We start from the raw sequence: 57,671 nt of genomic DNA, 5'->3' as shown, positions 1-57,671 counted from the left end.
AATGCCTTCTTAACAATAAATACATTCCAATAAATGCAAAAATCCGAATTAATGCTTGGCTGATTCCATATGCCACCATTGGCGGAAACATTTCATAAAGCCATTGTATTCCACTAAATTCTGTACCGAAGGCATTTCTTGGCAAACCATTGATAATCTGTGGAATGGTCGCATTAATTGGTCCAAAAAGTTCTCCGCTTTCTTTCATCACTTTATACCAGGCAATATTGGAGTCCATGTTATCATGTACCCGAATATGACTGTTTTCACCTAAAATAAACATAGGAGCGAGAAACACAATCAGAATTATTGCTGCAATTAGTAATAGCTTTTTTTCCTTCATCCAATACTTAGCAGTTTCTACATTCATTTCTTTTCTCCACACACCAATCATTTTGAAGCTTAAGTAAATATGAAATAACTATACTTATCTCTTCAAGCTTATTTTTATCGCAATTCAATCAAGTTTCATTATAGAGGTTCCGCCACTGTTTCTATGATCTCACGCATTTTTTTCAATAGCGGTTCTTTAAGATCCGTTTCTTTTAAAGCGAATTCAATATTGGTTAAGATAAATCCTAACTTTTCACCTACATCATATCGCATTCCATCAAATGCATATGCCAACACTTTATGCCGATTATTCAATTCCATAATCGCATCCGTTAGTTGAATTTCCCCTTGTACACCGCTTTTTTGTTGTTCTATAATGGGAAAAATTTCAGGTGTTAATATATAGCGGCCCATAATGGCTAAATTAGAAGGTGCCTCCTGCACGGATGGTTTTTCTATAAAATAATCGACATCATACACCTTTCCGTGCTGGCTTATGGGAGCAATGATGCCATACCTGTTTGTTTCGTTTTTGGGAACCTGCTTTACACCAACAACAGTGGCGCCTGTTTGTTCGTAAATTTCCATCAATTGTTTTGTGCAAGGAACATCCGATTGGATCACATCATCCCCTAGCAAAACAGCAAACGGTTCATCTCCGATAAATTTTCTGGCGCACCAGATGGCATGCCCTAAGCCTTTTGGCTCCATTTGTCTTATATAATGGATATTAGCCAATTTCGATGGTTTTTGTACACTTTCCAAAAGATCCAGCTTTCCCCTTTTCAATAGGGTAAGTTCTAATTCTGCGGCATGATCGAAATGATCTTCGATAGCACGCTTCCCTTTTCCGGTAACGATAATGATATCTTCAATACCGGATTGGAAAGCTTCCTCCACAATATATTGAATCGTCGGCTTATCCACTATTGGAAGCATTTCCTTTGGCATTGCCTTTGTGGCTGGCAAAAAACGCGTTCCAAGACCTGCTGCAGGAATAATTGCTTTCTTTATTTGTTGTGTCACGTTACTTCTCCTCCAAAAATCGAACTTATTAAAGGCTTTTCGTAAAAGATGATGTTGTTAAAACTAACAATAAATGTATAGAAAAATGGATCTTGAAAATCTAAGAACAGATGTCCCGTCAACCATATTTGTTAAGTTCTAACCACTTTTCAGAAATGCATCAATCTGTTCGAAATAAGCCTTATTATATTTAATGATGGCTGCTCGTCATTTAGTCCGTTTTTTCCGCAATTCCTCCTATTTGCCATTATGACCATCTTTTTATTTTTTTTTCTCTATTTCTTATCTTTTTGGAAAAGTTTGGTGAATCCTATTCATGTTACACGCATTACAAGTACCGGAAATGGATGAAAAATTGCCCAATCATTTTGGTAAAATCAATTTGAATTTCCGCTCGTATAGCTTGATGCTGAAGCACTTCTTCCCCAAATGGCAGGATAAAGCTTTTCCATAAAAGTGCCGCGGTCCACCACATATGATTTTCGCTCCAATAAAGACTTCATAACGTTGAGAATACTTTGTGAATCATTTAATTCCATCTCTTGAAGATACACATCTATTTGTTCAAATAAATAAGATAAAGTCTTTCTATTAGTTAAAACATCGAGTAACTGCTTTTCGAATGATTCTTTAGAATTAAGCTCAAACACGAGACCTTTTTGTTTCAAAAACGTTAAATTAATTTCCTCTTGTCCGGGAAGAGCAGAGTTGATAAAAATTGGGAGTCGCTTTTGTAATGCCTCGCTCACGGTAACTCCCCCAGGCTTTGTAATAATCGCATCTGCTTGATCATAAAGAGCATTCATATCTAATCTTGAGGTTAAGTACGACACTGGGTGAATATGAGATGCATTCCACGAAGAAATTTCTTGAAAAAGCCGCTGATTTTTACCGCATAACACAATGTAATCAAAATGATTAGACTCTTTCACTTCCTTTAACATGGTCAAAATATTACCTAGGCCGCTGCTGCCACCGGATACGAGAATCTTTTTCCGGCGGTGATGCCATTCTAAATGGTACTCCGCCTCTTTGAAATCACCGTGCACTGGAATTCCTGTAACAAAAACGTTCGATTCCGGAATTTGATATTCCTCCATTAATCGTTCCTTAATCTGTGAATTAGGGACAAAGTGAGCATCAATTCCCTTTTTCCCCCAAACATTATTGATAAAAAAATCAGTGTATACATTTACAATAGGTGTTTGAAGCTTGCCTTTTTGTTTTAAATGACTTAGTAAAAGAGAAGGAAATCCATGTGTGCAAATAATTAAATCAGGTTGTTCTTCTTCTAATAATTGCTTCATTTTAGTCAAAAACAGTTGATGGTACCATCTGACTCTTACAGAAGAACCTGAGTAAAATAAGTGCTTATACACCCATTCATACGTTCCTGGGGCATAGCGAATCCATTTTAAATATGAATTTGAAATAATTCTTTCTAATTTATTGCTTGTATACGTTAAAAAATCCATTTTATTGATAACAACATCTTCTATATTTTCATTTAATAAATGAATAACTGCCTCTGCAACTTGATGATGTCCAGATGGCATTCTCATAAAGGGAAATACTAGTACTTTTTTCATTTTTGATTACTCCTTTTTAAAAGGGCTATAAATAAACCTACAATGAAAAGACTAGTTTTATAGAAAGAAAGTTCATACGAATTGTATTTCAAAATTCAAGAACAAAAAAAAGACTATTACTAGTCTCCCTTTTGAAAATATCTTCGTTACATAGAAAATATTAAAAACCACTATTTCCAAATACCTTTTATAGCAGAAGTGGATGCTGTCTTACCCACTGGGGCAATCCCGTACATATCTTCAATCGTGCGCAACACCGAATAATGGTCCATATAGGAAGGATATTTTCCTGGTTTCAACATTGGGCCTACAAAGATTGTTGGAATTTGATTCGGCTTTTTGAAATTATCCTCATCCCATGTCAAAATGAATAAACTATCATTTGAAAATGCCCATTGAATATACGAGTCAAGATTTTTCTTCAGCCAAGTATCAGCTTGCTTTACCGTACCATCGTGCATATCATGCATAAGATTGGGGATAACAAAGGAAACTGTTGGCAATTGGCTGTAGTTTTTCGGAAAACTGGAGAATGGCAAATTGGAGCTAGACGGTACATTTGAAAAATTCACCCACGGGCTATGCTTCCGATGATAGGAATGCGACTGGCAGCCCGCAAAACCAACGGAGGGCAAGTCTTCCGAATATCCCGCAAAGCTATTGCCTTTCTTCTGTAGTGCAACTGCCAAATTATTAGATGAAAAAGTATGAGGGCAGCTATCATCTGTTATTCCTTGTGTATCTCCTGAAAATAAGGCAAGATAGTTAGGTTGACTTGGGTGGGCAATCCCGTGAGAATTTGTAAATAATACTCCCTTTTTGGCAAGTTCATTGATATAAGGGGCATCACTTGCACCAATTATTTGATTGTAAGGATGATTCTCCCCAACCACAATGACAATATGTTTTGGTTTTGGGATGTTTTGTGCACTTTTTACCGTCTCTTTCTGTTTTCTATCGGTTTGATCATGATGTTGAACTTTTAATATGAGTACAACAATACAAACGATAACAACAATTCCTATTAAACCAAGAACCCATGTGGTTTTCCTCATTTTTTCCTCCAACGTATAATCATTTTCTTTTTTTATTATATACGTTTGACGTTCCGATTAACTATTTTTGAAATAAAATCTTATCTATTATTAGAAAGAGGAAAGTCATTTTAATAAAAAAACAGACCAAATAAATTGATCTGTTTTGTACTTCTTAATTTTCTGTTGCTTGTTTTACAAATGTTTGATTTGGTTTCGTTTCTTGTGTTGCTTCTTGAGCAGGCTTTACACGTTTCATAAAGAAGGCAAGTATCAATGCAATAAGAGCAATACAAACAGAAACTTTAAACGAATCATTTATACCATCAACCATCGCTTGCATTCCTATATGTTGTTTCATTTCTGCAAGTTGTGCAGGATTGGGTTGACCAGTCAATTTTTTCATTGCAGAAGCAGTTAAATCTGTAATATGTGTTTTTGTACGGTTTGACATAACCGTAATTAAAAGCGCAGACCCAATCGCACCAGAAACTTGCTGTAAAGTATTGTTCATGGCCGTGCCATGCGGATTGAGGTGCTGCGGTAATTGGTTTAAGCCATTTGTCATTACAGGCATCATTACCATCGACATACCAAACATACGTGCAGTATACAATAAAATTAATTCCGTGTACGTAGTGGATAATGTCAGCGTACTGAACATATAAGTGGTAGCAATTGTAATCGTAAGTCCAATAATCGCTAGCACCCTTCCGCCAAATTTATCAAACAGCTTTCCAGTTATCGGGGACATAAATCCCATTAAAAGCGCACCTGGCAGCAGCATTAAGCCTGATTTTAGCGGAGATATCCCTCTAATCGACTGTATATACATCGGCAATAACAGCATTGCTGAAAACATTGCCATCATTAGCACTACCGAAATGGCAGATGCTAAAGTGAACATTGGATACTTATAAACTCTAAATTCCAGCATTGGTGTCGGGATTACAAATTGACGCCAAATAAAGAGAATCAAAGATAGTCCGCCAACTATTAAAGTGATATATACCGCTGGGGCACTCCAGCCTTTGTCCCCTGCGGAACTAAATCCGTATAAAATTCCACCAAATCCTATCGTAGACAATATAAAAGAAAGTGTGTCCAGTTTGATGTTTATCTTTTCTTTTTTATCTTTAAGCAAGAAAAAGGCAATAACTACTACGGCAATTGCAATTGGCATTACAATATGGAAAAGCATTCTCCATTCGTAGTGCTCCACAATCCAACCGGATAAAGTTGGTCCAATTGCAGGTGCGAAAACCATTACTAATCCGAATAAGCCCATTGCTGCTCCCCTTTTTTCAATAGGGAAGGAAGTCAACATCACGTTCATTAATAAAGGCATCATAATTGCGGAGCCTGAAGCCTGAACAATTCTTCCGACAAGTAATACCCAAAATTCCGGAGAAAATCCGGCTAATATGGTCCCTATGGTAAACAAACTCATTGCAACTAGAAATAAATGGCGAACGGTATATCTTTGAATAAGAAATGCCGTTGCAGGGATCATGACCCCGTTAACAAGCATATAACCAGTTGCAAGCCATTGTACGGTTGACATCGATACGTGAAAATCTTGCTTTATGGAAGGTAATGCAATATTGAGTAATGTTTCATTTAATATGGAAATAAACGCTCCGATTGTTAGGATTGTAATAATCCCGTACGGAGGTTTCTTTGTTTCTAACATGGACGATTCCATCTATTTTCCCCTCTCAGTAAACTTATAGTCTATTTTTTTATACAGCCGTTATAACGTAATGATTATAATAAACCGATTGTTCCATTTTTGCAACAAAAAAATCATGGTTACTTAAAGATTTGTATAAACAATTAAAGTGCGTTAGTATTGTCATTAGAATGACAGTCTATTTTTATTTTTAGGTGATACATATGAATGACCGGAAACAGCATGTTATGAAAGTAGCTCATCAAATATTTATGGAAAAAGGATTCCAAGCTACATCCATTCAAGACATTTTAGACTACAGCGGTATTTCAAAAGGTACCTTTTACAATTATTTTTCTTCCAAAAATGAATTACTGCTGGCTATTTTTCATTCTCTTCATGAAAAATTCGAGGTGGAACGAAATAAACTATTGATTGGTCAGGACCCTTCTAATATTGAAATTTTCATTAAGCAAATAGAGCTTCAAATGAAAATGAATAAACAAAATAAGCTATTTGCTTTATTCGAAGAAGTATTTGTGTCAAAGGATAAAGATTTCAAGGATTATTTAAAGCAAACCCAATTGAACACGCTCAGTTGGACTTTTCATCGTTTCGTTGATATTTATGGTGAAAGTAAGAAACCATATTTATTGGATTGCACGATACTATTTACAGGAATGCTTCATCATCAGTTTCATTTTTTCTTCCAGCAAAAAGAAACGGAACTCACCGTTCATCAAGTTATTCGCTATTGTATAAACCGTCTTTCCACCATTGTAGAAGATGTATCCTGCAATCACGATCAATTATATAACCCCAATCTTATTAAAGATTGGTTTCCAACGTATGAAAATGAAGAACAACAACTACTTAAAAAAAGATTGGTTCAGTCTATTTGTTTTTTAAAAAATATGATTCGGAAAGAGCACCAAAATGAAAAACATCAATTGAAATGGATGGAACTATTGGATTTTCTTCAAGACGAACTGCTCCAATCCAAACAGCCGCGCATATACCTTGTGGAAAGTGCACTGGATTCGTTAGCGAAGAACAATAATAAACAGATTCAAGAGGAACTGAAAGCCTTAACTGAATTAATACATGATTGGAACGAAAACAAAGTCAAATAATCCTTAGATAGAATCATCATTATGATAAAAAGCAGCCCAAGTTGTAATCATACCGGCTGCTTTTCTCCATTTTTTATCTTGCGAAAACGGGTTTCCGATTATTTTTATCTTGGTACATTTTTTGATCTGCATGAGTAAATAGTTCCTCCATTTTGCCAATGGAGGAAGCTTCAAAAGCATAGCCAATCGACATTTTCATCATAAAATGGGGATGCTTTTCATTATATTCCATAACTTCCTTCTTTATTTGCTCGGATAAATGTTGTAACGATAATTCATTTGTTTTTATTACCAGGAAAGCAAATTCATCCCCGCCTATTCTTATAACCATACTATTTTCATTTGAAAACTTATTAAGCAGTTTGGATGTTTGAATAATCAATTTATCCCCCATCTGATGACCAAAATTATCATTCATCCATTTCAATTCATCTAAATCACATAGTACAATCCCAACAGATTCATCGAGATCCTCATTATATAATTTTTTTTGTTTTTCAAAAAAAGCTCGGTTATATATTCCTGTTAACGGATCATGTTCTACCTTATATTCTAGCTCCTTTTGTGCCATCATTTTTTCATCGATATTCCGGATGATTCCATGTAACGCAACGATTTCGCCATTTTCATATATAGGTGTGGCAAATTCTTCGAACCATTTGTAATCACCGTGCACGTCTCTCCATCGCACAATGATTGGTTTATTATAATCCATTTTCCCTGCTATTTTTTTCTCTACAAGATGATAATCATCGGGATGGACAATTTCAAAGGTGATATATGGATTTTTCAAACTATCTTTAGAAAGATTAGGGCGCAGAATTTCATCTATTGCAGGACTTAGATACCGATATTTAAACTGTGGTTTGATTTCACAATAATAAATAATGTCCTTCGAACTCTCCACAAGCTGATAAATTCTTTTTTCATTTTTCGTTCTTTCATTATATCCCTTCCATACTATTCTCTTAATAGGTTCAGAATATATTACTCCTAATATAAGTCCAAGAATTCCTAAACAGAAGCCAAGCATGGTTTCTCCCCCCAAATGTTTAAGAATAAAAACAATTTCTCTAGCCGCTATGTGTAGTAGCTAGACGTAGATAATAGTTTTAAAAAGTTATCCATATATCAACACTTATAGTTAAAAAACAGAAAAAGAGGCAGTCCGAAAACGAAACTACCCCTTAAAGTATTTTCTAATTTTTCGGTAACCCGGCTACCATAGATCATCCTTAGGTCCGTGGCTTTGCGTCCTTACTTTTCAATAAGTTTGCCTTTGTCAAAATATCGTTATGATTTTATTAATTTATTTTCATTATAAGCTTTATGGGTACAATTATCATTTTTTTTACCAATAAAATACACTTAACAGAAACTTTCGAACCATTCGTCATGTTCTTTACAAAAAATGTATTATTTTTTAAAAATTGCAGAGTATATAAATAGTCTTTTAGGAAAGGAGATGAAAGCAATGTTAAAAAAAATGAAGGCAATCCTAATTGTTCCTCTATTCGTGCTGCTTGTAGGGCTACCTGTACATGCCGAACCAACGCCTAACACGGATCAACATAAACAGGTTGTAAAGCTAACAAAACAACAAAAAGCAGAGTTAACGAAATTACATCTTGATATATTAACGAAGAAAAAACAGCTTATCATGAAATATGTTGAATATGGTGTACTTCCAAAGGAAAAAGGCGATAAAATCCTTGAAAGATTAAATGAGCATTATCAGGAAATAAAAGAACACGGATCTGATATGCATTGGGGTAAAATGCATCATCACCACCAATCTCATCATCAACACAATGAATAATTGACAGTGCCTTACATAAAAAACCAATGAAACGCAAAAGTTTCATTGGTTTTTTGTTTTCCAGACATAAATGACGCAATGTCGAAAATTTGTCGAATGATATTTAATTTTATCCTTTATTGCCGATATAAAAAGAGAAAGGAACTGAACTTAAATATTAACTATTTTCAAATGACTAGGAAGGGACCGCGCAGATGAAATCTATTAAATCAAAAATTATTAGCACCACTTTGCTTATGTTGGCTATTCCTGCATTAATTATTGGTCTTGTGGGCTATAATCAAGCAAAGCAACATCTAACTGAATTGGGCCAAACCAATATGAAAAATGGTGTAAAAATGGCCATTCAAATGATAAATGGATTAAATGATGAAGTTTTAAAAGGCCATTTATCGATCGATGAGGCACAAGAAAAAGTAAAAACCGCTCTTATCGGTCCTAAAAATACAGATGGAACCAGAACGAATACAAACAAAATAGATCTTGGAAAAAACGGTTATTTTTTTGTTTTAGATGAAAAAGGTACGGAGCTGGCACATCCTTCGCTAGAAGGAAAAAATGTTTGGAATTTAAAAGATCAAAACGGTTATTACTATATTCATGACATAGTAAAGAAGGCAAAAGCTGGCGGAGGCTTTACTACCTATGACTGGCCGCTGCCAAATAATGAAAAGCAAATTGCTCAAAAAACCACTTATAGTGAAGTGGATCCAAATTGGGGATGGGTCATTTCCGCAGGCACTTATTCCACTGACTTCAACAAACCTGCGAATTCTATTCTTTATGTATTAATTATTACATTAGCTATCACTTTAATTGTTGGCAGTATTATTACTTATTTATTTTCAAAGCATTTGGCTTCTCCAATTAAGAAGCTTACCCTGCAAATGGGAGAGCTGGCTAGCGGAAATCTTGCAATCGATGACACGAATTCAAAAAGAAAAGATGAAATTGGTCAATTAATGAACTCTATGAACTATATGAAAGAAAAACTTCGTAACATGATTCTCAGTATTACAAAGGTCTCTGATCATGTTACAAGCCAAAGTGAAGAACTGACTCAATATGCAGATGAAGTAGGAATCGGTACAACACAAATTGCCACAACGATGCAAGAACTCTCTAATGGTGCGGAAGAACAAGCTAATTCGGCAACTACACTATTAGAAAAAATGAGTGACTTCTCCGAAACGATCATGCAAGTTGCTATACAAGGTGAAAGTGTCAAGGAAAGCTCCGGTCAAATGCTGAGAATGACCGAACAAGGCGGACAGGATATGCAGCAATCTGTTCAGCAAATGCATGTGATCGATGAGCGGATCAAGCAATCGTTAGAAATGGTAAAAGGATTAGATCATAAGACAAGTCAAATTACGGATTTAGTAAAAGTCATTAAAGATATTTCTGAACAAACGAATCTATTATCTTTAAATGCAGCAATAGAAGCGGCTCGAGCTGGCGAGCATGGAAAAGGCTTTGCAGTCGTTGCGGATGAGGTAAGAAAATTGGCTGATCAAGTTACACAATCGATCACGAATATTACCGCCATTGTTACCGATATTCAAAATGAATCCAAACAAGTAGTGGACACTCTTGAAGATGGTTATCAGTTAGTAGCAGACGGAACAAAACAAATTAACGTTACCGGAACAACCTTTAAAAACCTTAAAGACACAATTGAAAATGCCGGAAACCTAGTAGAGAATATGGCCGCCGCAATGTTCAATGTGTTGGATAACACAAAAGAAATCAATGAATCAATCGATACCATTGCCTCTGTTTCTGAGGAGACTGCAGCTGGTGTCGAGGAAGTTACAGCTACCACTGAGCAGTCAAGCAGTTCTATGGAAGAGGTCGCGAAAAGTGCAAAAATGTTGGAAGAGCAAGCGACTAATTTAAATAGTTTAATTCAGCAGTTTAAATTTTAATTATAAAAAAAAGCCTCCATGTTGAATGGGGGCTTCACGCTTTGAGTAAAATATTGAAACAGTATAGTTATGAGTAATTTTTCCTAAACTTCTTTTCCAAGCTAAACGGAATAAATTATTATGTTATTGATAAAAAAGCAATTAGTTTAAGAATTATGGTTTTCTTATAGATATCTAACATAAATGTATAACATAGAAATGGCTACACTTATTAACATGATTGGTAATCCTATAAGAGAAAATTTTATAAAGGAAATTTTATAACCTTCTTTGCCTGCCATTCCGGCAACAATTAAGTTGGCACTAGCACCAATTAATGTTCCATTTCCTCCTAGACATGCTCCTAAAGACAAACTCCACCATAATGGATTTAAATCATGGATTCCAAGCGATCCCATCTGTTCTATTAACGGAATCATGGTTGCAACAAATGGAATATTATCTACAAAGGCAGACGCAATTGCACTCAGCCATAGAATAAGAAAAGAGGTTAATGTTTCATTCCCTCCCGTTAAATCGATAGCGTATGTTGCGACCTTTGCTATGACCCCCGTTTCCACCAATCCTGAAACTAAAACAAAGAGACCGACAAAAAAGAAAATAGTAGTCCATTCTACTTTTGTTAAAGCATTCTCCAGATAGCTTTCTCCTACTAAAATCAATAAAAGAAAAGCTCCCATTAATGCAATAGTTGCTGATTCTACCCCGATGATTTGATGGATAAAGAAACCGACAATCGTTAATCCCATTACTGTTAAGGACTTAATCATTAACGTTTTATCTGTAATTTCGTCTTTTTCGTTAAGCTGCATGATTCGTTCTCTTATCTGATCAGAAACATGTAATGCTTTACGGTAGAAAAAGGCAAGTAAAATCATCGTAACAATCATGATCACCATGACGATAGGTGCTAAGTTCGTGATAAAATCCATAAATGTGATAGATTCAACAGCACTTCCAATCATGATATTTGGCGGGTCTCCAATCATTGTGGCTGTTCCGCCAATATTAGACATCAATATCTCGGAAATAAGAAACGGCATTGGATTCATACCAAGCTGTCTCGTGATGCTAAATGTAATTGGAACCATCAGAAGTACCGTTGTTACATTATCTAGAAAGGCAGAACCCACTGCTGTAATAATCGAGAGAACGATTAAAATAGAAAGCGGTCTTCCTTTTACCTTCTTAGCAGACCATATGGCAACATATTTAAATACACCAGTCTCCGCAGTTATCGAAACAATAATCATCATTCCAATTAGTAGACCTATAGTATTGAAATCAATATGGTGGATAGCAGTTTCCTGATCTACTATCCCTAATAGAACCATAAGTCCTCCACCAATCATGGCAATGATGGTTCGATGAATTTTCTCTGAAATAATTAATGCATAAGTAAGGAAAAAAATAACAATAGCATAAAGTGCTTCGTTAGACATAAACATCCCCTTTTCTCTAGATTCTTTTATTTTTCTTTCTAATCAATAAAAACATTCTCTTGAAGGAATAAAATATCCCTAAAAAAACGCAAAAAGGAGCCCTAAATGACAGGCTCCTCCAAATTTTCACGTTCTATTTAATTTAAACCCATATTATCAAAAAGTTTTATTTTCTGCAACAACATTTCATCCATTTATGATATTGTTTAGTTTATATACTATAGCAAATAATTCCAACATCATATATATTTGCTGTTAGGGAAAATTATAAGAAAAGCTCAAGCTCTAAAGCTAGACAGATTAAACATGTTAACTATTTAATGGAGAGGATATTTATGAAAAAGCAATTTGCTGTTTTTGGACTTGGCCGCTTTGGTGGAAGCCTTGTGAAGGAGTTTCACGAATTGGCAACCGAAGTATTAGCCGTCGATAAGGATATCGATAAAGTAAATGATATGGCCCAATATGCCACTGCTGCTGTCCAAGCCAATACGATTGATGAAATGACGCTAAAAAACTTAGGAATTCGTAATTTTGATCTTGTTTTTGTCTCTTTTGGGGATGATATTGAAGCCAGTATCCTTACCTCGCTTTTACTAAAAGATATGGGTGTCAAACAAGTATGGGCAAAAGCCCAAAACAGCTATCACGAAAAGGTATTGGATAAAATTGGAGTCGATCGAATTATTAATCCGGAAAGAGATATGGCAAAGAGAATTGCCCACCATATTGTTTCCGAAAAAATATTAGATTATATTGAGCTATCTAAGGAATATGGAATTGTAGAAATTATGGCAACAGAAAAAATACATCTAAAGACATTAGTGGAGCTGGACGTCCGCGCGAAATATGGGTGTAATATTGTCGCCATTAAACGAGGAACAGATATAGTCGTCTCTCCTATGGCGGAGGATAAGATTTTTAAAGGGGATATATTGATTGTAATCGGAAAGAACGAAGATATAACGAGATTTGAGGAAGAAGGTGTCTAAAATAAAGACAAGAGCTATTCACCTAAGCCCTTCCCAACTGCTCATTTTAGTGTTTTTTACAGCCATTCTTTTAGGGACTTGTCTATTAAAATTGCCCATTGCATCTTACCATTATGTCCGCTGGATAGACGCTTTATTTACAGCAACTTCTGCCATGACGGTGACAGGTCTATCGACGATTGATTCCGCAAAGGAGTATACCTTGTTCGGTCAATTTGTCATTATTACCTTGATCCAATTGGGCGGTTTAGGCATCGTTTCCTTCGCCCTCTTAATTTTTATCATGTTAGGGAAAAAAATCGGACTAAAGGAACGGATTCTTATTCAGCAAAGCTTAAATCAAACATCCTTAGGGGGTGTCATCAAGCTTGTTCGCAACCTCTTTCTTTTTTCCTTCATGTTTGAATTTATCGCAATGTTGTTTTTATCTATTAGATGGATCCCGGAATACGGGTTTTGGAAAGGTGTCTTCTATAGTTTCTTCCACTCCATTTCCGCGTTTAATAACGCAGGATTTGCATTGTGGTCAGACAATTTAATAAGATATGTTGGCGATCCCATTGTCAATATCGGAATTACCGGTCTTATTATTCTGGGTGGAATTGGTTTCACGGTCATGTCCGATATTTGGTATAAAAAAAGCTTTCGGAAACTGAGTCTTCACTCTAAAATCATGATTATCGGCACAATCGTGACAAATTTACTCGCAATGGCATTCATATTTTTTCTAGAATATCATAATCCTCATACGTTAGGTCACTTATCAACGCCGAATAAACTATGGGCTTCTTATTTTCAAGCAGTTACAACAAGAACAGCAGGATTTGAAACAATGGACCTTAACGATTTAAAGGAACCTACTGCCTTATTATTTTTATTATTAATGTTTGTAGGGGCAGGAAGTGCATCAACTGGCGGAGGAATAAAATTAACGACTTTTATTGTCATCGTCATTTCCGTTATTACTTTTATAAAAGGAAAACAAGAAATTGTGCTGGCAAAACGAACCATTGCCACTTCGATATTATTAAAATCATTAGCGATATTTAGTATCGCCTTACTTGCTATTTTCTTGGCAGTATTTGTTCTATGTATTACCGAAAAAGCGCCATTTCTTAAGGTATTATTTGAAGTTATTTCCGCTTTCGGCACCGTTGGGCTAACGATGGGATTGACAACAAAATTAACAATGATTGGCAAACTGATTATTGTGATGATGATGTTTATCGGCAAGCTAGGCCCATTAACCCTTGCTGTTTCTATTGCAAAATCGGAACAAGCAAGCATCCGTTATCCGCATGAGGATATTTTAACGGGGTGAAAAGAAAAGCGCACAGCGCTGGGGCTAGTCTTCTAAACTAGATATTTGTAAAAAAGGTGCACAAAAGTCGCTAACTAACCAACGACATTTACGTGCACCTTTTTTATTATGATAATTTAAATCTTGAAACGACAACTTGCAATTCATCTGCTAAATTTGATAATGATTCGGCAGAGCTTGTGATTTCCTCCATTGTCGCCAATTGTTCTTCAGAAGCTGCAGCATTTTCTTGACTTCCGGCAGCAACTTGCTCGGAAACCTCTCTTGCTTTCACCACTGCAGATACCATTTGGGTAGTGATAGCTTGAATCTCTTCCACAGAAGCAGATACATCTGCTGCTTTACCGGTTACATTACCAATGGATTCTGAAATTTTTGTAAAGGACTCATTTGCTTCCGCTGTATAGGTTAGTCCGGTATTCACTTTCTCATTTCCTAATTCCATCGACAATACTGCCTTTTTCGTTTCTTCTTGAATAACAGCAATCATTTTAGATATTTGATCAGAGGATTTACTCGATTCCTCTGCCAATTTTCGAACTTCATCCGCAACAACAGCAAATCCCTTTCCTTGTTCACCAGCACGTGCTGCTTCGATGGCGGCATTTAATGCTAATAAATTGGTTTGTTCCGCGATTCCTGTAATAATATCCGTAATTCGTCTTATTTCATCTGAGCGCTTTCCTAATGTATGAATCAATTTTGCAGCTTCTTCAACCGAGACATGGATCTCATTCATTTGTGAAACCACATTTGCGATGGAATCCGCTCCCTTGCTTGCAAGTGTACGGGTTTCTTCGGAAGACTGAAGCATTACTTCACTTGCTTCAGCAATCTGATCCATACCTATTGCCATTTCCTTGACGGAAGCAGACATTTCATTAAATGTCCGAAGTTGCTGCTCCGTGCCTTCCGCACTTTCTGTTATCACTCGTGTTACCTGCTCTGCAGCGCTAGTACTTTGCTGAGCGCTCGCAGTAAGCTGCTCGGAGCTTGCCGCAACCTGCATACTGGAATCAGAAACTTGACGAACTACAGATGAAAGGTCATGAACCATTTTATTAAAAGAATTCGATAATTCTCCAAGCTCATCCTTACTTTTAACCTTTATCGGTTCCACACTTAAGTCACCCATTGCAACTAATTTCATCACCTCTGAAATCTTTTTAATCGGTTTTGAAATCATTTGACCCATTACAATGGCAATCAGAATTCCTAGGATAAATGTTATCACAGACAAGATGATTAATATCATTTGGATTTTTTTATCATTATCAGTAGTTTGAGTGTTTGCCTTCAATAATTCATCATTCTGATGCTTGGCTAATGCTTCAATACTTTGTTGGAGCGTTAATGTAATGTCTTTTACAGTACTGGTAGTATATAATGTTAGCTCTTCTTGTTTATTTTCCTGTTTAAGCTGAACCTGATGTTCTACAGCTGAAAAATATTTTTGGTCGATATCCTCGATGCTTGCATACAGTCGTTTCCCCATCGGGCTTTTTACTAGTTTTCCTAATTCATCCAAGGTGTCTTGATACCTTCCATTTGCAACTTGATATTGATTATAGTAAGTAGGGCTGCCGGTTAAAAGAAAGCCTCTCACACTGGCACTTTGGGCATAATATAAACTTTCAAGCCGATTTGCCAAATCAACCTTTTTGGAGGTAACCGTAATCAACTTGCTGTACGTTTTATTTAGCATGGAAAGTTCATAATAAGCTCCCCCTGCTAAAACTAATAATAAAATTAGTACCCCGCTAAAACCAGATAAAATCTTTTTCTTGATAGACCATTTCATGTTGTGTAATTCTCCTTGTATGAATATATAAGTTTTCACTATCCTTTATTTCGACAGATTTCGGTAAAAGTTTAGTGCTTTCCTAACGGTTAAAATGAATGGGATATTCGTGTTTATGTCATATTAATGTTAAAACATCGGATGGAGGATTTTTAATGAGTAATGACATTAAACTAAGACCGCTAGAGAGAGAGGATTTAGAATTCATTCATATGCTGAATAACAATGCAAAAATCATGTCATATTGGTTTGAAGAGCCATATGAAGCCTTTGTTGAGCTTCAGGATCTCTATGATAAACATATCCATGATCAAGGGGAACGGAGGTTTATTTTAGAAAAGGAAAAGGATAAGGAGATGGTAGGGTTAGTCGAATTAGTGGAAATTGACTATATTCACAGACGGGCAGAGTTTCAAATCATTATTGATCCGAAACATCAAAATCACGGCTATGCAAGTATTGCAACTCGGATGGCGATGGACTATGCATTTTCTGTATTAAATATGCATAAGCTGTATCTCATTGTAGATTCAACGAATGAAAAAGCCATTCATATTTATAAAAAAGCCGGATTTCAAGAAGAAGGGGAATTTCTGGATGAATTTTTCGTAGATGGGACTTATCACAATGCGATTAGAATGTGTATTTTTCAGAAGCAATATTTGGAGTTGTTATAACGTGTGAAGAAATATTCATAAAGACTTACCGGAGATGTATTTCGGTTTGGAGGTTAATTCAAATCAGAAAATAGTTTTATATTCCCTCCCCTGCACATAAAATGTACAAGTTCATATTCGGAGGGGATTATTTTGTTAAGTGGAGGGTTACTGCTTAGTTATGTCTTTTTAGGATTATCATTAGCGGCACCAATTGGGCCAGTTAATTCAGCCCAAATTGATAAAGGGATCAAAAATGGATTTTTACATGCTTGGATTGTCGGAGCCGGTGCTGTTACCGCCGATGGAATTTTTATGGCAATTGTCTATTTAGGGTTTACTCATTTTATCAATATTCCAATTATCCAGGTATTTCTGTGGCTTTTCGGTGCATTTGTACTAATTTATACAGGAATAGAAAGCATCACGAGTGGAAAAAAGCTCACAATTAATCAAACACGAAATAAAGATTCTTTGCTTTCCTGCTATTTAACAGGTTTCTTTATGTCGATTACAAACCCTTTATCCATTATGTTTTGGATTGGTATTTACGGATCGGTTCTCGCAAAAGTAGCTACAAATTATGGGCATATTGAAACCATCATTTGTACAAGTATGATTTTTCTAGGGTTAACTCTTTGGGATGTTATTATGGCGATTCTATCAAGTGGATCACGGAAATTTTTACATACAAACTTTCTGAAGATCATATCCTACTTATCCGGAATCTCTATGATTGCATTCGGAATCTACTTTGGAAGCCAAGGCGTTAAAGCATTGGTATTCTAGTTGCTTAGGAATTTATAAAATTGAACCTTTTGGATAACTTTTTGAAAAGTTGTCTACGTCTAGCTTCAGCACATTAGTTCTTTATATGATTTACATATTCAAGCCTCTTTTTGTAAAAAGTAATAGTAACTATGAGGAGGTTTTGGATTGGGGTCAAAAAACTCAAATAATACAAGTAAACAGACTAATCAAGGGGAATTAAATTGGTGGCAGCTGTCCCTTATTGGAGTCGGATGTACGATTGGTACCGGGTACTTTCTAGGATCAAGCATCGGAATCAAAACGACAGGGCCGTCGATTGTATTTTCCTTTATCTGTGCTGCAATCGCTACTTATATTGTTTACAATATGCTGGCAAAAATGACGGCGCAAGACCCACAGGAAGGTTCCTTTTGCTACTATGCAAAAAAGGCATTTGGGAAGTGGGCAGGATTTTCATGCGGATGGAATTATTGGTGTTCCAATATTCTCATCATGGGAAGTCAATTAACAGGTTTGTCCATTCTATCACGCTTTTGGTTCCATCAAATTCCTCTTTGGCTATTCGCAGCATGCTACGCTGTTCTTTCCATTATGGTGGTTTTACTAGGAACAAAGGGCTTTGATAAAATCGAAAATATATTGGCTATTCTAAAAACAGCAGCCATACTTATGTTTATAATATTAGCAGTAGCTGCCTTGTTTGGCTGGATAAATGGACATGCAAATCATCCAAGCTTGCCCCATTCTTTTGATACCTTTTTTCCTAAGGGTTGGAAGGGTTTTGGTGCTGCACTTATTTATGCTTTTTACGCTTTTGGCGGCATAGAAGTAATTGGACTGATGGCAATGCAGCTGAAAAAGAAAGAAGATGCACCAAAAGCCGGAACGATCATGCTAATCGTTTTGACGATTATTTATGTCCTCTCCCTTGGACTTGTCGTATGTATGGAGTCCTATCATGCCTTTAATGAAGAGGAAAGCCCTTTTGTGAAAGCGATGGAAGATTACCACCTTCCATTTTTTCCGCATGTATTTAATGGAGCGATCATCATTGCAGGATTTTCTACGATGACAGCCTCTTTATTTGGAGTAACCCAACTGTTAGTAACACTAGCGGAGACGCATGATGCTCCTGCCTTTTTTGCAAAAAAGATAAAAAGATTCAAGGACTTGCCGCTTCCGTCTTTAGGATTAGCAACAGTCGGCTTGCTTGTTTCCATCATCACCGCATTACTGTTACCAGGAAAAATATATGAGTATATCACGACTGCAGCCGGCATTTTATTGTTATTTAATTGGTTTTTTATCATCATATCAGCCCTTCGACTTTTGCAATTGAAAATGTGGGAAAAAATAATGTCAGTTGTCGGAAACATCCTTCTGTTAGCTGCTATATGCGGGACTATGTTAGAGAAGGAAATTCGACCAGGTTTGTATGTCAGTATTGGAGTGGTGGTGGTGATTGTTATTATTTCCATCCTTATAAATAGAAAAATAAAAAAGCAAGTTGCTTCTTAGCGGACAGTGAATCCTCTATTTTGATAAAAAGACCCATATTTGAGAGACAAGCGGACTTAGGGTACGCTATTCGCAAAAAAGCACATGAAAATCTCTGTTTTTTTACAAATAACGGAACCTCTGTCCGCAAACATATGAAAATACCCCGTTTTGTCACAGATAAAGGAACTAGTGTCCGTATTAAACTAAATCAAGGACCAAATCGTAAACTTGTCCGATTTGGTCCTTGATTTGATAGCTATTTACGCTCTTTCTAAATTCCCTTGTTTTTGATCCTCTATTGCTAACGATCTTACTTCAAAATGTTTCTTTTTCCCTGTGGCTGTATACGGCAATTCATCAATAAATCGGTAAAAACGCGGTCTCTTATAATCTGCGAGCATCGGATGCTCTGTACAGTACTTATTTAATTCATCTGCTGTCAGGGATGGATCTGCCTTAATGATATAAGCGACTACTGATTCTCCTCTTAGTTCATCAGGAACTCCTACCACTACTGCTTCTTGTACTTTCGGATGTTCACTTAGAATTTCTTCTACTTGTACCGGATGAATATTTTCTCCAGAAGAGACAATCATATCATTTTTGCGGCCAACAATGGTGATAAATTCATTTTCATCCCAAGTAGCCATATCTCCTATATAGAGCCATCCTTTGTAAAAGACTCTCTCACTTTCCTTTTCATTATTAACGTATGCATAAGCAGTCTTACCAGGTGCCCTGACAATCACTTCCCCGACCTCTGTTTTGTCTTTTGCCACAAGATCATCCGGTTCTGCTTTGCGATCAGGATAAATTTTCACGACCGCTACATCATCATCTGTACACGCTCGCCCAGCAGAACCAGCCATTGCAGGCAAATCATAAGGACGAAGGAACGTATTCCAGAAAGCTTCTGTTGTACCATATCCATTAAAAATATTTGGTGATAAGGTTTCCTGAAACTTAATACAATCCTCTCTGCCAAGAGGAGCCCCCATTGTAACAATCCCCTTCAATTTGGATAGATCAACAGGATGTTTCTTTTGCTGATTATAAAGCATTTTCAGCATTGGCGGCGCTCCAATTAGAAATGTTAAATTATACTCTTCCGCATATTTTAAACATGTCTTTGGATGAAAATATCTAAGAATGACAATTTCTCCGCCTACATATAAGGTAGGGTTTGGCCCGCCTGAATGTATACCACCGCGATGAAACCATGGACTCATATTCATTGTTTTATCTGTTGGATTGAGAGGAAAATGCATGGCAACATCGTGCGCAGAAAGAATATCGTTAATGTTGTTTAAAGGTACACCCTTTGGCATACCGGTAGTTCCGGATGTATAGAGACGTGTATTTTCGTCATAAATGTGCCGAATTACCTTTTCAGGTTCTGCTTCTGAATGGTCCCGTACGTAGTCTGAATACGTAATATGTCCTTCAGGAGCTTCTTTTTCCCCTGTAATATCAACCATAATTACCCTTACAGGTTTATGCTTTGCCATTTCCAAAGCTTGCATAGCCGTTTCCTTAATCTCTTCATCATAAATAAATACTGCTGGTTTACTGTCATCAAGAATATAGGCAGTTTCCCCTGGCGAAAGCCGGAAATTGATAGGGCTGTTAATCGCGCCAATTTTTTGTGGTGCTAAATAACTAAAGACAAATTCCGCAGAATTTAACAGCTGATACATCACTACTTCATTCTTGCCTACCCCATCCTCCCGAAGTGCATGGGCTAATTTATTTACCTCACGATTTAATTCTTGATACGTCCATGTCCGATTGCGAAGTGTACAAGTCATTGCTGGCTGGTTCGCGAATCGATGGACATTTCGCAAAAATCCATTAATATACGTAAATTCATGCTCAAATGTTTCTTGGAACATACGAACATCATATGTATATTGATTCACAAGATTCATCCTTCTTTCCATTTCAATTAAAAATAGGCCACATTGGTCTTCTCAATTATGGCCATAACCTTTCTTTTACTATTCAAAGAAATCATTTAATTATTAAATTCTGGCCAAATATTCATTAATTTTCCCCAAAGCTCAGGAAACCGTTTTTTTAAATTAAATGGGTTTCCATGATTATCGACGTATGTATGAGTGGTCACACCCTCACATGCAATTTGGCCATCGTCTTTTATTATTTGATAATGAAATGCCATCCGTGACCTTGTAAACTCTGTCAAGCTTGTCCGAACAATAACTTTGTCTTCTGGACGCAGCATTTTTTTATATTGACAGTCTGCCTTCAAACATACAATCGCAATTCCAAGTTGATGGAAAGTTTTCATATAAGGGACATCGCTATTCTCCCAAAAATGCATACGTCCATTTGTAAACCAATCAAATGTTCTGGCATAATAGGAAATTCCCGCAGCATCACAATCTCCCCAGGTAATATTCATTTCCATATCTGTGCTTGGATAAGTATTTGTCATATTACGCACCTCCTTTTTTTCCTAGACTGCAAAAAAGATACTAGATATAATTACTGTGTCAAGTATTATTTTAGCACCAATCTTGTATTTGTTACATTTTTTTGACTTAACCTCTCATCCGGTGCATATTATTTACTTGAAAACTCTTCCTTCCTCAAAAGGTATCCCCACTTATTTGAATGGACAATTTTTAATTGATTGGCTTGAATAAATTGGTCCGTAACTAAATCCTTCTTTGCCATAAGAATAGCTTTTTCATTATGTAAAAATGCCTGAAAATCTCCGGATTCCGTCTTAAAATCATTCACAAGTTCCGCTGTTAATAAAGTGCTTTGTGACCATTTAATTGAATCAGTGGGATGATATAAATACAAACTGTATCCTTTTATCCCTTCCATTCCCCGTGTTTTTTCCAGTAAATTTTGTTGTAAACTTTTTCGTGGCTCGTTTAAATATAATTGAATCTGACCTTCATAAAAAAAAGATATACCAAGCATAGATATCAGAAGTAAACTGCGAAGCATTAGGTTCCCATTTATCCAAACTTTTTTCGCTAAAATACCAATCATTATAGATAGCGGAGGATAAACAGGGAGAATATACCATCTTATTTTTGTTTTAGAAAATGTAAAGACAATTATCGGAATAAGTATCCATATACATAAACTTATAAAATAGGCTTGCTTTTCAAGGCGAAAATTTTTAAAAGAAAAGTCCCTTTTGAAAAGAATGACTAAAAAAAGGGAGAATAAAAACAGCAGCCACAAGGAGAAAAATCTCTTTAATATTTCCGCATAATAAAAGAATCCGCCTACATGACCTTCAATTGTATCGGATGATCGTTTCAGCAGATCGTATTCAATCATGGTCCTAAAGAACACAAAACCATCATAATGGAATCTAATAACTCCCCAAACAATAATGGGGCCAAACATACATAAACCTAATATCAGCGTTTTTTTAGGAGATAATCTTTTATATTTCCCACTAACTAAAAGATACATTGCCATAATGATTACAATATTCCCTGCATGCCAGCTTTTTGTTAAAAAGGAAAGTGAAAATGCTAATCCGGAAACATATAACCATCTATCATTATGTTCGGAAAGGAATAAAGATAATATGGACAATGTAAATAAAAAGAGAAACAGCGAATCTGCATCACCAGTTCTAGCACTATGATTAATTAAAAATTGAGTACACGTTGATAATGTTAATAAAGTGACAAGTGAAGCAAACTTTCCATGTATTTTGTAAACAAATAACGTAACTAATAAAAGGGTTAAACCTGCACATATTCCAGATATTAAACGGAGTCCAAGTGCATTGAAACCTGCCATCTTATAACCAATTATAATAGCCCAAAAACTGAGTGGAGGTTTTAGATTCCAATAATCTGACTCATAACCATATGTATTTACAATGAAGTTTCTACTTTTCAACATTTCATAGGCACTTATTCCATGTCTTGCTTCATCCCAGCTATAAATTGGAAAATTAGAGAGACGATAAAAAACATTATATAAAAATAAGGACAAGAAAATAATAAATAAAACAAGATAAATAAAGACTTGTATTCGTTTTGAAAAGTACATATTGGGTCTCCTTGCAGCTACAAAATTTTGCATTTACACCATTTTGAAAGCTTCGTACATTTATTCAATATAACGTTAGTTTTTTCAAGAAATATGTAAGGAATCCATGTCATCTAGTGGTATGAGTTTAAATATTTTCCATATTGTTAAATGAGAATAGGGAGGCGTTTTTTACAAAAAAAAGCCTGAATCTCGTGAATTCAGGCTTTTACGCTATTTCTATCATGAGTGATCTCCACATGTATTTCCCAGCATTTATGTGTAGCTTCTAACATACCCCCAACAATACCGAATAGCCAGAAGTTGAAAAATAAAAAACTCCCTTAAACAAATTTGTAAAAGAGAGTTATGGAAGAACAAATATAACATTGTATTTGGAAATGTATTGTGTATTTTATAATGATCCATATTAAGATGCTTCACCTGTGCCCCACTTTTTCTTTCCTTCTACTGTGATGATGCCTAACTCATGGTGATCCCCTTCGTATAAGGCCCCTTGGGCAAAACGAATTTGTTCGTTTGTATCCAATACTTCAAGCTTGCAGTAAGCACGGTTTTTTTGGAGTGCACGATAAAATTCATCTGTATTTTTTACAAGTTGACCATTGCATTTATGAATAACTTCTCCTGTTTTCAGAGATAATTTATCTGCCGGTGAACCTGGGATAACAGCCAAAATAATAAGGCCATTGTCTCTTTGAGTAAAATAATATGGATTTGCGCCTTCGCGGACACGATGCTGATAGGATATCCATGCTCTTGCTAAAATCGCGAATACCATCCCAACAAGCGGCAAAAAGGAAATCCATAATCCGCCTGCCGCAATAGCCGTTGTAACAACTCCTGCAGCGATGATTTGTTTGCCGAGCTTTTTCACGGCAACATCTGGCAAATTGCTTTGAATTTGCTGCTGAAACCCTATGATGAACGGTACGAGAATAAGGGAATAAGAATGTGTTCCCCAATCCAATGTCGGCCACCAGCTAAATGGTGCCGTTAACGGTCCCGTCGGCAGAAAGCAGAATATAGGAATGAACCACATCCGCTTTGCTTGAAAGGCACCTACCGTTAATCCACGGCGGCTTTTCCGATATTTCGGCGAGCTTTCCTTAGCCCCATTGCGGATCATGAGGATGCCTTCTACTATTAGTAGTAATCCTGCTAATATCACCATTCCCGCTAGACTAGTATGGTTCGTTTTTTCAATAAAAGGACCAAGCCACGGAATGTGAAAGTCAAATTGATTCAACACATAAATAGAAAGAAAGGCTAACCCTATTGTAAATGCGGAGGATAACAAGCGGAAGCCGCCAATCAATGTAAAGATGGTTGTCGTAAAAAATAAAGTGGTCAAAATACCAAAGCTAACGGTGAAGCCAGCCGCTACAGAAATGACGGACAAAATAAGTCCGGCTATCCAACCGGAGGATAGAAAGTACCGCAGTTCATGCAGCAGTGGGTATACACTGATATGAAAATCCGCCCGTTCCCTTTTTATCCGCAAATAACCAATAAATACTGCTGCAATAATAGCAATATATAAACTTGGATGAATAAAAAACCTTCCAATGCTTTTTAGTAATTCGAGACCCCATTCCTGCGCCAATTTTATTCACCATCCTTTATTATGTAAAAAATTTTTTATAGAAAGCTTTAGAGCATTAAGTACGCAGACCACATCAGTTAAAACTTACGAATCTATTATTATTATTCTATCAGATGAAAGCATTAAAACCTATTCCCTTTTCTATAAAAATCTAGGAATTTATAAGTCATAACATTGTATTTAGCTTTGATTTACATAAAAAAGGAGCCAAGCAATGCTCGACTCCTAGTTTTTATTCCCAATATATGTTAAAGCCACCTGCAGCTGAAGATCATTTTTTTCTTCTTTTCTAGCTTGTGTAAGGGCTGTGTCCATTAGCTCTGCTGTTTTCGGGTCGATTTCACCGGTCGCAGGCAGCTTTTCCTGATTTTGAAATGCCTTTACAGCCCGTTCCGTCTGATAGTCAAAATAGCCATCTTCACGCCCCGGTCCATATCCCAAGCCTGAAAGAATTTGCTGAGCAAGTTTGACTTGTTCATTATTCGCATCAAGCTTTAAGGAATGATCTAACGTTAATGGATTCACATAAAAATACTCCGGCTGTTTTACTTCAATGGTTGGATTTATACCTTTTTGATGAATCCAATTTCCATCTGGAGTAAGCCATTTGTACATGGTCAATTTAATAGAGCTGCCGTCCCCTAATGGGATCGCAGTTTGGACTGTACCCTTTCCAAATGTTTTTTCTCCTATTAACGCATATCCATCCGCCTCCTGCAAGGAACTTGCTAATATCTCAGCTGCGGAAGCACTTCCTTCATCAACTAATACGGCTATTGGATATGGCTTTTTCTGTTTTAACTTTGAATAATAAGGAAGCTTTTCGCCATTTCGCTGCTCAATTTGAAAATAAGGCTTATTATTTGGGACAAGACCTTTCAGCATATCTTCTACGCTGGATAAATACCCTCCCGGATTTCCTCTTACATCAATGATAAGCCCGTGTATGTTCTGTGATTCTAATTTTTTTAGCTTCTCATTAAAGTCGATGGCAGTATCCTTTGAAAACTGTGTAATTTCCAAGTATCCGATTGATTTATCGCCTTGTTTTTTTATTTCTGAAAAAACCGTTTCAAGTGGAATGCTTTCCCGTTTTACCACAAATGTTAATGGATTGCTTGTACCTTCACGCTGAATTTCAAGTGTGACCGTTGTTCCTTTTTTACCACGGATTTTCGTTGTTGCTTCAGTAAGATCCAACCCATGTGTACTAACACCATCAATTTTTACGATAACATCCTTTGGCCGAAGTCCAGCTTTTTCAGCTGGGGAATCTTTATAAGGAGCCACAATAACAATTTTTCCGTCCTTTTGGGCTACCTCCGCCCCTATACCCTCAAAAGAGGAATCCAAAGTATTATTAAATTGCGTAGCTGTTTTTGCATCCATATAAACAGAAAAGGGATCATTTAAGGTACTTACCATTCCTTGAATTGCGCCTTCGACCAATTGCTTCTCTTCTACCTTTTTTACATATGATTTCATAATAAGGTCATATGCTTGGGCAATTTTGGACAAATCGGGCTGAATTTGCTGCCCTTTTAAAGATATTGGTGATCCATTCTCTTCCACTTTTCGCTCCAAATCATGATAATACCATTTCATCCCTGTATATGTTCCGCCTACACCAGTAATTAATGACCCAGAAATAATAACTGCCAACCATTTACGTTTCATCGAAGTCCCCCTCATCACGGATAAATATAACTTTTTCAAGTGAGATTTAGCGGGAGAAGTGCTTGACTAAATATCACAAACCTATTCTTCAATATATGATTGGAAAGGACAGGTTATGATAACTTCGTTTGTGTTTAAAGAAAGATAGCTTATGTAGATGGAGTAGATGGGTGATTTGGATCAATTGAAATGCTGAAGGCTAACTGGGGGTTTCTTTTTTTCTGGCTGATAGTTTTAGCGGACACCTGTTCCGTTATATGTGTCAAAATGCATGTTTTTCGACCAATAGCGGACAGACGTTCCGCTATTCGCAAAAATCTTAAGGAAATCACCGCTTTTTTGCAAAATAACGGAACATCTGTCCGCAAACTACGGAAAATATGCGATTTTGTCACAGATAACGGAAGCTCTGTCCTATAATTTCTAGGAAACTATTTAGCCGGACACACGTTCCGTTATTTCAATAAAACACCATGGTTTCATCATGTGAGAGGACACACGTTCCGCTATTAGCGATTTTCGCTCGTTGCTTTACACAATTTTCGGCAAATAACGGATTCTGTGTCCGCAAATGCAGCCAAAACAAGGGTTTTTCTAAAATAACGGAACGTCTGTCCGCCAAATGTTTTTGCGGACACAGATTTTCCCCTAAAATAACACTTGAACTGCTCTAAACGATATCTGAACACTGTGATAGTAAAAGAACGTGTACTAGTTCACACGTCCTTGATTAACACTATTTAGATACTGGGTTGCAACTCGCGTTTTTTCACAGTAAAAATATCTGCTAAATCCTCTACCATTGCACTCGCAGTTGGCAGCTTTCCTGCACCAGGTCCAGTTAAAGTAAATCTTCCTAGTAAACTGGCTTCAACAGTGATGGCATTATCAACCCCATCAACGGAAAATAAAGGGTGACTTTCTCCTACTAAAATCGGTTTAACCGAGGCTTTGATTGTTCCATTTTCCTGATATATATCTGCAACATGTTTATACCTTAGATTCAACTGTAAGGCTTGCTGTACCTGCTCTTCTGTGATAGAGGTTATTCCCTCCAATTCAACATCCGACCAAATGGGCTGTTTACCAAATGCTAATTCACTTAAAATCATCGTTTTGCAGAATGCATCCTTGCCGCTTATATCACTTGTTGGATCTTCTTCCGCGTAGCCATTGCGCTGTGCCAGTTGCAATGCCTCATCAAAGGAAATCCCTCTGCTGCGCATTTCTGTTAAAATAAAATTCGATGTTCCGTTCACGATACCTTGTATTCTATTGATTTTATTCACTTGCAGTAATTGCTTCAGTGTTCGAATGATTGGTACGCCGCCAGCAGTCGTTGCTTCATAGCCAACACTAACCCCATATTTCTGCCCCTTTTGAAGGAGTACTTTTCCGTAACGGGCAAACATTACTTTATTGGCCGTAATCACCTGTATTCCTTTCTCAATCGCCCGATTTAAATAGGTGAAGCCAGGCTCTTCCCCAACAATCGCTTCAAATATCACTTGCAGACCGGGAATATTTAAAATGTCCTCAAACTCTGTTGTTATAAGGATATCTGGATCAATATCCCTTTTCTTATTTGGATCCTTGATCAGTACCCCTGCTATTTCCACCTCTGCACCTAAGAGTTTTTTCAACTGCTGACGATGGGTTTTTAACGCTGTATACACACCTTGACCAACGGTACCGTATCCTAAGAGGGCTGCCTTAATAATTGTCATTTCATCACCTTTCCTTTTTGGAATAACTAGCACATTGGATAGGTGCACCCACTCTATCGTTTTTCTGCACTACTTACACCGATTAAGTTTTTTTCTAACTGATGCTGTATTAAGTGGCCCCATTTCTCAAATTCTACTAAAAAGCCGTCATGGCCAAAGTCAGTTGGGACCTTATAAAAATCACCTTTCTCTACTGTCTGGATAAATGCCTGAATCTCTTCGCTTGGATAAATAAGATCATGTTCATAACCGATTCCTGTTACATGGGCTTTGATAGCGGATGCTGCATTTCTCCAACCGCCTCTCCCACGTCCAATATCATGGGAATTCATCGCTTTTAACAAAACCAGATAGCTATTCACGTCAAAACGTTTTGCTAATTTCTCACCTTGATAATGTAAATAGGATTCTACACTATATAAATCAGACGACTGGCTTTCCCTATGAAATCGCTGCGAAAAAAGCTTTGGACTCCGGTATGTTACCATTCCTGCCATTCTAGCAACCTCAAAGCCTTTTACCTCATGAGAAAATTGATAATATCCGTTTTGGAAATTTGGATCTCCTTCAATTGCCGCAATTCCTATTCGGTTAAAAGCAATTCCGTAATCACTTAAATATGGGGTAGACGCAAGCACGAAAAGCTGTTCCATATCATTCGGATACAAGACTCCCCACTCCAACACCTGCATTCCGCCTAATGATCCGCCAATCACCGCTTTCAGCTTTCCAATACCTAGCTGATCCAGTGCCAGGCGTTCTGCCTTAACCATATCGCGGATGGTTATTGCCGGAAATGCTGAGCGATATGTGTCCTGAGTATCAGGATGGATAGATAAAGGTCCTGTCGATCCGTCACAGCCTCCCAAAACATTGAATGTAATTACTTGCCAATGATTCGTATCAATATACTTACCGCTGCCAATGAGCCCGCTCCACCAGCCGGGCTCTCTTTCCGTTCCGATGGAGAACTGGTTTCCTGTCAAGGCATGGCACACCAGGATGACCGGCGCATCCTCAGGTCCACGTCTTTCATACGCGAGTTCAATATTTAAAACCCCGCCATTTTCCAGTTTCATGTTGCCGATACTAACGGTTTGAATTTTTGTCATGAGACCGAAACAGCCGTTGCCTTTAAAATAGCTTGCTCAAGATCTGCAATGATATCTTCTGCTGCTTCTAAACCAACAGATAAACGAATTAATTCTTCCGTTACACCGGTTTGTTTTAAATCTTCCGCACTTAATTGCTGATGGGTAGTAGATGCAGGATGAATAATCAATGATTTTGCATCACCGACATTGGCAACATGTGACCATAGTTGAATATTGTCAATCACTTTGCGTCCTGTTTCTCTTCCGCCTTTGATACCAAAGTTCACGATGGAACCAAAGCCATCTTTGAAATACTTTTTCGCTAATTCATGGGATGGATGACTTTCTAAACCTGTATAGCTTACCCATTCAACTGCAGGATGACTTTGTAAAAATTGCGCGACCTTTAAGGCATTTTCATTATGTTTCGGAACACGTAAATGTAATGTCTCAAGACCTTGTAAAAATAAAAACGCACTATCTGGACTTAATGCCGGCCCAAAGTCACGAAGCAATTGGACACGAAGCTTTGTAGCAAAAGCGGCTTGTGGGACATCTACTCCGTAACGCAAACCATGGTAGCTTGGGTCTGGATCTTTAAATCCAGGGAATTTATCGCTGTTCCAATCAAACTTTCCGCCATCGACAACAACACCGCCGATTGCTGTACCGTGTCCGCCAATCCATTTGGTTGCTGAGTGTACAACAACATCTGCTCCCCATTTAATCGGGTTTGTTAAGTATGGCGTACCGAAAGTATTATCTACAATCAATGGAATGCCATTTTCATGAGCAACTTTTGAAACGGCTTCAACATCTAATACGTGTAAGCTTGGATTTCCAATAATTTCTGCAAACAATGCTTTTGTTTTTGGAGTGATTGCTTTTCGAAAATTTTCCGGATCATCTGCATCGACAAATTTCACATTAATACCATACTTTGGAAGGGTGACTGCAAATAGATTGTAAGTTCCCCCATAAAGGTTACCAGCTGCTACGATCTCATCCCCTGTACCTGCCAGGTTTAAAATGGAAAAAGCAATCGCTGCTGCTCCAGATGAAAGAGCTACTGCTGCTGTGCCACCTTCTAAAAGGGCTACTCGTTTTTCAAATACATCTACAGTCGGATTTCCAATTCGAGTATAGATGAAACCTTCCTGTTCTAAAGCAAACAATCCTTGAGCATAATCCGTATCTTTGAAAACATAGGAAGTAGTTTTATAAAGGGGAACGGCGCGAGAACCAGTGACTGGATCTGCTTGTTGACCTCCATGAAGTAATAAAGTTTCTGGGCGAAGCTGTTTTTGTTCTGTCATTTTTACATTCCTCCAATTTTTGATTAGGTTTTCATCGAGAAATTTAAAGACAGGGGTGAGGTTCTAAAGAGGAATTAAAAAAGCCCTCTTCATAAGAAGAGGGCTTGTTATGCAGGTTCCTCCCCTTATCTTTCAGATCTCATGGATCTGTAGGAATTAGCACCTTATCAAACTTATGTGTTTGATGGTTGCCGGGCATCACAGGGCCTAGTCCCTCCGCCGCTCTCGATAAGAGTATTCGTTTAGTTTTCATAAAATTTAAAATTGCTTCTAATGTGCATTATAGAAGAGTGATAATTCATAAGTCAATAGTTTTTTTAAAATTTTTTAAATACTCGCTTTTTAATGTGTTGCAAATTCCGCCATTAAAGGGAAGCTTGGATGGCTTGCTCAAATTGTTTAATTATATCGCTTGCACTTTCAATTCCTATTGAGATGCGAACCACTTGTTTATTGATTCCAATTTTATCTTGGAGTTCCGGCGGTAATGCCCGATGAGATGTTCCAAGCGGATAGGAAACAGTTGTTTCAACGCCGGCTAAGGTAGGAACGATTTTTACCCAGCCAAGAGATGAAAAGAATCGGCTAATATCGCAATTTTCCCCTAATTCAATTGTTACTATGGCTCCGTTCCCTTTTTCCGATACATATTCAGGATAGTAAACTTTTTTTACAGAAGGATTTGCATTTAGCGCATGTGCTAACTCTTTAGCATTTAAAGCCTGACGTTCCATTCTTAGTGCTAAAGTTTTTAAGCCACGGCATGCAAGCCACGCCTCAAATGGACTTAAATTTGCGCCGAGGTTGACTACTTTTTCACGTGCTTTTTTCACAATGTCAGTGTGTCCCACTAAAACTCCTGCGGTTACATCACTATGGCCGCCTAAATATTTGGTCGCACTATGTACAACAAGGTTGACTCCTTCCAGATATGGCTGCTTTAAATAAGGACTCGCGAAAGTATTGTCTACCATCGTGATAATAGATTTTTCTTTTGCAATTTCGACAAGTTTTCCGATATTCTCCACTCGTAAAAATGGATTGGTTACCGTTTCGGTATAGAGTAGTGTTGTGTTTTTTTGAATGGCGTTTTTCACTTGTGCGCTATTTTCAAATGGAACAAAGGTAGTTTCAATACCGAATTGTTTCAGCTCTTCTTTTAATAGATGATAGGTTCCTCCATAAAGGTCTTCCGCTGCCACAACGTGATCTCCCGCTTTTGCAACAGATAAAATTCCCGCTAGAATGGCAGACAGTCCTGACGAGGTTGCCACTCCAGCTGGTGCACCTTCCAAAGCTGCAACTGCTTGTCCCAGTTCATCCGTATTCGGATTTCCCGTCCGACTGTACAGATAAGGAGATTTTCCTTGGTAGAATCCCTCCAATTCTTCTAAAGACGAGAAAGTAAAAGCCGTTGTTTGATAGATTGGTGTTGTTTTGCTATGGATAGAATTCGTGTTTTTTAATGAATTATGAACCACTTTCGTATCGAATGAAACATCCAATTTCCACACCCCGCATATTAGTAGTTATGGCTCTTTTCATAAACTTTGTTGCTTTCGAAGCGAACACCTAAAAAACATAAAAAGCAACAATCTTTAAAAAATTGCCTATTTAATTAAACAGATTGTACGTCTGGAATGTCTTGATGTCAAAGGATTTTTTAAAAAAAAGGGGGAATGTAAAAGTGGAACATGGATGAAGAGACAGGTCCCTAATCCCAAAAGGCGGGACGAGGGACCTGTGCTCTTTTCCACTATAATATTGGTGACAGTAAGCGGGAAACGGATTCTTTAAAACGTATATACATTGGGCGTTTTCGATAATCCTCCAGGGTGAGTTCCCGAGATTTTTTCATATCCTCTTTGTAAATGTTTTCGAGTTTTTTCGCGATATATTGGCTATATAAAAAGGCATTTACTTCAAAGTTTAAGCGGAAGCTGCGGTTATCAATATTGGCTGTTCCAACGGTTGCAATTTTTCCGTCCACCACAAGCATTTTCGCGTGAATAAACCCATTTTCATAAATATAGACCTTCGCATTTGTTTTCAAAAGCTCTCCAACATTCGAATAGGTTGCCCAGTACACAAACATATGATCCGGCTTATCCGGAATCATCAAGCGCACATCAACACCTGATAAGGCTGCGATTTTTAAGGCATTGAGCAAACTATCATCCGGGATAAAATATGGTGTCTGCATGTAAATATATTTTTTAGCAGAATTGATCATTTTAATATATCCGTTTTTAATTTGCTCCCATTCCGAATCAGGTCCGCTCGAAACGATTTGGACATCAGTATCTCCTGTTGATTCTATATCAGGAAAATATCTTGTTTCATATCGGATTTCCTTTGAGGATGCCTGATTCCAATCAAGAATGAATCGTGTTTGCATTGCATAAACAGCTTTTCCAGAAATTTTCAAATGAGTATCTCTCCAGTAGCCAAACTTATCATCTAAGCCTAAATACTCATCTCCAATATTAAAACCACCGATATAGCCTATCTCTCCATCAATAATAGCAAGCTTTCGGTGATTTCGAAAATTGACCCGCAAATTAACATGAGGAATTTTTGCGGCAAAGAAAGATGCAATCTCCCCGCCGGCTTCAACGAATTTCTTAAAGAATTTCTTCGGTAATTTGCGAGATCCCATGTCATCATACAAGATTCGAACCTTTACTCCTTCTTTCGCCTTCAGGGTTAATAATTCAATTAGCTGTTTTCCTAGATTGTCATTCCGGATAATATAATAAAGAAGGTGGATATGATCTTTTGCTTTCTCAATATCCTTAAATAAGGTGTGGAATTTATCTTTCCCATCGATGAAAATTTCAACGTCATTGTCATGTGACATAACCGCTCCGTCATTGACAAGGAGCATATATACCAAGTCTTTATATTGCACCGTCCGTTCATCATGAAACGGAAAAGCATTATGGCGCAATAAATCGATTTGATGATGGGTAATTTCTTTTATCCCGATTTTCTCTTGATCCTTCCAATAAAAAATTCTTCTTCTGCTCAGATTTTGTCCCAATATTAAGTAAATAATAAAGCCTATAATAGGCAAAAATAATAAGACAAGCATCCATGCCCAGGTTGCTCCGACATTGCGTCTCTCCAAAAAGATAACAACACCGGCTAACACAAAATTCAATAAGAAAAAAAATGCAAATAAGACCGTCGTAATTGTCATTCTGTTCTCCTTTAATCCAGTCCCGCTTACAATCTAGTTCAAACAGTATCATAACATAAATGGCTCGAAAACTTCCATTTGTAAAGGCTATGCCACAATGAAGAATAATATCTTTGAATTTTCAACAAGTATTCACTTTTCACTATATGTTCAAACCTTTTCTTTTTAGAGCACTTTCTTTAAAAAGAAATAGGAAGATTTATCCTAAAAGTAGTCCCTTCCTGTTTCTCACTCTCCACCTCGATCCGGCCATTATGCAGTTGGATAATCGTTTCGACAATGGAAAGCCCCAGTCCAGTTCCTTCTACCGAACGGGTTCTAGCTATATCTGCACGGTAAAAACGGTCAAAAATTCGTTTGATTTCTTCTTGCGACAATCCGATTCCGGTATCTTGGAAAGATACTGCAATCATGGAGTCTTTCCTTTCGATCGATATATCAATAGATCCATTTGGTTTATTATATTTAATAGCATTCGATAATAAGTTATCCCAAACGGTATTTAATAAAGAAGAGTCCCCCATAATTATGATGTCAGGCAGTGAATAGCTAAGCATTATTTCCTTTTCATTTATGGTCCATTGATAATTTCGGATTAGTTCTTTTATTTGTTCCGCTACATTGAACGGTTTTTTCTTAACCATATCCTCATTGCGATCCAATGAAGCAAGTAAAAGCAATTGTTTCGTTAGAGTAGAAAGCCTGTTAATTTCACCATTAATAATCGCTATATACTGCGTTTTTTCATCATGGCTTAACGTTTCTTTTTCCAATAAATTCGTGTATCCCTTAATATTCGATAGCGGTGATTGAATATCATGGGAAATGTTCGAGATAAATTCCTTCCGCATATCGTCCAGCTGCTCCAATTTTTTGGACATATGCAAAAAGCTTTTGGCAAGTGCCCCCAGTTCATCATGGCGAATAATATCCAGCTCCACATCAAACTTTCCTGCCGCAAGGGATTTCGTAGCCTTTGTTAATTGTGAAATCGGCTTTACTAAATATTTTGTACTAATAAGAACAAGCACTATACTTAGCAAAATGGTTAAAGCAATCAGCCAAGCAAATAAAATATGCATTTCGTTAAAAAGAAGCTTTATATCTGGCCGTAAAAAAAGAGCATAATGTCTCCCGTTATGAGTTAGGGGAACTCCGATTGTGTTATTTAATTCATTAGCAAAAAAACCTGTCACAAACGTTTGCTGCGGGAAATGCAGAATTCCATGATAGACATGGCCATTTAAAACTTGATGGATTGCAGAAGGAGAAAGATTTTTTACCCGAAAAGGAGCCCCAAAATAGTTGCTCTTCCCATTATCTTCGACCAAATATAGCTGATATCCAATGGAAGAAAGATTCTTCATATATTCGTGTAAATTGATATTCGGATGTGTATCGGCAAAATTTGCAATACTTAATCCGATTTTCGTATTTTTTTGATCATTATACGGTTTTAATTTTTGCTGGTAATAGCTATTGGAGATGATAAAAGCCAGGATCCCGCTTAGAAGCATAATACCGATGGTGATGACCACAAACTTTACATATAATGATTTCATCCTTGAGCTGCCTCCAATAAGTATCCAATGCCGCGCACTGTTTTAATTTGGAAATCATCCGTTAATTTAGAAAAACGTTCCCTTAATCGTTTGATATGGACATCCACTGTTCGCTCGTCGCCTTCAAAATCTAATCCCCAAATATGTTCAATTAAATGATCGCGTGTAAACACCTGCTTCGGCTGCGACATTAAAAAATAAAGAAGTTCAAACTCCTTTAAAGGCAATAGAATTGTTCGATTGCCAATGTGCACCTCATAGCTTTTCTTGTTCAAAGTCGTATTTCCGATGGTAATGATGGAATCAGCTGGTTGTTTATCATAGCGTCTTAATAATGCTTTTATACGGAACAGCAACTCCTTTGGTTCGAATGGCTTCACAAGATAATCATCTGTTCCTGACTGAAAGCCTTGTTCCTTATCCTCGATTTGATTTTTTGCCGTCAACAGAATAATTGGAATATCGTATAACTCTCGAATTTCCTTCGTTAAGGAATACCCGTCCATATAAGGCATCATCACATCCACAACAGCCAAATCACATTTCTCCTTTTCCAGCACCTCCAAGGCCTCATTTCCGTTCTCTGCCTTGAATACCTTATACCCTACTTCTGTTAAATGGACACTTACTAGCTTCAAAATATTTGGATCGTCATCCACAATTAAGATCGTTGTCATATGTATCATTAACTCCTCTTTATCCTTCATCTAAACCTAGTGTACAAAAAATTGGGGAAAATGAAAAAGAATTCAAGAAATCCCGTTGTTTCGTTTTTAGGATTTTTTGAATTCTTGATATGGGAATGGGACTTGGACCTGCGTCCCGGTATTCGAATTGAATTGGGGACCGTTTCCCCTATTAAAGACCATTTAGTTTCACATTCTTCCTCCAATTGGACTTTTGATCCATCATAAAGACCTTTTGTTTTCAGATTCTTCCACCAGCCAGTCTTTAGAATCCTCAGCCCAGCTTTGTGGGAAAAGGGCCCCAGCCCTTCATCCCATTACTTAATTCCACTTGTTGAAATACCTTTGACGAATTGTTTTTGAAAGATAAGGAAGATAATAATCATTGGTAAGGTTAGCATGATTACACCGGCAAGAACGCTATTCCAGTATGCACTATACTGACCATAGAATGAGTTTAAGCCGACTGGTAGTGTATACATGTCATCACTTTGTGATAATAATACCGGCCACAAAAAGGAGTTCCAGTTACCTTGAAAAGTGAAAATGATTTGTGTTGCAATTAACGGCTTGGAAAGTGGCAAAAATATTTTGAAAAAGATTCCCCATTTTCCCAATCCGTCCATCTCGGCCGCCTCCTCCAATTCTTTTGGGATGCCAAGGAAAAATTGCCTTGCCAGGAATATCATAAACGGACTCATTAAAAACGGAATCGTCAACCCTTTATAGGAATCAATCCAACCGAGATTTGCTAATAACATATAAATAGGAACAAGGAGGACTTGCCCCGGTATCATCATAATAGCTAAAAATAGATAAAACAAAATTCCTTTGAAAGGAAACTTAAATCGTGCAAATGCATATCCGGCAAACGTATTCACAATAAGGTTACCGATTGTTACTATTACAGCAACAACTATACTATTGAATAACCATTTCCCGAATGGAAAGTTGTGCAAAATATAGGAGTAGCTTTGAAAATTCAATTTGCTTAAAGGTGTCCAAAAATGAAACACTTCGTCTGTTGGCTTCAAGGATGTATAAACCGACCACAAAAACGGAATAAGTGTTAGAAATGAGTAAAATATTGCTACCACGTAGAGGGCTGTACGGTTACGGCTACGTTTCATTTTCCTTCCCCCTTACTTATCTTCTCGACCTAAGAAGTAGTTTTGAATTAAAGTAAAAATTAGAATGATGGCAAACAATACAAATGCCATAGCCGATGCATATCCCATTTGCATCGTTTTAAACCCTTTTCTAAAAATATCTAACACGACCGTTAAGGTAGAGTTTAATGGACCACCATTTCCTCCCGAGATAACATATGCCTGATCAAATACTTGGAAGGTTCCAATCATGGACATGACAACATTCAAAAAGGTGGTTCTTTTTAAGAGAGGAAGGGTAACATGCCATAATAATCGAAAGCCGCGTGCACCATCTAATTCCGCTGCTTCATATACCTCTTCGGGAATATCTTGAAGCCCTGCTAAATAAATGATCATAAATTGACCCACACTGGACCAGATAGCCATCATCATAATAGCAGGAAGGGCAAATGTCGGACTGTTAAAGTAATTGGGGCCATGTATCCCGAAGTTTTCCAAGAATTTGTTTAAAATTCCATCTGGTTGAAATATAAACGTAAACATAACACTGACTGCTACGGTGGAAGTAACCGTCGGTAAATAATAAGCAACACGAAAAAAGGTCTTACCACGAATATTGTTTACAATTAATGCTAAAAACAGAGCAATTGCAGTTTGGATGGGAACAACTACAATCGTATAAAGGGAAGTATTCCATAGCGCTCTTAAAAATTCTTTGTCCTGAAATAAATGAATATAGTTTGAGAATCCTATAAATTTTGCGTTTTGAGGTTCTAAGAAAGAAAAGCGAAAAAAGCTAATATAAAAGGCATAAAAAATAGGACCAATTAAAAAAACTAATAGAGCAACTAGTGCAGGTAATAGAAAAAGATACCCCGTCATTGCCTGATCAAATTTATTTTTTTGAAAAAATTTATTCCTTGGTTTCTTCATCATTTGTCACTTCCTAACAGAAATGAGTGAAACAAATGCAAACCGCTGAGGTTTGCATTTGTTTCAATTTCAAATTATTGTTGTGATTGGCTTTCAACTGTTTGCTGAGCTTGTTTCAAGACTTTTTCCGGAGATAATCCTTTTAATGCACCTTGTTCGGTAGCTTTGTTAATCGCATCTACAAAGTTTTGTCCGTAAGTACCAAATTGATATGGAGTGGCACTTTTAATCCCATTTACAAATGCCTGATATTCTGGATTTTTATCCAAGAATGCACTTTGTTGGCTGACACGAGATGGAATTGCAAGTCCTGAATCGGCCGTCATTTTTTCCGCTTCTTTGCCTGTCATAAAGAATAATAATTTTGCTGCTTCTTTTGGATGCTTCGTTGACTTTGCCATTGAGTAGCTTACAGTGTACGTCATATTACCGCTTTTTCCATCAGCAGATGGGAAATCAGAAATTCCAAACTTCACATTAGGAGCTGAATCTGCCATAAACGGAAGGACCCATGCACCTTCAAGAGCCATTGCTACTTTCCCTTGAGAGAACGGCACGCCTGCCCAGTCACCACCTAAATCCTTTGGTGGAACGATGTTTTTATTATGAATATTATCTAAAAAGAACTTAAGACCAGCTACGTTTGAAGAATCGTCCAATGTTACTTTATTTGCCGAGCTATCATAATAGCTTCCACCAAATTCTGTAATAAAAGGATAATAACGTGCGACATCAATTGGCATGGAAAGCGGCGCAATCCCTTTGGATTTTAAGATTTCTGCATCCTTGATCAGCTCATCCCATGTTTTTGGTGGCTCAGAGATTCCAGCCTTTGCAAATAAATCTTTATTATATTCTAAAGCCATTGTGTTATAGTCTTTTGGCAATCCATATGTCTTGCCTTTCCATTGAAACGCTTCCAAAGCTGCCGGTGCGAAATCACTTGTATCTACTTTTTCTTTCTTTATATAATCGTCAAGTTCTGCTAATACCCCGGAATCTTCCAGTGTAGGTGCATAAGAAGCATCCACATAGAAAATATCTGGAGCCGTTTTAGACGCTAACATCGGCTGTAATGCTTGTAAATAGTCCCCTGTTATGACCTGTTCTTTTACTTTAATATTTGGGTTCGCTTTTTCAAAAGCAGCGATTTGCTTATCTACTAATTTCTTCTCTGCTGGACTAGATGCCCACATCCCCAGTTTTAATGTTACTTTTCCACCATCGGTATTACCGCTGCTGTTCGAGCTGCATCCTGCTATTAACCCTACACTCATCACAACTGCTGTAGCTGCTCCTAGTAATCTACGTTTCATACCTTTTCCCCCTTTGAATAAGTATATGATTGTTTGAAACATTTTCATAAACCGCTTACATTTTTCAATATACACCGTATACTCTTGAGTAGTCAATATATAACTTTATTTAATAGAATAATATTTCCACTCTCCCAAATTTTTAGATATTTGAGAGAGTAGTAATGAATATTCCCCTTTTATGCCTCTATTTGCATATCGAATCCAGTAGTATTTTTTAAGATACTGAATGTTGTCTGGTCCTGTTCGGTTCTCTGTAAAAGGATACTTATCGTTCCGCCTGCAATACGTATATTTTCGATTTTAAGCTCCGCTATTCCAACTGGCAAAACAGGATTGATAGAAATAATCCCTTTATTAGCATTTGGAACCAAACCTAAGATCGCTTGCAACGCCAAAATAGGTGTGCCTGCAGCCCACGCTTGCGGGGAACAGGATACCGGATATGGAATTGGCTTCTTTGTTTCACTCTCTCCAAACCCTGTAAACAGCTCAGGCAGGCGCATGAAAGGAAAATAGGATGCTGTCTTTAATAAACCTCCTGTTAAAGTACGAACTGCATCTTTACGGCCATATTTCTGCATTCCAGAAAGGATTAAAGAATTATCATGAGCCCAAATAGAACCATTGTGATAACTAAGCGGATTATAGCCAATTTCCTTAGATGACAAGGTACGGATTCCAAACCCATTAAACATGTCATCTTCCAGTAAGCGATTTATTAATTTGTCTGCATATTCTTTAGGCAGGATGCCTCCCCAAAGCACTTGCCCGGCATTAGAAGAAATACTCGCAACTTTCTTTTTCTCGCCATCTAATGCAAGTGCAACGGCATGGTCGTCTTCCATCCAAAATTCCTTCATAAAATTAGTCTGCAGGTTTTTTGCCTTTTCAGCAAAATCTCTGCTAAGTATATCGTTTTCTAGCAAAGCAAAAATATGAGACCATTGCTCATAAGCTCTATATGTGTATGCTTGGACCTCACTTAGCGCTATGGGACCTGTTGCAAGGGTACCATCTTTGTGAACGTTGGAATCACCGGAATCCTTCCATCCTTGGTTAGCAAGTCCTTTACTGGCTTCCTGATAATATTCGACAAAGCTATCTCCGTCACGATCACCATAATTTTCGATCCATTCGAAAGCTCGTTCTACTGTAGGTAACAAATCCTTAATAAATTCGATATCTCCAGTCCATAGCAAATATTCTGCGGCCAGTATTAAAAACAAAGGTGTCGCATCGATTGTTCCGTAATAAGGACCGAATGGAAGCTCTTTTGTTCTTGTAACCTCTCCTGCACGGAGTTCATGCATAATTTTACCTGGCTGTTCATCACGCCAAGAATCGACTTTCGTTCCTTGAAATGCAGCCATTGTCTTTAATGTTCCTTTTGCTACTTCCGGATGGGCAGAAAGAAGCTGAAAAGCTGTAATGAGACTGTCGCGGCCAAACGGTACAGCAAACCACGGCACTCCGGCGACTGGAAAGGAACCATACCCAATATCCGTTAATAGCATACGGATATCTGCTAAACCTCTGTTATACCAAGTTTCGAAACGATCATCACCAACTACTCTTGGTGCTCCTTCTTCCCAAATTTGATAAGACTTTTCTACATTACTTTGTTTTACTTGAAGAGTGGCAGATAAATGATCCGTAAGCTCAGCGAAATCTACTGCAATAATATAATTCAAAGTATCATGTCCGCCAATGGAGACTTGCTTTGATAGCCTGATAGAATCACCATGGTTTTCTATAGTGAAGAAGTCCTTTTCCCCATTCAACAACTCTCCGTGAAGATATACCTTGCTTTCCACCCCATCCTGAGCCACATGCGACAGCTTTAAAGAATTTCCTTCTATAATGACGGTTCGTTCATTTATCTTGCCTTTACTTGCAAATCCTCGTACTTGGAACATGTCCAGAAAATCAGCATCCGTATCATATTGTAATGTCAGCTCAATCGGATTGCCTGAGTAATTATGAATGGACACCTCCTCGAAAAAGGTCTTCCCGTCAACAAACTGTTTCCTTGTTACAAGGAGGACTTCTCTTGGAATTTTTATCGTTCCATTCTCTGCTAATTCACGATTCGTGTAGCGATAGATTCCTTGATAGTTATTGGAAACATCCGAATCTAGAGGGACTAAAACATTTGGACACACGCCAAAGCTAAATTTCGAAAGAATCCGAGTATCCTTTGTATATAGACCATACCCAAAATAATTTTGATCAGACTGCGGAATGTTACCGTTTTCATCTGATAGGTAAAATAAATCATTTTCCTTAATGACATGGAAAGCCATTCCTATTCCCCCCTGTTTCGATAAATTTAAAAGATAAGCCTATAAATTCGAGCTTCATAGGGTCTTAGATTTCTCCAATCCTCTTTACCCGAATAGTTAGATAAAATCAATTCATACTTGGCTCTCTGTAATGTTTCCGGAATCTCGAATATAGAGCTTTTATCAGAGTGATTCAACAAAATTAACCAGCATTCGGAATCTAACTTTCTTGTATAAGCATATATGCGAGGATCATTATTCGATATATCTTGATAATCTCCGTATATCATTACTAGATTCTGTTTTCTTAATTGAATAAGATTCTTATAATAATTTAAGACGGAATCCTGATTGGCCGATTCATTCTCCACATTAATTTCCTTATAATTAGGATTTACTTTTATCCAAGGTTTTCCCATTGAAAAACCTGCATTTTTCTGATCAGACCATTGCATAGGCGAACGTGAATTATCCCTAGCCAAAGGCTTTAATTCTTCAAACACCTCAGAAGGATTCCTGCCCTTTGAAACTTCCTCTTCATATTTATTATGGAATGCAATATCCTTGTAATCTTCAATATTTTGATAATCAACACCAGTCATGCCGATTTCTTCCCCTTGATAAATATATGGGGTTCCAGGCAAGGTATGGATCATTGTTGCAAGAAGCTTGGCAGATTCTACTCGAAATTCATTATCATTCCCATATCTAGTTACCTGCCTAGTATGATCATGATTATTTAAAAACTGAGAATTCCAGCCTTTTTTCCATAAACCGGCATACCACCTGTTTTGAATATCTCTATATCTCTGTAAATCCCAATCTGGCATTTCATCACAAACTTCAAAATGAAATAAGCTATGAAGTTCATTGCGGTCTTCTCCAACATATTTCACACCATCATCAGGGCCGACAAAAGCAACTTCTCCAACCGTTAAAATATCATAGCGATTTAATACTTTCTCATTCAATTCCTGTAAAAAAATATGAATTCCTGGATTATTAGTCAGGTAACGAATATCATCTGGATTTTCTGCATTTGGAAACCCATCTTGTTTTTTTAATAAGGCGATGGCATCTAATCGAAATCCATCAATCCCCTTGTCTAGCCAAAAGCGCATCATTTTATATATTTCTTCCCGTAATGTCGGGTTTTCCCAGTTTAAATCCGGTTGTTCTGTTGCAAAGGAATGAAAATAATATTCATCCGTTCTTTCATCATATTCCCAAGCAGACGGCGTAAAGTACGAACGCCAGTTGTTTGGCGGATTCCCATCTTTTCCGGGACGCCAAATATAATAATCTCGTTTCGGATTATTTTTGGAGGAACATGATTCGAGAAACCATGGATGCTGATTAGATGTATGATTCACAACTAAATCCATCATTAATTTCATTCCTTTAGCGTGTACTTTTTCTAACAATTCATTCCAAATTTCAACGGTACCGGCCTTCTTCATAATGGAATAATAGTCACGAATATCATAACCGTAATCAATATCTGGCGAATCGTAACAAGGATTTAACCAGATAACGTCGACACCTAAGTCTTTTATATAATCAAGCTTTTCTATTACCCCTTGTAAATCTCCGATACCATCTCCATTTGAGTCATAGAAACTTCTCCAGTACACTTGATATACAACTGCTTCTTTCCACCAAGTTCGTTTCAACTATATTAACTCCTCTGCAAAATACGAAGTCTGCAATACTGCAGACACCACTTTTAAATTGTTTGTATTAATCAGGAACGATAATGCGTACGGATTCCCGTTCAACAATATGATGGGATACATAATGAATACTGTTGTCTATACTTGTTGATTCATCTTCCATACATTTTAATAAGTGTGATACAGCAAATTCGCCGATTTGTTTCAAGGGCTGGGCCACTGTCGTTAAGGTCGGAGTACTCATTTGGCAAATCCTTAAATCATCAAATCCCATGACAGAAATATCATCTGGAACTCGAATTCCTTTATCATGGAGGCATCTCATTGCTCCGATTGCCATCTCATCACTTGCAGCAAAAACAGCCGTCAATTTGTTAGTACTTTGTTTCTCCAACAACCTAGCCATTGCCCGGTACCCATCTTCAAATCGAAATTCCCCATATTCAATCGCCTCATCGGAAATAGGGATAGAAGATTGCTGTAACGCTGCCTTATAACCAGTTAAACGAGTTTTTCCAGCAATAATATCTGTAGTCGGTCCTGAAATCATTCCGATTCTTTGGTGACCGCGGGAAATTAAATAGGACACAGCATCATAGGCAGCCTTGTAATCATCAACACGGAATGATTTTAATGGATATGTACCATAACTTTGTGTTAATGCTAACACTACTGGAACATCTAACCGGGAAAGGATCGCATCATAGTCACTTGTTATGGGGCGACTGGTGAAAATAATCCCATCAACCTGATGCTGTTTTAAAAATGTAAGACCCTCTTGAACTCTGTATTCACTGTGCTGGGAATCAAAAAGCAACACTTTCATATTATTTTTTCTTGCTACTTCTTCTATCCCTACATAAAGTTCATTGAAGAAAAAGTCTGAAATTCCTGGTACAATTAAACCAATCGTATTTGTTTTTTGGACACTTAAGCCACGAGCGATGGCATTCGGTGAGAAACCTAATTTGTCGATCGTCTCCTGCACCTTAACCTTTGTTTCTTCCCCCACCAGCTCAGGGGTATTTATTACTCGTGATACAGTAGCAGGTGAAACATTAGCCGCATTTGCGACATCACGTATTGTAATCTTCATTTAGCCATTTCTCCTAATTCAAAAATGAAACATTTTCATAAAACGGTTTCATGAAAATTATATTTAAAAAATTTGGTACTGTCAATTTAGTCTATTAAGAATATGTATGTCTTCTCATTGGAAAATTTTTTAGTAGAAAACTATTGGACTAGTATGAGCAACACAAAGAAAAGTCCTATGTTCTGAAACATAGGACTTGTTGAATTCAAATTTGATATATAAAAACAGCGAATCAGATTAATTGACTTAGGAACAAATTCATTATTAACTTACTTCTAACTCCATAACAACCCCAAAAACAGGTCCTGAATCATCTACTTCCCCATTAAGATAGAATCCAAACTTTTCATATAGTTTTTGAGCAGGATAATTATCCGGATGGAGACTTAAATAAATTTTTCGGCATGAAAATTGCTGTTTCATTCTTTGAATTAATAACGGTAAAAAATGCTTTGCATATCCATTTCCTTGATAGCGCTGATCAATCATAAATCGATCCAGCCATGCACTCTGCTTTATTGGAGATGACCAACCATACATGGCATAACCGACTAATGTTTCGTCGTCATACAGTCCTACTGAAATCCATTTTTTGTCATACTGCGACTCTGCCAGCGAATAGGCATTGCTTTCAATAAATGGCGCTTGCTGTTCAGACACCGCTAATTCGGCAACTGAACGCCAATTTTCTTTCGTTACTTCACGGATGTGAAGAGACATATTTCCATCTCACTTTCTTGTTTTTAAGCAATTTCGTTCCTTTATCTGTATTCGATTCCGTTCCGTATACTCCTGCCATAAATTTATACATTATTTAACAATTTCTTGAACGAGCTTTCTGTTCTTCTTATAAAACACTTCATTATGGGAAGATACCATGGCAATGGAGTCAGCCGTCGGATCAATAAATTGCTTTGCTTTATTAACAGCGTTTGCTGCATCCTGAAATGCTCCGGCAATTAAATTCAATTTTCCATCATGCTTTAAAATATCACCAGCTGCAAAAAGACCGGGTACCGAGGATTCACTCATCGATGTACCATCAATGTAAAATTGCTCTACTAGTTCAATATTCAACTCACTATTATTCAACAAAGCTGCATCGATATCGAAACCATGATTAACTACAACTTCATCGACTTCTACCTCTGTCACTTCCCCAGTGAAACAATGTTCCAGTTGTACACGCTCAATTCGATCTCCACTTCCGGCGATTAATTTAGCAATCCGAGTTTGGGCAAGACATTCTGCAGAACTGCACTGTAATTGGCTTATTTGCGATTCATGACCCGTTAAGCAAGCTTTTCGATGTGTTACATACACTTTTTTCGCAATCGGCTCCAATTCATTTGCCCAATCAATGGCCGAGTTTCCTCCTCCAGAAATTAAAACAATTTTATCTTTAAAATACTTTAAGGATTTTACTGTATAATGCAGATTCGAAACCTCAAAGCGTTCAGCACCTTCAATATTCAGTTTTTGATGCTTGATAATCCCGCTGCCAATTGCAACAATTACCGCTTTTGATATATGCTCGTTTCCAGATTCCGCTTTTAAAATAAATAATCCGTCTTCATTCTTTGAAATAGATACAATTTTTTCATTTAGGACAACCTCCGGGTTAAATGTTAAACCTTGTTCCACAAGCTGATTTATTAATTTTGCTCCTGGAAGAGGTGTATGCCCTCCGACATCCCATATCATTTTCTCCGGATAAATATGTATTTTTCCACCTAGCTGTGATTGATATTCAACAATCTTTGTTTTCATTCCTCGCAAACCACTGTAAAAAGCAGAATAAAGTCCAGCTGGCCCTCCGCCCAAAATCGTTACATCAAAGCATTCCAGTTTGCTCATTTTTTTCACTCCAATATATTTATCTCTCTTTAAAAAAGTTTATTGACAAAAAGATTGAATCACTTTATAGTGACATTGTAACTGATAATGATTATCAATATCAACAAAATATTTTTATTGGAGGCATCTTCATGGTCCACCTTTATACAGATCATGTACATATTGGTTATGGTGAGCGTTCCATTGTAAAAGATTTATCGATTGAAATCCCTGTAAAAAAAATAACCACCATTATTGGGTCAAATGGCTGCGGGAAATCAACTCTTTTGAAAGCAATGACGCGAATTATTCCACATCAATCAGGCTCGATTATTCTGGACGGGAAAAGCATAACGAATGTGGATACTAAAAAATTGGCTAGTAAACTAGCAATCTTGCCGCAAACACCTGAAAGTGCAGCCGGACTGACTGTTGGAGAATTAGTTTCTTACGGCAGGTTCCCCTATCAGAAAGGCTTTGGCCGCTTGTCGAAGAAAGACTTGGAGGTCATAAACTGGGCATTAGAGGTTACCGGGATATCAGAGTTCAAGTTTCATCAAGTGGACGCATTATCCGGCGGCCAGCGTCAGCGTGTTTGGATAGCAATGGCATTAGCCCAGGAAACAGAAATGATCTTTCTTGATGAACCGACCACTTATTTAGATATGGCTCACCAATTAGAAGTGCTGGAGCTTTTGCAAAAGCTTAATAAGGAGCAAGAAAGAACGATTGTTATGGTGCTGCACGATATTAATCAAGCTGCGCGTTTTTCCGATTACATCATTGCATTAAAGAGCGGGCAAATAGTGAAAGCCGGAACCAGTGATGAAGTAATCAATCAACAAGTACTTAGAGAAGTATTTCATATTGATGCTGATATTGGTCTGGACCCGAGAACAAATAAACCAATCTGTGTAACTTACAATTTATTAAAAGGAGAATATGCAAAATGAAAAAGAAGTTTATTCCGTTTTTACTGTTAATTGTTGTTCTCATGTTAGGAGCATGTTCCGGTACAACAGGTAAAAAATCCGCTGAGGAAAAAGAAAATAAAAAGGATACCATTACATACCAATCTGAAAACGGACCCGTTGAGGTTCCCGCTCATCCTAAGAGAGTAGTCGTTTTATCAAGCTTTGCCGGAAATGTGATGTCACTTGGCGTTCATCTCGTTGGCGTAGACTCTTGGTCTAAAATGAATCCTAATTTTAAAGACAAATTAAAAGGTGTTGCGGAAGTTTCGGATGAAAATTTAGAGAAAATTATTGAACTGAATCCGGACTTAATTATCGGTCTCGACAACGTAAAAAATCTAGATAAGCTGAAGAAAATCGCTCCTACTGTTGTCTTTACATACGGAAAAGTAGACTATTTAACACAGCAAATAGAAATTGGCAAGCTATTAAACAAGGAAAAAGAAGCGACTTCCTGGGTAAATGATTTCAAAAAGCGGGCACATGAAACTGGCGAACAAATTAAAGCGAAAATTGGGACTAATTCAACGGTTTCTGTCATTGAAAACTTCGATAAACAGCTTTACGTATTCGGAAATAACTGGGGCCGAGGAACAGAAATATTATATCAAGAAATGGGGCTGAAAATGCCTAAAAAGGTGGAAGAAACTGCTTTAAAACCTGGTTATTACGCCATTTCACCGGAAGTACTTCCCGAATATGCAGGCGATTATGTTATTTTCAGTAAAAACAAGGATGGAGATACGTCCTTCCAAAATACAAAAACGTACAAAAATATTCCGGCTGTGAAAAACAAGCATGTCTTTGAAGTCGATGCAAAAGCATTTTATTTCAATGATCCGTTAACATTAGATTATCAACTTGATTTCTTTAGGAAGGCGTTTCTTGGCAATTAATAGATAGATTATCAGAATGAGGGTGGCACATTTTTGTCGCCCTTTTTCTCAGAAAAGTTAGGTGTCATATAATGAAAACAAAAAGTGTAAAATCTGATTTTACTAAATTTATAATGGGAATTGTTTTGCTCCTTATGACTTTTATAGCAGCGATGGTGTTCGGTGCTGCGAAGACAGGGTTAAGTGAGGTTTGGCATGCAATTGCCACGAATAAAACCTCCGAAACGATTACCATGATTCGCGAAATCCGTCTTCCAAGAGAAATAGGTGCTATATTTGTTGGTGCTGCCCTTTCTGTTGCCGGGGCTATTATGCAGGGATTAACAAGGAATCCGTTAGCAGACCCGGGGTTATTGGGGTTAACGGCGGGAGCAAATGCTGCTCTAGCTCTCACCGTTGCACTGATTCCATCCGCCAATTATTTTATGATTATGATTGCCTGCTTTATTGGGGCTGCCGGTGGTGTCTTAGCTGTGTTTGGAATTGGAGCAATAAGAAAAGGCGGATTTTCCCCCCTTCGTATTGTCTTAGCGGGTGCTGCGGTTTCTACTTTTCTGTACGGGGTAGCAGACGGCATTGGTCTCTACTTTAAAATTTCAAAGGATGTATCCATGTGGACATCAGGCGGTTTACTCGGTACAACATGGAATCAGCTTGAGCTGATTATTCCTTTTATCATCGTTGGTATCGTGATTTCTATTTTTCTGTCAAAACAGTTAACTATTTTAAGCTTAAACGAAGATGTCGCGATTGGTCTGGGACAAAATATTACACGAATTAAAGCTATTCTATATGTTATCATTGTCCTTCTTGCAGGTGCAGCTGTTTCCCTTGTTGGAAATCTAGCTTTTATCGGCTTAATGGTGCCACATATCGTTCGGCAAATCGTTGGAACGGATTATCGCTTTATTTTGCCGATGTCAGCTATTTTCGGAGCTTCCTTCATGTCTTTAGCTGATACTATCGCACGCACGATCAATGCACCGTATGAAACACCGATTGCTGCCATAGTATCGATTATCGGACTTCCCTTCTTTCTATTTATTGTTCATAAAGGAGGGAAAGTACTATCATGATGCATCCTTCTGTTGTTAGAAAGCAGCGAATTATCTTAGCTATTTTATTTTGCTTAACTATTATTACTACTGTGATTGGAATGACTACTGGTTATGCTCCAATCGCTTTTAATAGAATCCTGCCTATCTTAAGCGGGGATGGAACCTTTAAAGAAGATTTTGTTCTATTTTCCATACGCTTGCCGCGAATCTTGATTACCTTATTATCAGGGATGGCTTTAGCAGTATCTGGAGCTATTTTGCAAGGTCTTACAAGGAATGACCTAGCAGACCCGGGGATTATCGGGATTAATTCTGGAGCTGGAGTTGCTATTGCGGTTTTTTATTTATTTGTTCCTGTTGAGGCGCATTACTTTGCTTTTGTACTTCCGATAGTTGCATTTATCGGTGCCTTTTTGACAGCGATTTTTATCTATATTTTTTCCTATAATAAACGGGTAGGTTTTCAGCCTGTAAAATTAGTACTTGTCGGTGTAGGATTTTCCATGGCGCTTTCAGGTGCTATGATTGTATTCATTTCCGGGGCTGAAAGAGAGAAAGTGGATTTCATTAGTAAATGGTTATCGGGAAATATATGGGGAACAGATTGGCCTTTTATATGGGCGATTCTGCCTTGGATCCTGGTTCTTATCCCATTTACACTGTTTAAATCCAATCGTTTGAATATTTTAGCGTTATCTGAACCATCTGCAATTGGAGTGGGGCTGAATCTTAAAAAGGAAAGATTTGTTTTGCTGCTTACAGCTGTGGCACTCGCAGCATCTGCCGTCTCCGTTACCGGAGGAATTGCTTTTATCGGACTTCTTGCCCCGCATTTGGCCAAATCTCTCATTGGCCCCAGAAGTCAATTATATATGCCGATTGTGATTCTCATGGGCGGTTTGATATTACTAATATCAGATACAATCGGGCGAAATCTTGCCGATCCAGATGGCATCCCTGCAGGAATTGTTACTGCCTTAATTGGTGCACCTTATTTTTTATATTTATTGTTGAGGGAAAAACGCGTTTAATGTGGTGGAGGGAACGGGATACGCTTCTTCAGTCGAGTCTTTTTTCTAATCTCGTCAATTTCGCTCCTAATCTCGCGAATTAGGACTATAGACCTAAATATGAAATGGTGGACGGATCCCTCTTCTCATTCATATCACAATAAATTGGGATAAGGGATCTACACCCCCTATCCCAATTCACTACTTTTTATCAATTTTAATCTCATATATGGATGGAGCTTTTCCTTTTTGCCAATCTATTTTCAAATCCAAAACTTGCGGAAGTTTATTTGTTTGGAAGAAGTGATAACCTGCTGAAATGGTTCCGAGCTTTCTCCAGCCCTTAGTTGTTCGCACCGATATTTTACCGCTGGATAAGCTGTTTGGATCTTCCAAAATCGTAATTCCCGTTACTTTCTTTTCTGCTTCCCCAATATGATAAAGGATTTGGCCGGCATTTTTTCCTATAGGCTCGAACTTCGTTTCCAAATTCCCATCAATCAAATTATCCTTGGTGTTTCCTGCTTTATTCACCGCAGGAGTTGTAATGGTTGGATCGTTTAGTTCAGGATAGTACTGACCGTCGTTAATCACTAACTCTTGTAATCTAACCCATTTATCTGATCCTGTTTTGGTTCTTGTAACTTTCAATCTTATATACTTGATTTTTTGATTTAAATTTTTGACCTCTTTTACTCGATATGGATCTTCAAGTTTATCAAAAATCGCATCAATTTGGTCATCATCTGTTGCTTCTCCCACATTTTCACCACTTTGACTTCCAAATGTCATCACCGTAGTCCATTGGTTTCCATCTAAGGAAGCCTCTAATACGGCGTGTCTAGGATAGTCATGCTCCGTCTTTGTAATAACGGCTTTTAAATTATGCAAGGTGATTTCCTGCCCCAGATTATAAGTTATATACTTTCCAGCGATCTGACTATTTTTAAACCATGCTGGAGTCGAATAATCACCATCAAAGAGAGCGAGAGGATTTTCAACACTTGTATAATTAGTTTCTTTTACGGATTTTGGTTCCACCTCGTAGGATGTTACCTTTAATGTTCCCAATGTAAACTGAACTGGCTTTGCTTGCTTGTTCAATAGCCTTACATATCTGGCATCTGCAGGCTTCTTACCTGCCTTTTCCCATTCGATGCCATTAAGTGATGTTTCTAATATTAAACCTTTTGCGGAAGGTGCTTCGATATTGGTTATATCTTTTACTCTGCTTAACTTTAAGCCTAGGTATTGGCCTTTGTTCAGCTTAATAGGTGCTGCATTATTTATGGAAGTGACCGTTTTTTCTTCTGTAAGCTGCAGGTTTTTATAAGCTGCAACATTTGTAAAAATGCTTGCCTTTGTTTCTTCTTTTTTAATATCAAGAAGTTTTGTTACTTTTGGCGTAATTTTATTCTGTAAATTATCGGTGAACGGCTGCAGCCTTTTTTTCGCAGGCTTTGTTTTCATCGTCCCATTTAAAATTGGTCGATCATAGTTTAAGCTTTGCTTACGTAAGGTGGTTGCTTTTGAAAAATGGTTCCATGTATCTGCTTTATTGCCTGATTCGATGGCAAGGTCGGTTTTGATAAATTCAATATCCGCAAGCACCATATCTCTTAATGCTTTCACAAATGGTGTCAGCTCTGTTTTTAACTTTTTATTTTTCGTTTTAGCTAAAAATCCATTTGCAGCATTTGCAATTTTTTGGAGCTGGTCTTTTGCCTCTGGTGCAACATCTTTTATCGATTCCCCATTATTCACTTTGGAAGTGATGGGATCTAATAAACCTTTGATATCTTCACTCTCGGATAAAGCAAGGCCGTTAGGATATGCATCAGACATATGCTTCGCTAAAGTATGAAGCTCTTCTGTTGCATTCGGTTCAATATATTTAAAGCTGTCATTCCAGCTTTTATCAGCGTTGAAGGTTTCTGTATTCCATGTATAATCCGCAAGAGCAAATAACGCTATTTTAGATGCTTCCGCTTCCTGCATTGGGTTTGTTACCGCACCCGCAAGATTTTTAATTCCAGGCTGCAGCATTTCCCCTTTTCCTAAAAATACACGTGACATATCCACATCATTGACCGGCCAGTTTAGCCAGAACAATGGATCTCTTCTCACCACACCACCATTGCTGCGATTTTTGAAGGTATCAATAGTAGACTGCTCAATTGGTGCACAGGTCGTGGATCCAGTCCAGAAAATTTGTATGTTTTTAGGAAATCCTTTTTCATAGGCATTCAACTCAGCTGGATTCCATGCCCAGCTGGAATTATAGCTTGCCGGACAATATAAAATATCATAGACATCTCCTTTTGCCTTAGCCCAATCAGATACTGAGTTCATCAATTTGACAACATAATCGGTTGGTAGACTGCCGACGTCATCCCCTAAAACACCAAATTGGCGAACACCAACATCGTATAACTGATCGAATTTTGCCAGCATCTTATCGGTATTTTCCTTCAGTTTCAGCATTGGGTCACCGCCTGATTGAGCAATCCTTGCAACCTCACCTAATGGTGAAATAGTCCAAACAAAGCGAGTTTTATTTTCATTCCCGACTTGTGCCATTTCTTTAATTTCTGCTAATTTTTCCGCGGGATATAACTCATCCCATTTTTCTCTGTGATATGGATCATCTTTTGGCGCAAAAATATAGGATGTCATTTTAAAATTACCGCCAAATCTCATTAATGACATGCGATCCTCGTTGCTCCATGGGATTCCATAATATCCTTCAATGAATCCTCTAATTTTGGTATTTGCATAGTCTTGAATGGTTAGATTTCGTACTTCTTTGTTTTTAGCTTGAGACAAGATTGCGTTTAGAGTCACCACACCGTAGAAGCTTGCATCTGAGTCTTTTCCTAAAATAGTAATGGTATTGTTCTGAATGTCTAAATCATAAGCATCAATCTTTGAAAAATCCATTCCTTCGCTGCTTAGATTGTTGGTTGCGTAAGTATCTACAGGGCCGCTCGAGTTCTTTGTACCAACTAAAAGATTGATTTTATCTTTAGCAGGTTTCGTTCCTGTTCTTGGGGCTTGGTAGCCATTTTGTTTTAACACGTTTTCAACTTTTTTCTTAGTTACGGAATCTATGGTGTCGTCGTATATTACTTGAATAGGTTTGTTTAATTTCATCGTCCCATCGTAGTATGTCACTTGGTGAGGTACTGGGTATATTTCATACTCTTTTGGAGAATTTTCTTTCGCAGAGACTATTGGTGTGTTAAAAGTAATGACAGTACTTAATATCATCGTAAAAATTATACCTAAATGAATCCAAAATCTTTTCTTCAATTACCATCCCTACTTTCTTTATGATTTTTTTTCTCCTTTCAAGACTTTCCTGATCCACACACCTCCGCATGTTTCATTTTATATAATTGGCTTTTTTAACTTGGTTATGTTAATAGTCACACGATTCAATGAGCCCGTTGCGGCTAGGTTTGCCTATGTATTAGAGTCGCAACAAAATCTTTTTGAAAATAAAAAGGCACAGAAAACAACCGAGAATGCTCTCGTATTTGTTTTCCATGCCTAGTATGACCTAGTAACATGAAACCAATTATATACTGAAATTTTAAACGCTTACATAATAGGAGGTCAATAGGATATGGATAATTTGGTAATAACTTACTAGTGATAACCATGTATGGCAGGAAGAAGGTCATTAAAACAAACTGGGATAAGGGACCCACTCCCTTATCCCATAAAAAATACCACATCAATAATTTTTATTAAAAGTCAAGAAAATAATTAAGGTTACTTATAAATATACACTTGGTTATAATGTCACACATTTTATAGGTATAAAAGAAAAGGATAGATGAACAGGAATAATACCTGTATTAATCTATCCTTTTTGTACAACAAATGACCTCATTTACCACTACGACTATATAATATTGTTGTTCAACTAAAGCACCCGTTACTTTAAGTGTAATTCTTCACAATCATAATTTGGAACTCACTTCAAAAATTACAGGAATGCTCCCTCAATAAAGAAAGCAATATCTCCTGATTTCTTCGTTTTTCTTAGATTTTCAAAGTAGTTTACCTTCCGGTAATTACTTAATAGTTGGAGGGAAATCACTTAAAAGGATAAAATTGGACTTTTGAAGAAAAAAGAACAATAGACCACTAACCACCAACTTACAGAAATTGGTGAGTGAGTAAATTTATGATTGCACTGGTGGATGTCCACATTTCTCATGGAGGTCAACCCTCCCATGCCTCACAGAGTCTTCGCTCTCAAATTCCTTCGTCCAACCTTTCCATGAGGTGGATGTCGGCCATGCTGCCCCACAGGGTCTTTGCCCGTAATTTAGTTGCTTTGCCGACTAATCCGTGCTTCAAATGTCTCCAAAACTATAAAGTGTCTACTATTTATCTAAACTAAAACAAAATTATGCAGCCAATTCTGTCTCATTCATTACTGTCATATGAGGGATGTCTTTTAACATCCTATCTTCACTAAATTCAAATTGCTTTTTACCTATACTAAAGAGGATACGGATCAGTTTATTACACAAAGCAATGAGAGACTGCATCTTCTTTAATGGATTATCTGGGCGTTGCGTATAGTATGCATGCAATGCTTTAAATGCTGAATTTTTGGCAACGAGAATCATACAAACCCTAAACAACAGAGCTCTTAGTTTCTTCCGTCCCCTTTTTGTGATGGTCGTTTTCCCTTTGTGCTTACCAGATGTATTTTCTTTTAAACTCAACCCGGCGAGTTTAATAATTTGTCTGGGATGAGTATATTCATTTAGATCACCTACTTCTGCAAAGAAACCGGCAATCGTATCCCTTCCAACACCTTTAATGGCCAACATTTGAGGTACACCTGGTATTTCATCAAGTAAGATATCTATTTTTGAATCTAATTCTTCGAATTTAAGTTGAATCAATTCATATTTATCTAATAATGTTTTTAATTCCAATTTAGCCATATTAGAACCTTGTCGAAGTCCGATGGACTTACTAGCTGCTTGTTTTAACTCCTGAATCTTATGAAGTCCCACACTACGGGTTACTGATTTTCTAAGATGAGATAACAGTTCATGTTCAGTAAAATTCACTATTTCATGAGGTAAGGCATAAAGCCTTAAGAATTGTAACGCTGCTTTTCCTTCCCACTTCTTAAAGACCGTTAGAAATTCTGGAAAGTACCGATCAATCCAGTTGTGAACCTGACCTTGGACCGTTTGGAGATCCTCTGTTAGGAGATTGCGAATTTTCTTTGCCACACGGAGTTCGGCATAAACACCTTGCGGTATCGTAGGTTCGGCGTATCTTCCGTCCTTGACCAACTGGGCTATGACCTTGGCATCTTTCACATCATTCTTCGTAGGTGAGTTATCATCCAACTCCTTGCTTTTCTTGACGTGCAAGGGGTTTACAGCGACAAATTTAATCCCATTTTCTTTTAAAATATGGGCCAAGTTAAACCAATAATGGCCTGTCGGTTCCATACCAACCATCACTTTATCCATACGCTGTTCTTTTTTGATTTCTGAAATCCAATTTAGAAAATACTCAATTCCTTCTTTAGTATTTTCAAATTGACAAGGAGATCCAAACTCTATACCTCTAAAATCCTGGGCACGTGCCACATGCTTGAATTTCGCAATATCGACTCCTATAATAAGTGTTTGAGAAGTTATTTGAGCAATCTTCTTATTCTGGTTATAATTCATTTTAAGGCCTCCTGGTATTTGAGATGTTTGTCCTTTTTGCTGGCCAGCGTCAGGACTCTCTTATTCTACCAAGAGGTTATTTTTTTGTTCAAACTCCATTTTCCTTCATTACAGGAATGCTGCCCCGTTAGTTGAAGAAGGGGAGGTAATACACGATAAGTATTACCCTACTTAAACTTTTCAAAATGACTTGCAACCCATTCTGAATTCTCTTCTACGATATACTGCTCCGCATAGAATAGGCGGTCAACAAGTTCTTTTTTAGATAACTTCATGTAATTTCTCTTTGTGTTTTTTTCATTTCGGTTTGGCTTTATGTTACGAAAATCAATATCTATATCAGTATTGAGGGTAGGTTTAATATTTTTGCTATTCTGGTTTTGTTTATACGTTAAGCTATGTTGTTTATAATAGTCATACAATTGCTCATTTGTTCTTATGGTATTTGGATGTATTCCTTTCCCTTCGGGATCAATTTCTTTTGATGCGATAGCCACATTAGTGTACGTTATGAGTTTACCTTTCTTAATCAATGAATCAATAGCTCCTTTACCTATATCAACTGAACGGTTACTACGTTTCTTATGACTTTCTTTTAGCCACGGTCTATCATTTTTTGAATTGAATGTGTGGCTCATACTTTTGTTCCTCCCTATATTTCTCAATAAGTTCAATCTCTTTTAACTCATTCCGAGCGTGTTTTCGCATTGCTTTTGCTTTCTTTACTTCTACTGGCAAGTTCATTTCGGTAAAGCGTTTCTCCATGTCTTTTGATAATTCGATTACTTCTTCTAATTCATGCTTCTTTTCAGGTTGAGGAACTTTGGCTTGGCATCCCAAACATTGCATTTTAGTAGGACATACAAAATTCGTAGTACAAGCTCCACCTAACACATTATTAAATACTCCAACTTTTTGTTTATATTCTTCTAGTTCATTTACAAGTTCTTCACCACTTCGTAAAACAGCCTCATCTAAGTCTACATAATCCGAGATAACATCATGTAAATCACTAACAGATTGAGCAACTTGGCTAGGTGTAGGTTCTGAATAATAACCCGTAACCTCTATATCTCTTTGATGCAATATTTTTGCTACAATGTCGATAGGTAAATTTTGTCGCTGAACAGCTTCGGTTGCGAACGCATGGCGTAATAAATGTGTTTTAATTACAACTGGTTTTCCCTCCTGTGATTCGAAGTTTAGTCCATGAAGTAAAAAGCGAAGACATGCCCCAACAGCAAAATGATTGAAAGAACTTTCATGATACTGAAAGAAATATGGTTTAGGTTCAGGAAATAGGTGACTTCGATTACCACGATATATTACACTTGGTATTTTATCAGTACCATAATGCTCCTTTAAAAATTTTGCTACCAATTGAATTAACTTCATCGTTTGTTCGCTAATATAAAAAGGTTCTACTTCATCTCGACCTTTTGGTATAGCGTAAAAGGAAAATTTCAATTTGTCCTCAACTTTAACTTTTCGGATACATTCCCTTGTATTACTTATCTGCAATAATTCATTTATTCTTGCACCAGTTGTAGTAAAAATGTCTACAGCTAATAGGCCGAAGGTTACTGCTGCATAAAGTGGTTCTACATCAAACAAAATTCCTTCTGCTAAATGTTTGTTACGAGAAACAAAGGTACTTGGTGTAAGTATTCCTTTATGTTTTGAAAAGAAAGGGAAGGAGTTTTCAGTAAAATCATTCTTACCATATCCCCATGAATATAATAATTCTCGTTTCTGTTGGATTAGATCATCAGTCACATCCACAAATTCATTCCATCGACCAATCAACCCTTTTTCGAAAATTTCCGTA

45 protein-coding genes and 2 riboswitches (2 of these 47 only partly in view) are annotated in these 57,671 nt (G+C 37.3%); of the genes, 12 read left to right on the top strand and 33 right to left on the bottom strand.

Features of this window, described 5'->3' with window-relative positions:
* From AN964_RS05655 to AN964_RS05635, 5 genes are all read right to left on the bottom strand, one after another.
* On the bottom strand, positions 1 to 370 hold the start of the coding sequence (locus tag AN964_RS05655) for a DUF6044 family protein (protein WP_055738765.1). It extends 1,322 nt beyond the left edge of the window; only the first 370 of its 1,692 coding nucleotides appear in the window; the start codon lies at positions 368 to 370; its stop codon lies off the left edge, out of view.
* A gap of 101 nt (positions 371 to 471) precedes the next feature.
* The gene (gene galU, locus AN964_RS05650; RefSeq protein ID WP_055738764.1) at positions 472 to 1,359 is read right to left on the bottom strand and encodes a UTP--glucose-1-phosphate uridylyltransferase GalU; all 888 of its coding nucleotides are present in this window, start codon (positions 1,357 to 1,359) and stop codon (positions 472 to 474) included.
* Between the two features lie 377 nt (positions 1,360 to 1,736).
* Positions 1,737 to 2,948 (bottom strand): MGDG synthase family glycosyltransferase, encoded by a 1,212-nt coding sequence (locus AN964_RS05645; protein WP_083489232.1) that lies wholly within the window; start codon positions 2,946 to 2,948, stop codon positions 1,737 to 1,739.
* A 170-nt stretch (positions 2,949 to 3,118) separates the two neighbouring features.
* Positions 3,119 to 4,003, bottom strand: a complete 885-nt coding sequence (locus AN964_RS05640) for an alkaline phosphatase family protein (RefSeq protein ID WP_055738763.1) — start codon at positions 4,001 to 4,003, stop codon at positions 3,119 to 3,121.
* 154 nt (positions 4,004 to 4,157) lie between these two features.
* The gene (locus AN964_RS05635; RefSeq protein WP_055738762.1) at positions 4,158 to 5,687 is read right to left on the bottom strand and encodes a DHA2 family efflux MFS transporter permease subunit; all 1,530 of its coding nucleotides are present in this window, start codon (positions 5,685 to 5,687) and stop codon (positions 4,158 to 4,160) included.
* Between the two features lie 191 nt (positions 5,688 to 5,878).
* On the opposite strand from AN964_RS05635, the gene AN964_RS05630 reads away from it, so the two are divergent.
* The gene (locus tag AN964_RS05630) at positions 5,879 to 6,787 is read left to right on the top strand and encodes a TetR/AcrR family transcriptional regulator (RefSeq protein WP_055738761.1); all 909 of its coding nucleotides are present in this window, start codon (positions 5,879 to 5,881) and stop codon (positions 6,785 to 6,787) included.
* Between the two features lie 73 nt (positions 6,788 to 6,860).
* On the opposite strand, the gene AN964_RS05625 is transcribed toward AN964_RS05630, so the two are convergent.
* Positions 6,861 to 7,820: a sensor domain-containing diguanylate cyclase gene (locus tag AN964_RS05625; RefSeq protein WP_055738760.1), complete on the bottom strand. Its 960-nt coding sequence runs from the start codon at positions 7,818 to 7,820 to the stop codon at positions 6,861 to 6,863.
* A gap of 173 nt (positions 7,821 to 7,993) precedes the next feature.
* A riboswitch (cyclic di-GMP riboswitch) is annotated at positions 7,994 to 8,075 on the bottom strand.
* A gap of 186 nt (positions 8,076 to 8,261) precedes the next feature.
* Here AN964_RS05625 and AN964_RS05620 point away from each other — a divergent pair.
* Positions 8,262 to 8,606 (top strand): DUF2680 domain-containing protein, encoded by a 345-nt coding sequence (locus AN964_RS05620; RefSeq protein ID WP_055738759.1) that lies wholly within the window; start codon positions 8,262 to 8,264, stop codon positions 8,604 to 8,606.
* A 194-nt stretch (positions 8,607 to 8,800) separates the two neighbouring features.
* Positions 8,801 to 10,534 (top strand): methyl-accepting chemotaxis protein, encoded by a 1,734-nt coding sequence (locus tag AN964_RS05615; protein WP_055738758.1) that lies wholly within the window; start codon positions 8,801 to 8,803, stop codon positions 10,532 to 10,534.
* Positions 10,535 to 10,698: 164 nt separating this feature from the next.
* Here the strand turns inward: AN964_RS05615 and AN964_RS05610 are convergent, their stop codons facing one another.
* A complete protein-coding gene (locus tag AN964_RS05610) occupies positions 10,699 to 11,976 on the bottom strand; it encodes an ArsB/NhaD family transporter (RefSeq protein WP_055738757.1) in 1,278 nt (425 codons plus the stop codon).
* Positions 11,977 to 12,311: 335 nt separating this feature from the next.
* Here AN964_RS05610 and AN964_RS05605 point away from each other — a divergent pair, with 335 nt between their 5' ends.
* Together AN964_RS05605 and AN964_RS05600 are read left to right on the top strand one after the other, a co-directional pair.
* Complete coding sequence (locus AN964_RS05605) at positions 12,312 to 12,968, top strand: potassium channel family protein (RefSeq protein ID WP_055738756.1); 657 nt, start codon at positions 12,312 to 12,314, stop codon at positions 12,966 to 12,968.
* A gap of 1 nt (position 12,969) precedes the next feature.
* Complete coding sequence (locus tag AN964_RS05600) at positions 12,970 to 14,289, top strand: TrkH family potassium uptake protein (RefSeq protein ID WP_055741153.1); 1,320 nt, start codon at positions 12,970 to 12,972, stop codon at positions 14,287 to 14,289.
* 106 nt (positions 14,290 to 14,395) lie between these two features.
* Here AN964_RS05600 and AN964_RS05595 read toward each other — a convergent pair whose 3' ends face one another.
* On the bottom strand, positions 14,396 to 16,090 hold the full coding sequence (locus AN964_RS05595) for a methyl-accepting chemotaxis protein (RefSeq protein WP_055738755.1): 1,695 nt from the start codon (positions 16,088 to 16,090) through the stop codon (positions 14,396 to 14,398).
* A gap of 155 nt (positions 16,091 to 16,245) precedes the next feature.
* Here AN964_RS05595 and speG point away from each other — a divergent pair, with 155 nt between their 5' ends.
* From speG to AN964_RS05580, 3 genes are all read left to right on the top strand, one after another.
* The gene (gene speG, locus AN964_RS05590) at positions 16,246 to 16,767 is read left to right on the top strand and encodes a spermidine N1-acetyltransferase (RefSeq protein WP_055738754.1); all 522 of its coding nucleotides are present in this window, start codon (positions 16,246 to 16,248) and stop codon (positions 16,765 to 16,767) included.
* 132 nt (positions 16,768 to 16,899) lie between these two features.
* Positions 16,900 to 17,535, top strand: a complete 636-nt coding sequence (locus tag AN964_RS05585; RefSeq protein ID WP_055738753.1) for a LysE family transporter — start codon at positions 16,900 to 16,902, stop codon at positions 17,533 to 17,535.
* Between the two features lie 147 nt (positions 17,536 to 17,682).
* A complete protein-coding gene (locus tag AN964_RS05580) occupies positions 17,683 to 19,035 on the top strand; it encodes an amino acid permease (RefSeq protein WP_055738752.1) in 1,353 nt (450 codons plus the stop codon).
* A gap of 242 nt (positions 19,036 to 19,277) precedes the next feature.
* Here AN964_RS05580 and AN964_RS05575 read toward each other — a convergent pair whose 3' ends face one another.
* From AN964_RS05575 to AN964_RS05480, 21 genes are all read right to left on the bottom strand, one after another.
* Entirely contained in the window at positions 19,278 to 20,945 is a 1,668-nt protein-coding gene (locus tag AN964_RS05575) for a class I adenylate-forming enzyme family protein (RefSeq protein ID WP_055738751.1), read from the bottom strand.
* 86 nt (positions 20,946 to 21,031) lie between these two features.
* Positions 21,032 to 21,472 carry an acyl-CoA thioesterase gene (locus tag AN964_RS05570; RefSeq protein WP_055738750.1) on the bottom strand — a complete coding sequence of 147 codons (441 nt, stop codon included), beginning with the start codon at positions 21,470 to 21,472 and terminating at the stop codon, positions 21,032 to 21,034.
* A gap of 128 nt (positions 21,473 to 21,600) precedes the next feature.
* Positions 21,601 to 23,067 carry an ArnT family glycosyltransferase gene (locus tag AN964_RS05565; RefSeq protein ID WP_055738749.1) on the bottom strand — a complete coding sequence of 489 codons (1,467 nt, stop codon included), beginning with the start codon at positions 23,065 to 23,067 and terminating at the stop codon, positions 21,601 to 21,603.
* A 409-nt stretch (positions 23,068 to 23,476) separates the two neighbouring features.
* Positions 23,477 to 24,673 carry a PDZ domain-containing protein gene (locus tag AN964_RS05560; RefSeq protein ID WP_055738748.1) on the bottom strand — a complete coding sequence of 399 codons (1,197 nt, stop codon included), beginning with the start codon at positions 24,671 to 24,673 and terminating at the stop codon, positions 23,477 to 23,479.
* A 225-nt stretch (positions 24,674 to 24,898) separates the two neighbouring features.
* Positions 24,899 to 26,350 carry a S41 family peptidase gene (locus AN964_RS05555; protein ID WP_055738747.1) on the bottom strand — a complete coding sequence of 484 codons (1,452 nt, stop codon included), beginning with the start codon at positions 26,348 to 26,350 and terminating at the stop codon, positions 24,899 to 24,901.
* A 509-nt stretch (positions 26,351 to 26,859) separates the two neighbouring features.
* The gene (locus AN964_RS27255; protein WP_268888308.1) at positions 26,860 to 26,988 is read right to left on the bottom strand and encodes a hypothetical protein; all 129 of its coding nucleotides are present in this window, start codon (positions 26,986 to 26,988) and stop codon (positions 26,860 to 26,862) included.
* A 102-nt stretch (positions 26,989 to 27,090) separates the two neighbouring features.
* Entirely contained in the window at positions 27,091 to 28,077 is a 987-nt protein-coding gene (locus AN964_RS05550) for a homoserine dehydrogenase (RefSeq protein ID WP_055738746.1), read from the bottom strand.
* 53 nt (positions 28,078 to 28,130) lie between these two features.
* The gene (metX, locus tag AN964_RS05545) at positions 28,131 to 29,189 is read right to left on the bottom strand and encodes a homoserine O-acetyltransferase MetX (protein WP_055738745.1); all 1,059 of its coding nucleotides are present in this window, start codon (positions 29,187 to 29,189) and stop codon (positions 28,131 to 28,133) included.
* Positions 29,186 to 30,487 carry an O-acetylhomoserine aminocarboxypropyltransferase/cysteine synthase family protein gene (locus tag AN964_RS05540; RefSeq protein ID WP_055738744.1) on the bottom strand — a complete coding sequence of 434 codons (1,302 nt, stop codon included), beginning with the start codon at positions 30,485 to 30,487 and terminating at the stop codon, positions 29,186 to 29,188. The genes metX and AN964_RS05540 overlap by 4 nt, the downstream gene beginning before the upstream one ends.
* Before the next feature lie 122 nt (positions 30,488 to 30,609).
* A riboswitch (SAM riboswitch) is annotated at positions 30,610 to 30,722 on the bottom strand.
* 130 nt (positions 30,723 to 30,852) lie between these two features.
* Positions 30,853 to 31,992, bottom strand: a complete 1,140-nt coding sequence (locus AN964_RS05535; RefSeq protein ID WP_055738743.1) for a trans-sulfuration enzyme family protein — start codon at positions 31,990 to 31,992, stop codon at positions 30,853 to 30,855.
* Between the two features lie 251 nt (positions 31,993 to 32,243).
* A complete protein-coding gene (gene cls / locus AN964_RS05530; protein ID WP_055738742.1) occupies positions 32,244 to 33,689 on the bottom strand; it encodes a cardiolipin synthase in 1,446 nt (481 codons plus the stop codon).
* A gap of 179 nt (positions 33,690 to 33,868) precedes the next feature.
* On the bottom strand, positions 33,869 to 35,251 hold the full coding sequence (locus AN964_RS05525) for a sensor histidine kinase (RefSeq protein WP_055738741.1): 1,383 nt from the start codon (positions 35,249 to 35,251) through the stop codon (positions 33,869 to 33,871).
* Positions 35,248 to 35,928, bottom strand: coding sequence for a response regulator transcription factor (locus AN964_RS05520; RefSeq protein ID WP_055738740.1), 681 nt, complete (start codon positions 35,926 to 35,928; stop codon positions 35,248 to 35,250). The genes AN964_RS05525 and AN964_RS05520 overlap by 4 nt, the downstream gene beginning before the upstream one ends.
* A gap of 326 nt (positions 35,929 to 36,254) precedes the next feature.
* The gene (locus AN964_RS05515) at positions 36,255 to 37,067 is read right to left on the bottom strand and encodes a carbohydrate ABC transporter permease (protein WP_055738739.1); all 813 of its coding nucleotides are present in this window, start codon (positions 37,065 to 37,067) and stop codon (positions 36,255 to 36,257) included.
* 12 nt (positions 37,068 to 37,079) lie between these two features.
* Positions 37,080 to 37,982, bottom strand: coding sequence for a carbohydrate ABC transporter permease (locus tag AN964_RS05510; RefSeq protein WP_055738738.1), 903 nt, complete (start codon positions 37,980 to 37,982; stop codon positions 37,080 to 37,082).
* 74 nt (positions 37,983 to 38,056) lie between these two features.
* Positions 38,057 to 39,298: an ABC transporter substrate-binding protein gene (locus AN964_RS05505; RefSeq protein ID WP_055738737.1), complete on the bottom strand. Its 1,242-nt coding sequence runs from the start codon at positions 39,296 to 39,298 to the stop codon at positions 38,057 to 38,059.
* Positions 39,299 to 39,477: 179 nt separating this feature from the next.
* A complete protein-coding gene (locus AN964_RS05500; protein WP_055738736.1) occupies positions 39,478 to 41,604 on the bottom strand; it encodes an amylo-alpha-1,6-glucosidase in 2,127 nt (708 codons plus the stop codon).
* 26 nt (positions 41,605 to 41,630) lie between these two features.
* On the bottom strand, positions 41,631 to 43,256 hold the full coding sequence (locus AN964_RS05495; protein ID WP_055738735.1) for a glycoside hydrolase family 13 protein: 1,626 nt from the start codon (positions 43,254 to 43,256) through the stop codon (positions 41,631 to 41,633).
* Positions 43,257 to 43,323: 67 nt separating this feature from the next.
* Positions 43,324 to 44,352, bottom strand: coding sequence for a LacI family DNA-binding transcriptional regulator (locus AN964_RS05490; RefSeq protein WP_055738734.1), 1,029 nt, complete (start codon positions 44,350 to 44,352; stop codon positions 43,324 to 43,326).
* Positions 44,353 to 44,616: 264 nt separating this feature from the next.
* Positions 44,617 to 45,072, bottom strand: coding sequence for a GNAT family N-acetyltransferase (locus AN964_RS05485; RefSeq protein ID WP_055738733.1), 456 nt, complete (start codon positions 45,070 to 45,072; stop codon positions 44,617 to 44,619).
* Between the two features lie 90 nt (positions 45,073 to 45,162).
* Positions 45,163 to 46,209 (bottom strand): NAD(P)/FAD-dependent oxidoreductase, encoded by a 1,047-nt coding sequence (locus AN964_RS05480; protein ID WP_055738732.1) that lies wholly within the window; start codon positions 46,207 to 46,209, stop codon positions 45,163 to 45,165.
* Between the two features lie 131 nt (positions 46,210 to 46,340).
* Between AN964_RS05480 and AN964_RS05475 the strand changes: the two genes are divergently transcribed.
* From AN964_RS05475 to AN964_RS05460, 4 genes are all read left to right on the top strand, one after another.
* Positions 46,341 to 47,141 carry an ABC transporter ATP-binding protein gene (locus AN964_RS05475; RefSeq protein ID WP_055738731.1) on the top strand — a complete coding sequence of 267 codons (801 nt, stop codon included), beginning with the start codon at positions 46,341 to 46,343 and terminating at the stop codon, positions 47,139 to 47,141.
* Positions 47,138 to 48,058: an iron-hydroxamate ABC transporter substrate-binding protein gene (locus AN964_RS05470; RefSeq protein WP_055738730.1), complete on the top strand. Its 921-nt coding sequence runs from the start codon at positions 47,138 to 47,140 to the stop codon at positions 48,056 to 48,058. The genes AN964_RS05475 and AN964_RS05470 overlap by 4 nt, the downstream gene beginning before the upstream one ends.
* Before the next feature lie 71 nt (positions 48,059 to 48,129).
* Entirely contained in the window at positions 48,130 to 49,134 is a 1,005-nt protein-coding gene (locus AN964_RS05465) for a FecCD family ABC transporter permease (RefSeq protein WP_083489230.1), read from the top strand.
* Positions 49,131 to 50,147, top strand: coding sequence for a FecCD family ABC transporter permease (locus AN964_RS05460; RefSeq protein ID WP_055738729.1), 1,017 nt, complete (start codon positions 49,131 to 49,133; stop codon positions 50,145 to 50,147). Before AN964_RS05465 ends, AN964_RS05460 begins: the two co-directional genes overlap by 4 nt.
* A 180-nt stretch (positions 50,148 to 50,327) precedes the next feature.
* Here AN964_RS05460 and AN964_RS05455 read toward each other — a convergent pair whose 3' ends face one another.
* The 4 genes from AN964_RS05455 to AN964_RS05440 all read right to left on the bottom strand — a co-directional run.
* Positions 50,328 to 53,438, bottom strand: coding sequence for a glycoside hydrolase family 84 protein (locus tag AN964_RS05455; protein ID WP_055738728.1), 3,111 nt, complete (start codon positions 53,436 to 53,438; stop codon positions 50,328 to 50,330).
* A gap of 1,109 nt (positions 53,439 to 54,547) precedes the next feature.
* Positions 54,548 to 55,843: an IS110 family RNA-guided transposase gene (locus tag AN964_RS05450; RefSeq protein ID WP_055738727.1), complete on the bottom strand. Its 1,296-nt coding sequence runs from the start codon at positions 55,841 to 55,843 to the stop codon at positions 54,548 to 54,550.
* 167 nt (positions 55,844 to 56,010) lie between these two features.
* The gene (locus tag AN964_RS05445) at positions 56,011 to 56,481 is read right to left on the bottom strand and encodes a hypothetical protein (RefSeq protein WP_055738726.1); all 471 of its coding nucleotides are present in this window, start codon (positions 56,479 to 56,481) and stop codon (positions 56,011 to 56,013) included.
* On the bottom strand, positions 56,453 to 57,671 hold the 3' portion of the coding sequence (locus AN964_RS05440) for a site-specific integrase (RefSeq protein WP_055741151.1). Its footprint extends 923 nt past the window's final position; 1,219 of the gene's 2,142 nt are visible here — the last part of the coding sequence; its start codon lies off the right edge, out of view — the gene reads right to left on this strand; the stop codon is at positions 56,453 to 56,455. The genes AN964_RS05445 and AN964_RS05440 overlap by 29 nt, the downstream gene beginning before the upstream one ends.

Origin of the sequence: Heyndrickxia shackletonii, assembly GCF_001420715.1 — a bacterium.
GTDB classification, from domain to species: Bacteria; Bacillota; Bacilli; order Bacillales; family Bacillaceae_C; genus Margalitia; species Margalitia shackletonii.
This window is presented reverse-complemented; position numbering and strand designations above follow the sequence as displayed.

Excerpts from the sequence above, each read along its gene's own strand:
- AN964_RS05470 (WP_055738730.1), top strand. The coding sequence starts at position 47,138 with ATGAAAAAGAAGTTTATTCCGTTTTTACTGTTAATTGTTGTTCTCATG.
- AN964_RS05505 (WP_055738737.1), bottom strand. The coding sequence starts at position 39,298 with ATGAAACGTAGATTACTAGGAGCAGCTACAGCAGTTGTGATGAGTGTA.
- metX (WP_055738745.1), bottom strand. The coding sequence starts at position 29,189 with ATGACAAAAATTCAAACCGTTAGTATCGGCAACATGAAACTGGAAAAT.
- AN964_RS05445 (WP_055738726.1), bottom strand. The coding sequence starts at position 56,481 with ATGAGCCACACATTCAATTCAAAAAATGATAGACCGTGGCTAAAAGAA.
- AN964_RS05480 (WP_055738732.1), bottom strand. The coding sequence starts at position 46,209 with ATGAGCAAACTGGAATGCTTTGATGTAACGATTTTGGGCGGAGGGCCA.
- AN964_RS05485 (WP_055738733.1), bottom strand. The coding sequence starts at position 45,072 with ATGTCTCTTCACATCCGTGAAGTAACGAAAGAAAATTGGCGTTCAGTT.
- AN964_RS05490 (WP_055738734.1), bottom strand. The coding sequence starts at position 44,352 with ATGAAGATTACAATACGTGATGTCGCAAATGCGGCTAATGTTTCACCT.
- AN964_RS05605 (WP_055738756.1), top strand. The coding sequence starts at position 12,312 with ATGAAAAAGCAATTTGCTGTTTTTGGACTTGGCCGCTTTGGTGGAAGC.
- AN964_RS05550 (WP_055738746.1), bottom strand. The coding sequence starts at position 28,077 with ATGACAATTATTAAGGCAGCCCTCTTAGGATACGGTACCGTTGGTCAA.
- AN964_RS05515 (WP_055738739.1), bottom strand. The coding sequence starts at position 37,067 with ATGAAACGTAGCCGTAACCGTACAGCCCTCTACGTGGTAGCAATATTT.
- speG (WP_055738754.1), top strand. The coding sequence starts at position 16,246 with ATGAGTAATGACATTAAACTAAGACCGCTAGAGAGAGAGGATTTAGAA.
- AN964_RS05570 (WP_055738750.1), bottom strand. The coding sequence starts at position 21,472 with ATGACAAATACTTATCCAAGCACAGATATGGAAATGAATATTACCTGG.
- cls (WP_055738742.1), bottom strand. The coding sequence starts at position 33,689 with ATGACAATTACGACGGTCTTATTTGCATTTTTTTTCTTATTGAATTTT.
- AN964_RS05555 (WP_055738747.1), bottom strand. The coding sequence starts at position 26,350 with ATGAAACGTAAATGGTTGGCAGTTATTATTTCTGGGTCATTAATTACT.
- AN964_RS05615 (WP_055738758.1), top strand. The coding sequence starts at position 8,801 with ATGAAATCTATTAAATCAAAAATTATTAGCACCACTTTGCTTATGTTG.
- AN964_RS05595 (WP_055738755.1), bottom strand. The coding sequence starts at position 16,090 with ATGAAATGGTCTATCAAGAAAAAGATTTTATCTGGTTTTAGCGGGGTA.
- AN964_RS05450 (WP_055738727.1), bottom strand. The coding sequence starts at position 55,843 with ATGAATTATAACCAGAATAAGAAGATTGCTCAAATAACTTCTCAAACA.
- AN964_RS05635 (WP_055738762.1), bottom strand. The coding sequence starts at position 5,687 with ATGGAATCGTCCATGTTAGAAACAAAGAAACCTCCGTACGGGATTATT.
- AN964_RS05630 (WP_055738761.1), top strand. The coding sequence starts at position 5,879 with ATGAATGACCGGAAACAGCATGTTATGAAAGTAGCTCATCAAATATTT.
- AN964_RS05640 (WP_055738763.1), bottom strand. The coding sequence starts at position 4,003 with ATGAGGAAAACCACATGGGTTCTTGGTTTAATAGGAATTGTTGTTATC.
- AN964_RS05610 (WP_055738757.1), bottom strand. The coding sequence starts at position 11,976 with ATGTCTAACGAAGCACTTTATGCTATTGTTATTTTTTTCCTTACTTAT.
- AN964_RS05500 (WP_055738736.1), bottom strand. The coding sequence starts at position 41,604 with ATGGCTTTCCATGTCATTAAGGAAAATGATTTATTTTACCTATCAGAT.
- AN964_RS05540 (WP_055738744.1), bottom strand. The coding sequence starts at position 30,487 with ATGACAGAACAAAAACAGCTTCGCCCAGAAACTTTATTACTTCATGGA.
- AN964_RS05475 (WP_055738731.1), top strand. The coding sequence starts at position 46,341 with ATGGTCCACCTTTATACAGATCATGTACATATTGGTTATGGTGAGCGT.
- AN964_RS05465 (WP_083489230.1), top strand. The coding sequence starts at position 48,130 with ATGAAAACAAAAAGTGTAAAATCTGATTTTACTAAATTTATAATGGGA.
- AN964_RS05620 (WP_055738759.1), top strand. The coding sequence starts at position 8,262 with ATGTTAAAAAAAATGAAGGCAATCCTAATTGTTCCTCTATTCGTGCTG.
- AN964_RS05510 (WP_055738738.1), bottom strand. The coding sequence starts at position 37,982 with ATGAAGAAACCAAGGAATAAATTTTTTCAAAAAAATAAATTTGATCAG.
- AN964_RS05520 (WP_055738740.1), bottom strand. The coding sequence starts at position 35,928 with ATGACAACGATCTTAATTGTGGATGACGATCCAAATATTTTGAAGCTA.
- AN964_RS05525 (WP_055738741.1), bottom strand. The coding sequence starts at position 35,251 with ATGAAATCATTATATGTAAAGTTTGTGGTCATCACCATCGGTATTATG.
- AN964_RS05645 (WP_083489232.1), bottom strand. The coding sequence starts at position 2,948 with ATGAAAAAAGTACTAGTATTTCCCTTTATGAGAATGCCATCTGGACAT.
- AN964_RS05565 (WP_055738749.1), bottom strand. The coding sequence starts at position 23,067 with ATGTACTTTTCAAAACGAATACAAGTCTTTATTTATCTTGTTTTATTT.
- AN964_RS05460 (WP_055738729.1), top strand. The coding sequence starts at position 49,131 with ATGATGCATCCTTCTGTTGTTAGAAAGCAGCGAATTATCTTAGCTATT.
- AN964_RS05625 (WP_055738760.1), bottom strand. The coding sequence starts at position 7,820 with ATGCTTGGCTTCTGTTTAGGAATTCTTGGACTTATATTAGGAGTAATA.
- AN964_RS05575 (WP_055738751.1), bottom strand. The coding sequence starts at position 20,945 with ATGAATCTTGTGAATCAATATACATATGATGTTCGTATGTTCCAAGAA.